This is a genomic window from Pseudomonas brassicacearum (assembly GCF_003732225.1).
Classification (GTDB): Bacteria; Pseudomonadota; Gammaproteobacteria; order Pseudomonadales; family Pseudomonadaceae; genus Aquipseudomonas; species Aquipseudomonas brassicacearum_E.
Genome location: NZ_MOBJ01000006.1, coordinates 633361 through 690338, shown reverse-complemented (window position 1 = coordinate 690338; position 56978 = coordinate 633361). Strand labels below are relative to the sequence as shown.

The following is a 56978-nucleotide window of genomic DNA, read 5'->3' as shown; positions in this document are numbered from 1 at the left end:
GTTCGACGCTGAGCATGGCCGCGGGCATTGAGCCGAGAGCCCCGGCATTGCTGGCCGCGATGACCATGGCCGATCCGTTGGCGCCGGCCATGGGGGCCTGGATAATCGGCAATTCGATGCCGAGCAGATCAAGAATGCGCGTGTCAGGCCACTGGCTCATTGGGACGTCCTCTTCATGACAAGAGCGGATTTTTTAACAGGAGTCGCCGCCACAAGGATAGTGGCCTTTAGGCGCAGATGCCGAGTGCAGAAAAGCGTAGCCCTCGGTTGTGATATCGGTCATGGCTTTTTTGTGCAACGGCTGCGAAGGTGTTCGTTCGGGCTTGCCCTTCGACTAACGATCAAGTCAGGAGACAACCATGTTCAACGGCATTTTGATTGAGAAAGATGACAGCGGTTACCGCGCCAATCTCCGGGAAATCGGCGAAGATCAATTGCCCGACGGCAATGTCACGGTTCGCGTGGCGTACAGCACGCTGAACTTCAAGGACGGCTTGGCGATTACCGGTGCAAGTCCCGTGGTACGCAAATTCCCGATGGTGCCGGGGATTGATTTGGCAGGTACGGTCGACGCCAGCAGCCATCCGGATTTCAAGGCCGGCGACAAGGTGTTGCTCAATGGCTGGGGCGTGGGTGAAGGTCATTGGGGTGGGCTGGCACAGAAGGCGCGGCTCGATGGCGATTGGCTGATCCCGTTGCCTGCGGCTTTCACCGAGGCCCAGGCCATGGCGATCAGCACGGCCGGTTACACGGCGATGCTAAGCATTCTGGCACTGGAGCGTAACGGCGTGACCCCGCAGCAGGGTGACGTGCTGGTCACGGGCGCCAACGGTGGCGTCGGCAGTTTCGCCATCGCACTGCTGGCCAAACTGGGTTATCGGGTGGTTGCCTCCACCGGCCGCACCTCGGAACACGCGTACCTGAAGCAGCTGGGTGCCAGCGAGATCATCGACCGCGCCAGTCTTTCCGAACCGGGCAAACCGTTGGCCAAGGAGCGTTGGGCGGCGGTGATTGATTCGGTCGGCAGCCACACCCTGGCCAACGCTTGCGCCAGTACTCGGGCCAATGGCACCGTGGCCGCATGCGGTTTGGCGCAAGGCATGGATTTCCCGGCGTCCGTTGCGCCGTTCATTTTGCGCGGCATCACCTTGGCCGGAATCAACAGCGTGACCCAGCCCAAAGCCAACCGCATCGTTGCCTGGGATCGTCTGGCCAAGGATCTGGATTTCGCTTTGTTGCCGCTGATCAGTCATGAAATTGGTTTGAGCGAAGCGATTGAAGCAGCGTCGCGGTTGCTGGCCGGCCAGTTGCGTGGTCGGGTTGTGGTAGATGTGAATCGTTAACTACGGAGGAATTGTTCCATGGATTTGAAGCAACTCGAGATTTCACCATTCCGCGTGTCGGGACTGCGTGTACGTACGCTCAACAGTGCCGAGCAGCAGGCAACTACCGCCAGAATCGGCCCGATGTGGCAGCGATTTTTTGTCGATGGGCTGTTTGACAAGATTGCCAATAAGAAACCGGATTCACCCGCTTACGGGGTGTACTCCCACTATGAGTCCGATGCCTCGGGCTCTTTCGATGTGATGGCCGGGGTGGCGGTCAGTGAAGCCGCCCCCGGCTACGAAACCATTGAGGTGCAGGGCGGCCAGTATCTGGTTTTCGAGGCGAAGGGGGCGATGCCGGGCAGTGTGATCGAGGCGTGGGGCAGAGTCTGGGCGTATTTCGAGGCCAATCCGCAGGTCAAACGCCGATTTGTCACCGATTTCGAAGCCTATACCGGCCCTGAGTCGGTGGCAGTACACATCGGCATTTTCTAGGCTCTGTACGGAAACTGCCTGCGCGTCGACCAGGCTGCGTTAAAAACAGGCTCGGACGAGCGGAGTGAGAACGTCCGAAGGACGGCCCGAAGGGGCCGCGCAGCGGATAATGCTCATTTAGGCCCCTAAAGTCGGGTGCGACCCCAGCCGTTCCTCGCCTGTTTTTGCCTTGCCTGATCGCCGCTCGGCGAGTTTTCGTACAGACCCTAAGATTGGGTTTCACGCGCAAGCAGTTGACGCTTGCGCTCCACACCCCAGCGATAACCCGAGAGGTTGCCGTCGCTGCGCACCACTCGGTGGCAGGGAATGGCCACCGCGAGAGTATTGGCGCCACAGGCCTGGGCCACGGCCCGGAAAGACTTCGGGGCGCCGATGCGTTGGGCAATTTCGGCGTAACTGGCAGTGCTGCCCGCCGGAATATCCCGTAACGCCATCCATACCCGCTCCTGAAACGCCGTGCCGCGCACATCCAGCGGCAAGTCCAGGCCAAGCGCCGGGGCTTCGATGAAACCCACCACTTTGGCAATCAGTTGTTCGAAGTCATGGTCGGCGCCAATCAGGTTGGCTTGGCGGAACTTGTCTTGCAGGTCGCAGACTAGCGCGTGAGGATCATCCCCCAAAAGGATTGCGCACACCCCGCGTTGACTTTGCGCCACCAGAATCGCCCCCAGCGAACATTGGCCGACGGCAAAGCGGATGTCGGTGTTCTGGCCCGCGGCACGGTAGTCGCTGGGCTTCATGCCGAGCAGGTGGTCGGCGGACTCGTAGAAGCGGCTGTTGGAATTGAAGCCTGCGTCATACAGCGCGTCAGTCACGGAACCTGCGACCTCCAGGCGCTGACGAACCTTGCGTGAACGCTGTGCGGTGGCGTAACCCTTGGGCGTCAGGCCGGTGACCGCTTTGAACACCCGGTGAAAGTGGAAGGCGCTCATTCGCGCGGCTTCTGCCAGCTCGTTCAAGCTGGGCAACGTCTCGGCGGACTCGATCTGCCGGCAGGCTGCTGCGACCAGTGTCGCGTGCTGTGCGGCGAGATGGGTTTGGTCTGCCGCCGCGCGTTTGCTCGGGCGATAACCGGCGGCCTGAGCCTGTTCCTCGGTGTCGAAGAACTCGACGTTTTCTGGTTTCGGCAGGCGCGCCAGGCTACTGGGGCGGCAATAGATCCCGGTGGTTTTCACCGCGTAGACAAATTGACCGTCAGCACGAGGGTCGCGAGCCAGTACTGCGGACCAACGGGGATCTTGCTCTGTCGTGTGTTTGGCAGTGGTCATGGGGTATTACCGGTAGAAGGTTCAGTTCAGCCTAGGCTCCATACGAAAACTGCCTGCGCGTCGACCAGGCTGCGTTAAAAACAGGCTCGAAATGCTCATTTAGTAAACTAAACTCCGCTTCCTCGCCTGTTTTTGCCTTGCCTGATCGCCGCTCGGCGAGTTCTCGTACGGAGCCTAGCGACTGCGGGCGATGCGGACACTCCGGCGCTTGCGGTCAAACTCCGGGTTTCATCCCGCGGTGCGGAACGTGAAGTTGATCCGTTGTGCGCCCAATTGTGAGTGATGACCTTCCTTGAGCGGCAGCACGCCGTGATAACGCAAGCGATCCACGCCGCCCCACACCACGATGTCACCGTGGAACAGCGGCACTCGCTGACTTTTGTCGCTACGCGCAAATCCCCCGAACAGGAACATCGCCGGCAACCCGAGGGACACTGAAACAATCGGTGGATCGTAGGATTTTTCATCTTTGTCCTGGTGCAATGACATCTTGGCCCCCGCAAGGTAACGGTTGATCAGGCAGGCATCAGGCTCAAAGTGTTGGAAGCCGGCTTCTTGTGCGGCTGCTTGCGCCAACGCCCGAAAGACCTCGGGCATCGCCGGCCAAGGCTGGCTGCTGACAGGATCGATGCGAGTGTAGCGATAACCACTGCGATCGGTGGTCCAGCCCAGCGTGCCGCAACTGCTCAAGCCGACAGACATGGTGAAACCGCCAGGGGTGATCATTTGTCGAAACGGTGCGGCCAGCAAAATCTTCTCCAATGCCGGTAGCAATCGCTCCACCCAGGGCAGGGCGAAGCCTCGGAGAACGAAGGATTGTTCGCCGATTTGCTCGGTCCTGGCCGGTTGCTGATCTTCATCGGCAAACAGATCAACCGTGGCTGTGGGCGTCTCGTTACTGCGCATCGTGAAAGATCACTCCAAGGGTATGCCGTTTGCCGCTGTGCAGGCGACTGACACCGTGGCGCAAGTTAACCCGGTAATAACCGCGAACACCTTTGACCGGGCGCTGATGCACGGCAAAGATCAGCGCATCGCCTTTCTCCAGGCTCATCACCATGGGCCGTGATTGCATCCGCGGGCGCTGTTCGGTCAGCACGAACTCTCCACCGGTAAAGTCTTCACCGGGGGCTGACAGCAAAATCGCTACTTGTAGCGGGAACACATGTTCGCCGTACAGATCCTGATGCAAACAGTTGTAGTCCTGCGGACCATATTGCAGCAACAGCGGCGTAGGGCGCTCCTGTCCTGCGTCATGACAGCGTTGCAGGAAGGTTGCGTGCTCCATGGGAAAGCGGCTGGGCAAGTCCATCCGTTCATTCCAGCGGTTGGCCAGCGGGACAAGCCTTGGGTACAGCGTGCCGCGCAGGCGAGCAACGATGCCAGGCAGCGGGTATCTGAAATACTTGTATTCGCCGCGCCCGAAACCATGCCGGGCCATGATCACTTGCGAGCGGAAAAGCGCAGGCTGAGCGTAGAGTGCGCTGAGGTCTTCACATTGCCCAGGGCTCAGCAGTCCTTTGATCGTCGCGCAGCCGTCCCGGTCGAGGTCTTGCTCCAGGGAAGGCCAATCCAGTGCATTGATACGCGAGGTCAGAGAATGTTCGGCCATCGCACAGACGCCGTCGATATAACGCGCTACGGGGGCGTTGTGCTGCGAAGAAGTGGGCATGTTCCGGCTCCTGAACTCAAGGTTGAGGTTTGCCAGTCTAGGGAGCTCAAGGGTGGGCGACACTCCGGTGCTTGCGGTCGAACTCCAGAGTGGTTGTCGAGGAGCTTTCAGGGCGGATAATATCATCCGCCCTTGCTTGTCAGCGTTACAGCGCTTTGCTCACGCTGATATCGCTGATGATGTCTGACGCATCGCGATGAATGGCGGCGAGCGCGGCCTTGGCCTCTGCTTCGGTACCATTCTCAAGTTGGGCGAATTCGAAGCGACGCTCGCCGTTGAGTTTGTATTTGATGACGTACTTGGTCGTTTGAGCCACGGTCGTACCTGTCTGTCGCAGTGCGGGCTGGGGCCTCAGCTGAGTTTCGAGCTGGACCGGCGGATGATTTTGATCGAGTGAGTCAGGGTCGGTTTGCGGGTCACGCTGATCGGCCGGCGGTTGACCGTGTCGATGGTGATGTTCCAGAAACCGGTGCTTGGCGCGGTGATCTTCGCAGGGAAGGTGTCGAATGCGCCGCCGTGGTAGGTGTGACGGCCGCCATTCTTGAAACTGCGAAAATTGGCGTCGTTCATCAGGCGGATGTTGCACATTTGGGAGCATTGAATGACGACGATGTCATCTTCGTTGAGGTGCTCGCGCTGGTGGATAAATTTCATTGGGGCGCCTCCAGAAGGGCTTTTTCTACAAAATCAAAACGATAGCATGGGCAATGGCGCAGTTTATCAGCACGAACGGTTTATTATTGGGCTGCCGCAGGCTGCTTTGACAATTAAAAACAGTTATTCGGGTTTTTATGAGTGATAAAGCAGCGGTCCCCGGAGAAAAACAGTATTTGTGCTGTCGGAGGGTCTTTATCGGAGGATTTGTATGAAGTGGGGCGTTTTGGTGCTGGCGTTGGCGATGAGTGGTTGTGCGACAGTCTCGGAGATTAGTCAGACGCTGCCGACCATGAATGTAATCTCGGGGAAAAAACCTCAAGCGTATGCCGACTGCGTGGCCAAGCATTTGGCCAGTACCCGAGGGGCTGTGCAAATGGAGCCCTACAACAAGGACGGCGTCCGGGTCATTGTTGCGGGAAAACTGTCTGCGAGTCCGGCAGCAGTGTTTGACATCGAAGAGCGATCCGGCGGAAGTAGCATCAAGCTCCACGAAAGTATGTCCAATGTGCCAATTCGGCCTGGAGACGTGCAGGATGCGGCCAACAAGTGCATTTCTGGCTCATAGTTTTTTTGGCGACTCCCCCTCGCTCGCTGAATTTGAAATTAGCTGATTGACCATATCGTCCGATAAACTGTCGTCGATCAGCAGGAATGCCGTCCAGCCTCGGGCTTGGACGGCATTGTCATTTTTGGAGTGGCCAATGAAGCGAGAGCAAGTAAGAGAGCGGCATGCAGAGGGGCACATCTCTGCGACCCATGTGATTCAAAATCCGGCAAACTCCGGCGAATGGATTGTGTTCTTCAAGAAAAGTGCAGGGCGCAGCTTTTTCCTGGTGGATGAAAACGACGAGGTCGAATCCTTCAGTCGGCTGGACGATTTGATCGAGACGGTGCGTGGCCTGGGGATCAAATTCGCTGAAATTCACATGTAACGGCCAACAACGTTTTGCCGGTTACTTGCACACCACTACGACACTGCGGCTCTTGAAGTTGCCAACATCGACACCCAGGGTCTTGTCGCTTTCCTTGGTAGCTGGCGTGCCATCGGTGCCAATAATCCGATAGCCGGTTCCGGCGCAGGACGCATCAGCCATTTCATAGCATTTGGCCCACGAATTGGCTTCACCCGAACAGTCGATCGACAGGCCTTGCTCGCCGTTATCCAGATAGGTTTTGGACGCGGTGGCGCAACCGCTCAAAGCCAACACCGCAATCAGAGCCAGATATTTTTTCATGGAATGGTCGTCATCGAGTGAAAAGGGTGAAGAGGGCACGAGTCGCCCTGCAGCGAGATGCTATAGCGAACAGCCATGTCGGTACAGGCAAACACCGAAAAGCCCTGCACGTTGGCAGGGCTCTCCAGAGACCCTGGGAACCGCGCGTTACTCAGGCTTGGCGCCGCGCCGCTTGGGTGCGGGCGGGGTGTCTTGCAGCACCGAGGCCACTTCAATCGCCAATGCTTCTGTGGGGAAGGGCCCGGCGATGTTTTCGCCACTGGTGCTGTCGACCCACCATTGGCCATCTTTGGCCTGATTGATCAGGTAACCGTTCACGCTTTTTGCTGCCGACATCTATCTGCCTCGTTGGCTGGTTCAGTCGCGCAATGATAACTGGAAAAGTGCCGGGGTGCGTTCACTGGTCTAAAGTGAAGCCTTTGCGTTGTTCCGTACGCGTTAGCCTGGAGGCTAATCTGTGTCGCTGCGGAACTATCCGCTGGAATATTTCTCTATGATGGCATCGGTTAGCCAGTGTGGGGCATTGTAAGGTGCTCGCCGCCTGATTAGACTGCGCCGAAACTCGTACACACAGCCCTTTCAAGGACTTTTATGATCAAGAAATGCTTGTTCCCAGCAGCCGGTTACGGTACTCGCTTCCTGCCAGCGACTAAAGCCATGCCTAAAGAAATGCTGCCGGTGGTGAACAAGCCACTGATCCAGTACGGCGTTGAAGAGGCGCTGGACGCTGGTTTGACAGAAATCTCCATCGTTACCGGTCGTGGCAAGCGCGCCCTGGAAGACCACTTCGACATCAGCTATGAGCTGGAAAATCAGATCAAAGGTACTGATAAAGAGAAGTACCTGGTCGGTATCCGCAAGCTGCTCGACGAGTGCTCGTTCTCCTACACCCGTCAAACCGAAATGAAAGGCCTGGGTCACGCGATTCTGACCGGCCGTCCATTGATCGGTGACGAACCGTTCGCGGTCGTGCTGGCGGACGACTTGTGCGTCAACCTGGAAGGTGACGGCGTACTGACCCAGATGGTCAAACTGTACAAACAGTACCGTTGCACCATCGTCGCGATCCAGGAAGTCGACCCGCAGGAAACCCACAAATACGGCGTAATCGCTGGCGATCTGATCGGTGATGACCTGTACCGCGTCCGCAACATGGTCGAGAAGCCAAAGCCGGAAGATGCTCCATCCAACCTCGCGATCATCGGTCGTTACATCCTGACTCCGGACATCTTCAAGCTGATCGAAGAAACCGATCCGGGCAAAGGCGGCGAGATCCAGATCACCGACGCCCTGATGAAGCAGGCGCAAGACGGTTGCGTGATTGCCTACAAGTTCAAAGGCACGCGTTTCGACTGCGGTGGCGCTGAAGGCTACATCGAAGCAACCAACTTCTGCTTCGAACACTTCTACAAGACTGGCAAGGCTTACTAAAAGCGCTTCGCTGTTTTGTTCTGAAAAGCCACCTTCGGGTGGCTTTTTCATTTTCCGGCCCCATGTAATTCGCAGCGCTGACCGAGAAAGCTGCAGCGGGTATGCTTGTGGCCTGCCGAGGAGATTGAAAATGGCCTACGATTTTGACCTTTATGTGATTGGCGCCGGTTCCGGTGGTGTACGAGCAGCGCGCTTCGCTGCAGGTTTTGGCGCGAAAGTGGCAGTGGCCGAGAGCCGCTATCTGGGCGGGACCTGCGTTAACGTTGGTTGCGTTCCAAAAAAACTGCTGGTCTACGGGGCGCATTTCGCCGAAGACTTCGAGCAGTCGCAGGGCTTTGGCTGGTCGTTGGGCGAGGCGAATTTCGATTGGGCAACGCTGATTGCCAACAAGGATCGCGAGATCAATCGTCTGAACGGTATCTACCGCAACCTGCTGATCGGAAGCGGTGTGACCTTGCATGAAGGTCACGCGAAAATCGTTGGCCCGCATGAGGTCGAGATCAATGGCGAGCGCCATACCGCCAAGCACATTCTGGTTGCCACGGGCGGCTGGCCGCAGATCCCCGAGATTCCGGGGCATGAGCACGCCATCAGCTCCAATCAGGCATTTTTCCTCAAAGAGCTGCCCAAGCGCGTTCTGGTGGTCGGCGGCGGCTATATCGCCGTAGAGTTCGCCGGGATTTTCCACGGGCTAGGTGCTGAAACCACTTTGTTGTATCGCGGTGAACTGTTCCTGCGCGGCTTTGATGGTTCGGTGCGCAAGCATTTGCAGGAGGAACTGACCAAGCGCGGGATGAATCTGCAATTCAACGCCGACATCGAGCGCATCGAAAAACAGGCCGACGGCAGTTTGAACGTGACCCTCAAGGATGGTCGCGAGTTGCAGGCGGACTGCGTGTTCTACGCTACGGGGCGGCGTCCTATGGTCGACAACCTGGGGTTGGAGAACACCAGGGTCACGCTCGACAAGAAAGGCTTTGTCGAAGTCGACGAGCAGTATCAAACCGCCGAGCCGTCGATCCTGGCGATTGGCGATGTGATCGGTCGCGTGCAACTGACGCCGGTAGCCCTGGCTGAAGGCATGGCGGTGGCGCGTCGGCTGTTCAAGCCTGAGCAGTATCGTCTGGTCGACTACAAGATGATTCCCACGGCGGTATTCAGCTTGCCGAACATCGGCACCGTTGGCCTGAGTGAAGAGCAGGCCAGGGAAGAAGGCTATGAGGTACAGATTTTCGAAAGCCGTTTTCGGCCGATGAAGCTGACCATGACCGAGTGCCAGGAGCGCACGCTGATGAAATTGGTGGTGGACGCCAAGACCGACAAGGTTCTGGGTTGCCACATGGTCGGTCCGGAAGCGGGCGAGATCGTTCAGGGCCTGGCGATTGCCTTGAAGGCTGGCGCCACCAAGCGCGATTTCGACGAAACCATCGGCGTGCATCCTACTGCTGCCGAAGAATTCGTTACCATGCGTACACCGGTGGCGGGCTAATCGTCCTTCCGTGCCTCTGAAGCTATGGGGGTACACGGATTATTGAGCACCTGAGACCAAATGTGGGAGCGAGCTTGCTCGCGATGAGGCCATAACATTCACCATTGTGGGTGACTGTTACACCGCTATCGCGAGCAGGCTCGCTCCCACAGTGCATCTTGGGCTCCGTATCGCTGAAAAGGCTGTTGGCGAATAAATACGGTTTTCTTCTATTGATAGTGCTGGCTAATAGCGAAAACCAATTAGCAGCATCAGGTTTGCCAATGAGCCATCAGGCGATCGGGTGGGTAGGATTCGCCTCATCAACTTTTCAACCCTGATGGAGAATCAACGATGCCTATCATCAACAGCCAAGTAAAACCATTCAAAGCTACTGCGTACAAAAACGGCGACTTCGTCCAAGTGTCGGACGCCGATCTGAAAGGCAAATGGTCTGTCGTGTTCTTCTACCCGGCTGACTTCACCTTCGTTTGCCCAACCGAGCTGGAAGACCTGGCTGACAACTACGATACGTTCCAGAAACTCGGCGTAGAAATCTACAGCGTGTCGACCGACACCCACTTTGCCCACGCTGCATGGCACAACACCTCGCCAGCAATCGGCAAAATCAAGTACACCATGATTGGTGACCCGACCCACGTGATCTCCCGCAACTTCGACGTGCTGATCGAAGAAGCTGGCCTGGCAGACCGTGGCACCTTCGTGATCAACCCGGAAGGCCAGATCAAAATCGTCGAGCTGAACGACGGCGGTGTTGGCCGTGACGCTTCCGAGCTGCTGCGCAAAATCAAGGCGGCTCAGTATGTCGCTGCTCACCCAGGCCAAGTCTGCCCAGCCAAGTGGAAAGAAGGCGAAGCCACCCTGGCTCCGTCTCTGGACCTGGTCGGCAAGATCTGAGTCTGTGAGTCGATCGAGGGCGATGAGCTCTTAAGCACGTAAACCATATCGCCCCAAAAAACGCCTGGGCGAATCTGCCCGGGCGTTGTTTTTTCTACACTATTCAAAATGGAAATCGCCCGTATGTTGGACGCCAATCTTAAAGCTCAGTTGAAGTCATACCTGGAACGGGTCACCCAGCCGATCGAGATCGTCGCCTCCCTCGACGACGGTGCGAAATCCCAGGAAATGCTCGCGTTACTCAAAGACATTGCCAGTCTTTCCCAACAGATTACCTTGCTCGACAACGGTACCGATGCGCGTAAGCCATCGTTCTCGTTGAATCGCCCGGGAAGCGATATCAGCCTGCGTTTCGCCGGTATCCCCATGGGCCACGAATTCACTTCGCTGGTATTGGCCTTGCTGCAAGTCGGCGGTCACCCTTCGAAGGCCAGTAGTGAGGTGATCGAACAGATCCGCTCGCTCAAAGGCGAGTTCAACTTCGAGACCTACTTCTCGCTGTCGTGTCAGAACTGCCCGGACGTGGTCCAGGCGCTGAACCTGATGGCGGTGCTGAACCCGAACATCCGTCACGTCGCCATCGACGGTGCGTTGTTCCAGGACGAGGTCAACGATCGTCAGATCATGGCCGTACCAAGCGTTTACCTGAACGGTGTGAATTTCGGTCAGGGGCGCATGGGCCTGGAAGAAATCCTCGCCAGGATCGACACCAGCGGCATCGAGCGTCAGGCCGAGAAAATCAGCGCCAAACAAGCCTTTGACGTGCTGGTTGTCGGCGGTGGTCCGGCCGGTGCTTCGGCGGCAATCTACGCCGCCCGTAAAGGCATTCGTACTGGCGTTGCGGCCGAACGTTTTGGTGGGCAGGTGCTGGACACCATGGCCATCGAAAACTTCATCTCGGTACAGGAGACTGAAGGGCCGAAGCTCGCTGTCGCGCTGGAAGAACACGTCAAGCAGTACGACGTCGACATCATGAACCTGCAACGCGCCGATAAGCTGCTGCCAGGCAAGAGCGGCGAGTTGCACGAGATCAAATTCGCCAGCGGCGCTTCACTGAAAGCCAGGACCGTGATCCTTGCGACCGGTGCTCGCTGGCGTGAAATGAACGTCCCGGGCGAGCAACAATATCGCAACAAAGGTGTGGCGTACTGCCCGCACTGCGACGGCCCGCTGTTCAAAGGCAAACGCGTTGCGGTGATTGGTGGCGGCAACTCGGGTGTCGAAGCGGCCATCGACCTGGCCGGTATCGTTGCCCATGTGACCCTGCTGGAGTTCGACGTGCAGTTGCGTGCCGACGCGGTGTTGCAGCGCAAATTGCACAGCCTGCCAAACGTGACTGTCATCACCAGCGCCCAGACCACTGAAGTGACTGGCGATGGTCAGAAGGTCAACGGGTTGCGTTACAAGGATCGTCAGTCAGGCGAAGTCTTGAGCGTCGAGCTGGAGGGGATCTTCGTGCAGATCGGTTTACTGCCGAACACCGACTGGCTCAAAGGCACCATCGAGCTGTCGCCGCGCGGCGAGATCATCGTCGACAACCGTGGTGAGACATCGATACCGGGTGTGTTCGCTGCCGGTGACGTAACGACCGTGCCGTACAAGCAGATCGTGATTGCAGTAGGTGAGGGTGCCAAGGCATCGCTGAGCGCTTTCGATCACCTGATTCGCACGTCTGCACCTGCGTAAACGTCAACGCTGAAGACACAAAACCCCATGAGCGATCATGGGGTTTTGTGTTTGTGGATCAAAAGATCGCAGCCTTGTAGGAGCTGCCGCAGGCTGCGATCTTTTTACAGCGGTGCCGGCTGAATGATCTCAACCCAATACGCATCCGGGTCCTTGATGAAGGCCAGGCTCTTCATGCGACCGTCGTTCAGGCGTTTCTGGAAATCGCAGCCCAGGGCTTCGAAGCGCTCGCACGCGGCACGAATGTCTGGCACCGAAATGCAGATATGGCCGAAACCGCGAGGGTCGGTGTTGCCGTTGTGGTAGGCGAAATCCGCGTCGTTCTCCGTGCCGTGGTTGTGCGTCAGCTCAAGAATCCCGGGAATCGATTTCATCCACTCGGTGCGTGCAGCGGCGTCGGCCGGGATCTGGTTTTTATCGACCAGCGCCAGGAAGTACAAACTGAACTCGGCTTCCGGGAAATCGCGCTTTTCCACCAGCGTAAAGCCGAGGATGCGCGTGTAAAAATCCAGGGACTTGGTGATGTCCTTGACCCGCAACATGGTGTGGTTGAAGACGAATTGTTGCGTGGCGGTGTCAGGTTGGGCGGTAACGCCGGGGAACGTATTCAGTTCGTGCAGGCTCATGGGCCCTCCGGAAAGCAGTTTTGCAGTGCGCCAATGATACGCAAGGGCCCGCGTTGCGCCAAAGCAAAACCTTCGGCTATTGCCTGGTGGCGTGGCTGGGCTCAGACTTTAATGCTCGCCCCACCAGTGTTTAGTGCAATGATTCGACCGTATAGCTACCTGATTGTTTTGACCTGCCTGTTTTCGGCGGTTGCCAGCGCCGAGACGGTGCTTCCCGAGATCACCTGGCCCACCGGCTGGGAAGTACAAGTATTGCCTCAAGATAATGCGACAACTCAAACACCGGCCAAGGTTTCCAGGCAGCGGGCAGTGAAAAACGATGCAAACGGTGATCCTGTCCTGGTCATGGAGTTGACCATGACCGAGGTTGAGCCCGGGCATGAAGTCAATTTACAAGGTGTGCTGCTGGAAATGCGCAAGTCCGTGCAAAAGGATTTTTTTCAGGGCGGCTATCAAAGTGTTTGCAACAAAATTCACCCCGCTACATTGAGCCGCCTGCAAGCGCTGGAAACCACCTGTACGGTCACCCAGAATGGGCGACATGTGTTGTCGCAAACATTAGTCGCAGCGCTAGATGCCGATAAAGCCTATGTTTTTTCCTACGCAGGTCAGGCCGAGGTTTATGCGGCAAGTCAGGATGAAATACGCGATGCGCGAAACAGTTTGAAACTTTAGTAGTGCACGACGCCTGCACGCTTTCAGTGCCGAGGGTTATTGCTCAATATCCAAAGGGATTAAGCATAAAGTTGTGCCAGGCACCGACGATATTTGTCGGGCGTTTGCAACTAGATCGCCGATCATCGTTGCATTAAGTCTGGATGGGCATAAAAAAGCCCTGCACAGGCAGGGCTTTTGGAGGGGCACAGGGAAGCTTAAGCGCGCAGCCAGGAGTCAACGGTGCTCGCGCCATATTGTTCTTTCCAGGCTTTCAGGCCGCGGTGATTGCCGCCCTTGGTTTCGATCAATTCACCGGTGTGCGGGTTTTGATAAACCTTGACCACGCGGGCGCGGCGAGTTTTAGGTGCGGCGGCCTGCTGGAGGCTGGACTTCGGATTCGGGTCGAGGATGGCGATGATGTCGCGCAGGCTCTTGCCGTAGGATTTCATCAGCCCCTGGAGCTTTTCTTCGAATTCGATTTCTTTCTTGAGCCCGGCGTCGTTCTTCAGCGATTCCAGCTGCGCGAGCTGTTCTTGAAGGGCCTTTTCAGCGGCACGAAATTCAGCGAGTCTGGACAATATCTTTACTCCAATAGTGTGTTTGGCTGATACCAACCGCCAACAAAGCTATAAGCCAAGAGCCTTGTAGCGACTCGGTGTTATTGGCTCACCTGTCAATCTTGCGCAGGCAAGAAAAATTGTAGTAGTTAATTCGCTCAGAGTAAATCGCGTCTTTTTCTTTATGTAACGCACGCTGCTGTTTGATGCAATTTTCTGCAGGGGCCCACTTGTTGAGGGTTTCCCTGGAGCGCGAAAAGTGGCTAATTAGTGGCTGTCCAGCGCAATAATGAAATCGGCGCCCGGCAGTGGTCGTCCAAATAGGTAGCCTTGCAGGAAGTTCACCCCGTGAGCGGCAAGATAATCACTCTGTTCAATGGTTTCGACACCCTCGGCAACGATACCAAGGTCCAGCTTGGCCGAGAGTTCGATGATGCTGTCGAGTATATGACGGGACAAGGCATCGACCCCGATCATCGCCACAAAGCTTTGATCGATCTTCAGAAAGTCCACATTGAACTGGCGCAAGTAGCCCAGGCTCGAATGCCCGGTGCCGAAGTCATCGATCGCAATCATCACCCCCAGCTCATGTAACTGTTCGAACAATTGAAGGGTGATGGCGTCAGGTTCGATCAGCTCGCGCTCGGTCAGTTCCAGAACCAGGGCGATCTTGCCTGACGGGAAAGCTGAGAGAAACTCGCGGCAATCGTCTACCAGCTCAAGGTCACGACAGTGGCTGGCGGTGATGTTGATGCCAATGTGAAAGCGCTCATGGAACAAATGCGCATGCGGGGCGAGTAACGCTGCCGTCTGGTGCATCAACGAGCGAGTCATTGGCACGATCAGGCCGGAGTGCTCGGCGAACGGAATGAACAGGTCTGGGCGCACCAGGCCTTCTTTCGGGTGCTTCCAGCGCATCAATACCTCAATGCCGGCCCACTGTTTAGTGTCGCCGTGAACCACGGGCTGAAAGTAAGGGACGAACTCACCGGCTTCCAGTGCCCGCTGCAATTCGTGACTGGGTGACGACGAGCGTTTCTGTAGCCAATGACCAAGGGTCCCGGCAATTCCCCCAAAGAAGATCAGCAGGCTGAACAGCGGCGGGTATTCGCTTTTCATGTAGCGCCAGACTTCGCCCTCGGGAAAGCCGGCCTCTACTTCATAGGCGTACCGCGAAGACTCACGATTGCTTTGGGCTATCGGCAATACGGGCAGGGCGCCCTCGTGGACCTTGCCATCGGCCGACAACCAGTGGGGGCCGACCTGCAGTAACAGTAGGGTCTTGCGTCCAATCAGCCGCAGGACGTTGCTCAGGTGATAGCCGTCAATGGAGGTCAGGGCGCCTTGCTTGCCTTCGCTGAGGCGATACACCAGCAGCGCGGTGTCGGGTGTGACCGGGTTGCCGCTCATCAACCACAGCTTGCCTTGTATGTACTCGCCAGGATCAACCGTTGCCTGATAGTCGCCAAACAGTGAACTGCAATATATGTTGTTGTCCCACACCAGATTGGTCGAACGCACGAAGGGCCGGCGTGTGACTTGTTCGCGCAGGGCCAGTTTGACATCAGCGCAAGGCTGTCCGGCCAGCGGCAGCAGTTCTTGCGCCGCCTGCGCGGTGTTGTCGAGCATCAAATCGAATTGGCGCACCGCTTCTTCGGCCGTCTGGTTGGTGCTTTGCTCCAGCACCCGTTCGGCTTGCATGTGCAGAATGATGCTACCCAGTAGCACAGGAACCAGACCGATCAGCAGTGTGATGAGGTTGCGAGTCAGCGGCGTGCGGCGGGCTTTGACGGTCAATGGCATTTGTGGAACCTGTGCCGATGGACTAGGGCACTCAGATAGAGAAGGGCTCTCAAATGCAGGCAGGACACAGGCTTGCCTCTCAAAAAGAGTACAGACACGGGCCATGATAGATGGCGTACGGGTTTTGTGCTTTTCAACGGTAATCCAGATTCACCGCCAACTTGATAAACGCCAGGGTGGCCGGTGATGACTGGCGCTGATCGAGCACCGCCAGACCCACCTGGCGTTTGACCGGCGGTGTAAGGGGCTTTGTCACGTAGCGCGGCTGTTCCGCGTCCGGTAGCGAAAGTTCGGCGACCAGCGTCAAGGCGTCGCCACGGCTGACGGTTTCCAGCGTGCTGAGTAGTTGCGAGCTGCGATAGCGAATGTCCGGGGTCAGCCGGGCAGCGCTGAACAGGCGTGAAACCAGCTCCGAGGAGCCTGCTTCGGTGAGAATGAACGGGTCGTGACACAGATCACTCAAGGTTAGGCTGTCGCGCCGGGCAAGCTCGTGATCGGCCGGTATCAGCGCGACCATCTGGTCTTCCACCAGCGCAAAGGTATCGAAACGCTCCTCGGGCAACACCACAAAACCGACATCGATACGCCGCTCTTCAAGCCACTGCAGCACTTGCCGATCCGGACCTTCGTCGATGTGTACCTCGATCCCCGGATAGGTCGCGCGGTAGTGCTGCAAAATCTTCGGCAGCAGTTTGATCGACGAGGTCGGTCCAAATGAGCCAATGCGCAGCGTGCCGCGCTTCATCCCGCGGGCATCCGCTGCTTCCTGGCGCAGAGTGCTGGCCAACCCGAGCATGGCGCGGGCGCGCAACAACAGCTGTTGTCCGATATCGCTGAGCTCGATGTGGGACTGATGCCTTCTGAGCAACTCGACACCGAGTTCCTGTTCCAGCGACTTGATGGCATGCGACACCGCCGACTGAGTGATGCCCAGGCGGTTGGCCGCGCTGGTAAAGCCATGCAGCTCGGCCACCAGCGAAAAAATCTCGAGTTGGGTCAGGGTCATGAGTATTTACTCATTTTACGATGATCAAGCATTACACAAAGAATACTCCATACCGTACGCAAACTGACTGCTCATTTATCGTGGAGACTTATGAAAAGCCTTGTCCAGAGCGGCTCCCGTGATTCGGATGTCACGGTTTACCTGAAACTCGCCACTGTCACCATGATCTGGGGCGGGACCTTCGTTGCCGGCCGGTTTCTTGCCGACACACTGAGCCCGTTATTGGCCGCGAGCCTGCGTTTTCTGCTGGCGAGCCTGGCCTTGCTGCTGTTCATGGCGTTGGCGCGTATCCCTTTGGCACGCCCGACCTTCAGGCAGTGGTTGCAGTTGGGGGTATTGGGTTTTTTCGGGATCTTCTTTTACAACCTGTGTTTCTTTTACGGCTTGCACTACATCAACGCCTCTCGTGCCTCACTGATCGTGGCGTTGAATCCGGCGATCATCGGGTTGGCGTCGTGGCTGCTGTTCAAGGAGCGCTTGAGTCGAGTCAAAGTTGTAGGCATTGCGATATGCATCGCCGGGGCTGGGGTGGTGATTGTCAGCCGCAACCAGCAAGTGTTTGATGGCGATGCCGCGAACACCTGGGTCGGTGACCTGCTGATTTTCGGTTGCGTGCTGGGTTGGGGCGTCTACTCGTTGTTTTCCAAAGGACTGAGTCAGACATTAGGCCCACTGCACACCGTCACCTACTCGATTGTGCTGGGCACATTGATGTTGTGGGCGACCAGCGCGGTGCGCGGCGAGGTGAGTCTTGAGGTCCTGAGCGAATTGCAGGTGGGGCAGCTTCTGAGCCTGCTGTATCTGGGCGTACTCGGTTCGGCGCTGGCCTATATCTGGTACTACGACGGCATCCGTAAAATCGGCGCCACCCGCTCGGGAGTGTTCATTGCGCTGAATCCGCTGACCGCAGTGATGCTGGGTGCGCTGTTGCTGGGCGAGCAACTGAGCCTGGCGATGTGCCTGGGAGGCGGGGCGATTCTGCTGGGGATCTACCTGTGCAACAAACCCCTTGCACCGGCGTCAAAAAGGGGGATTTTATAGAGAAGGCGGACAAACCCGGTTACGCTGTGTAGAATCCGGTTACGCATATAAGAATAACGTCTTCTGGCAGCAGAAGCCTCGCCCGCAAGAGCCTTGGGTCGACAATGAAGATATTTGGGTTCCAATTGATCTACGGTGACTTTCTCGCCCGCAGTGTGCGAGGCATCTCCTGCGCGCCACCCGCCGCTCTCAGCATTGCTCGTAACTAACGATCCGTTAATCAGCATGATGAGGCGCCAACCATGGCAGATTTATACGAAAACCCAATGGGCCTGATGGGCTTTGAATTCATCGAGCTCGCATCGCCGACCCCGAATACCCTTGAACCGATCTTCGAGATCATGGGGTTCACCAAGGTCGCGACCCACCGTTCCAAAGACGTGCACCTGTATCGCCAGGGCGCGATCAACCTGATCCTCAACAACGAACCTCACAGTGTCGCCTCATACTTTGCGGCTGAGCACGGCCCGTCGGTGTGCGGCATGGCGTTCCGCGTCAAGGATTCGCAAAAAGCCTACAAGCGAGCCCTGGAACTCGGCGCCCAGCCGATTCACATCGAGACCGGCCCGATGGAGCTGAACCTGCCAGCGATCAAAGGCATCGGCGGCGCTCCGCTGTACCTGATCGACCGTTTTGGTGAAGGCAGCTCGATCTACGACATCGACTTCGTGTTCATCGAAGGCGTTGACCGCCACCCAGTCGGGGCGGGCCTGAAGATCATCGACCACCTGACCCACAACGTGTATCGCGGCCGTATGGCTTATTGGGCGAACTTCTACGAGAAGCTGTTCAACTTCCGCGAAATCCGTTACTTCGACATCAAGGGCGAATACACCGGCCTGACCTCCAAGGCCATGACCGCTCCGGATGGCATGATCCGCATCCCGCTGAACGAAGAGTCGTCCAAGGGCGCCGGGCAGATCGAAGAGTTCCTGATGCAGTTCAACGGCGAGGGTATCCAGCACGTTGCCTTCCTTTCCGATGACCTGATCAAGACCTGGGATCACCTGAAAAAGATCGGCATGCGCTTCATGACCGCGCCGCCAGAAACCTACTACGAAATGCTCGAAGGCCGTTTGCCGAACCACGGCGAGCCGGTCAACGAACTGCAAGCGCGGGGGATTCTGCTGGATGGCTCGTCCGAGTCGGGCGACAAGCGTTTGTTGCTGCAAATTTTCTCGGAAACCCTGATGGGGCCGGTGTTCTTCGAATTCATCCAGCGTAAAGGCGACGATGGCTTCGGCGAAGGCAACTTCAAGGCACTGTTCGAATCCATCGAACGTGACCAGGTTCGCCGTGGTGTGCTCTCCACTGAGTAATCTGCTTCAACTGTAAACCTGTGGGAGCGAGCTTGCTCGCGATAGCGATCTGTCAGCCAACATCAATGTTGAAACTGAAGACGCCATCGCGAGCAAGCTCGCTCCCACATTGTTTTGCGCAGCGTTAAGGTCGGCGATGCCGCATCAAATGCTTGAACCCCTCAAACACCAGCACCAGCACTGCCATCCAGATCGGGATGTACGTCAGCCATTCCCCAGCCTTGATGCTTTCCCCCAGCAGCAACGCAACCCCCAGCAACAGCACCGGTTCGACGTAGCTCAACAGACCGAACAGGCTGAACGGCAGCAGCCGGCTGGCGATGATATACACCACCAGCGCCGAGGCACTGATCACCCCGAGCAGCGGGATCAGCAGCGACAGCCACGGATGTTGATCGAACACCGCAAAGCCCTGTTCGCCGCTGTGCACGAACCCGTACGCCACCGGTAGCAGCAGCGCCATGTCCAGCCACAAACCACCGAGGTTGTCCGCCGCCAGACGTCGGCGCAGCACGAAGTAGGTCGGGTAACCGATGGCCACCAACAGGGTCGCCCAGGAAAAGCTGCCCACTTGATACAACTCATTGAGCACGCCGAGGGTGGCGAAAAACGCGGCGATTTTTTGCAGGTACGAGAGCTGCTCGCCATAGGCGATGCGCCCGGTCAGTACCATGGTCAGCGGCAGCAGGAAGTAGCCCAGCGAAACGTCAAGGCTGTGGCCGTTCAGCGGCGCCCACATGAACAACCAGAGTTGCACGCCGAGCAATGCCGAAGACAGCAGCAGACCACCGAACAATGCCGGTTTGCTGCCCACCCGACGGAGGATTTCGACCACTCGCCGCCACTCGCCGGAAACCACCATGAACACGGTCATGCAGGGTACGGTCAACAGCATTCGCCAGCCGAAGATTTCCACGCCGCTCAGGGGAGACAGCAAGGAAGTGTAGAAATACATGACGGCGAACAGCACCGAGGCTGACACCGATAGAGCAATACCTTTAGACAAACTGTCCTCGCGAGACATGGCAGTAATTCAAGAGGCGCAGAGGATAGCCTAATACCCGTAGGAGCTGCCGCAGGCTGCGATCTTTTGATCTTTAAAAACAAAGATCGCAGCCTGCGGCAGCTCCTACGGAGGAGGGGGTTAACGAGGTGTGCGGCCCGAGACGAAATGGCTCACGTCGTTGAACCCCGGTGTCGAGGAATGCCCCGGCGTCACCAGCGAATCAATGAAAGCTTCGTCTTCAGCCGTGATCTTCACCGACAGCGCCTTGGTGTAGGCATCCCATTGTTCTTCGGTGCGCGGGCCGACGATGGCCGAGCTGACGGCCGAGTTGTTCAGCACCCAGGCGATGGCGAACTCGACAATGCCGACGCCGCGTTCCAGGGTGTATTTCTGAATCTGCTGGGCAATACGCAATGACTCGACCCGCCATTCGGTTTCCAGAATGCGCTTGTCCTGACGACCGGCGCGGCTGTTGACGTCCGGGGTGACGTCCGGCGCGTACTTGCCGCTCAACACGCCACGGGCCAACGGGCTGTAAGGCACCACGCCGAGGCCGTAGGCGTTGGCGGCGGTGATTTGTTCGGTTTCCGCCTGGCGGTTGACGATGTTGTACAGCGGTTGGCTGATCACCGGTTTGTCGACGCCGAGTTTTTCGGCGATGCGAATCACCTCGGCGATGCGCCAGCCACGGTAGTTGGACAGGCCCCAGTAACGGATCTTGCCTTGGCGAATCAGGTCGCCGATGGCTGACACCGTGACCTCCAGCGGCGTGTTGTGGTCTTCGCGGTGCAGGTAATAGATGTCCAGATAGTCGGTGCCCAAACGGGCCAGGCTGGCATCGATACCATTGAACAGGTGTTTGCGGCTCAGCCCGCTGCGATTCGGCACACCGTCGACCGGACCGAAACCGACCTTGGAAGCCACCACCCATTCATGGCGGTGACTGGCAATTGCTTCACCGACGATTTCCTCGGAGCGACCGCCTGTGTATACATCCGCCGTGTCGATGAAGTTGACGCCCTGATCCCAGGCTTTTTCGATGATCCGCAGCGAATCTTCGGTGCTGGTCTGTTCGCCAAACATCATGGTGCCCAGGGTCAACGTCGAGACCTGTAGTCCCGAATGGCCGAGTGTGCGGTAGCTCATGACGAAATCCTTTTACCGGTGAGAAAGGCTCAATCAAATACCAGAACAACCGCACGGGGCAAACGGAATTATCGAACACCTCAAATCAAGTGTGGGAGCGAGCTTGCTCGCGAAGAGGCCATAACATTCACCATTGAGGGTGACTGTTACACCGCTATCGCGAGCAAGCTCGCTCCCACAGTGATTGTCAGGTATTAAACGCGCAGCGTGCGGGTCATGCGCAACGCCAACAGGCTACCGCTGACAATCACACCCGCCAGCAGGTACAACGCCGCATCGGTCGAGCCGGTGCTGTCCTTCACCCAACCCACCAGGTACGGGCTGAGGAAACCGGCCATCTGCCCCATGGAGTTGATCAACGCCAGGCCACCGGCGGCAGCGCCGGCGCTGAGCATTGCGGTCGGTACCGGCCAGAACATCGGCAGGCCGGTGAGGGCGCCCATGGTGGCGATAGTCAGGCCAAGAATCGCAATAGCCGGGTTGGCGGCAAAGTTCACGGCGATCAACAGACCTGCCGCGCCCATCAACATCGGTACCACCAAATGCCAGCGGCGTTCTTTATGCAGATCGGCCGAGCGGCCCACCATCAACATGAACACTGCCGCCAGCAAGTACGGAATTGCACTGAGCCAACCGATCACCAGGTTATCGGCGAAACCGAGGTTCTTGATGATCGACGGCAGCCAGAAGTTGATCGCGTAAACGCCGCTTTGAATGCAGAAGTAGATCAGCCCGAACGCCCAGATCGCCGGGTTCTTGAACACCGCCAGCAGTGAGTCGGTGGCGGTTTTCGGTTTGTTGGCCCAATCAATCGCTTGATCGGCTTCAAGTACCGCACGCTCTTGCGGCTTGAGCCATTTGGCACTGGCGAAGTTGTCGCTGAGCAGGAAGAACGCCAGGGCGCCGAGGGTGATGGTCGGAATGCCTTGCAGCAGGAACATCCACTGCCAGCCGGCGAGGCCACCTTGACCGGCGGCGAAGTGGTTGAGGATCCAGCCAGAGAACGGGCTGCCGAGCAGGCCGGACACCGGGATCGCCGACATGAACAGCGCCATGATGCGGCCACGGCGGAACGTCGGGAACCACTGCGAAAGGTACAGCACCACGCCCGGGAAGAACCCGGCTTCGGCGGCGCCAGTGAACAGGCGCAGGGTGTAGAACTCGGTCGGTGTGGTGACGAACAGCAGGCAGGTCGACAGCGTGCCCCAGGTGACCATCATCACTGCGATCCAGCGCCGTGGGCCGAATCGGGTCAGCGCCAGGTTGCTCGGAACGCCGCACAGCACGTAGCCGATAAAGAATATTCCGGCCCCGAGGCCGTACACGGTTTCGCTGAATTTCAGCGCATCGAGCATCTGCAGTTTGGCAAATCCAACGTTGACCCGGTCGAGGTAGTTGAACAGATAGCAGATGAAGATGAAGGGGATCAGGCGCAGGGTAACGCGCTTGTAGACGGCGTTTTTATCGTCATCGGTGGCCAGGGTGGCAGCGGCGCTCTGTGACATGGCGGGTCTCTCTTTATTATGATTTTTTGCGAGGCAAGGGTAACGTTGGTCGCCTGAAGAGTCTCGGTCACCCCTGAGCGGATGTCTTTGTGCCTGAGCACAGGGTTTACGCCAACAGCCTGTGCGGGTGAACAATCAATCACCGCACGTTTTCAAGGATTACCCCGCATGTTCGAACTTGATCACGACCTGGCGCAGGATATCGTCGACCGGGCGATGGCCATCCTGCCATACAACGTCAACGTCATGGACAGCCAGGGGCTGATCCTCGGCAGCGGCGAGCCAGAGCGGATCAACACCCGGCACGAAGGTGCGCAACTGGTGCTGGCGAATGGGCGGGTGGTGGAAATAGACGCCCAGACCGCCGTGCACCTCAAGGGCGTGCAGCCGGGGATCAATTTGCCGCTGCTGCTCGATCAGCGCCTGATCGGCGTGCTGGGCATTACCGGTGAGCCCGAGCAACTGCGGACCTATGCGGAGCTGGTGCGGATGACCGCCGAGATGCTGGTCGGCCAGCGCAACCAGCAGGCCGAACAGCAATGGCGTCGCCAGCGTTGCGATGATCTGCTGGCGTTGCTGCTCAGCGAGGCGGGAGATTCGCCACGGCTGATCGACGAAGCACAGCAAATGGGCCTCAAACCGCAATTGTCGCGTACCCCTTATTTGTTTGAACTGGGTCTGGAGCATGGCGCCGGGCAAACCGCTGAGGCCTTGAGTGCCTGGTTGATCTCACGCTATCCCGACAGTTGGTGCGTGAGCTCCGCCAAGTCATCGCTGCTGTGGTGCCGTCCGACCACGCAAGCAGTGGACAACGAACGCTTGCTGGAAAAACTCGAAGGCCTGGGCTGGAACATTCTGCGCATCGCTGTTGGCGGTCAGGCGGATGGATTGCAAGGCTTGCGCCGTTGCTATCGGCGGGTCGGCGACTTGCTGGCCTATGGGCGTGACGTGTTGCCCAACAGCCGTTTGCTGACGCTGAACCGCTATCGACTGCCGGTCATGCTCTGGCGCCATCGCAACGACGATGCGCTGGACGAGTTGCTCACCCCACTGCGCAAAGTCATCGCCAAGGACGGTAACGGCCAACTGTTGGCGACATTGCGCAGTTGGTGCGAACACGACGGTCAAAGCCAGGCGTGTGCCGATGCGTTAGGCATTCACCGCAACAGCTTGCGCTATCGCATGGAGCGCATTGCCGAACTCAGCGGCGTCGACCCGTTGCGCCTCGATGGCATGCTCGCGTTGTACCTGGGCGTGCAACTGCTGCCGCAGACCGACACCACCCCGTGACAACACAAATCCCGTAGCAGCTGCCGAGCCCGCGAGGCTGCGTTCGGCTGCGAAGCAGTCGTAATTCCTGCGGGCAACTGTTCCCTGACACACCGCAGCGATTGATTTCACGACGGCTGCGCCGCCGAACGCAGCCTCGCGGGCTCGGCAGCTGCTACGGGTGGTGTGTAGGGTTTTGTGAGAATGAACAATAAACCCCTGCCGCACTTGTGCAGCGGACCGGCGTTATTGTTCATTTCAACTGGCAGCATGGGCTCCATTGGAACTGGAGAATTCACATGAAAATCGTCATCGCCCCCGATTCGTTCAAGGACAGTCTGAGTGCCGAAGCCGTGGCCAATGCCATTGCGCTGGGCCTGGCCGAGGTCTGGCCGGACGCGACGCTGGTCAAGTGCCCGATGGCTGACGGCGGCGAAGGCACGGTCGAGTCGATTCTTGCTGCCTGCGAGGGTGAGTCGCGTAGCGTCACCGTACAGGGGCCGCTCGGCACACAGATCGAGGCGCATTGGGGCTGGCTGCCCCACAATCACACCGCGATCATCGAAATGGCCGAAGCCAGCGGTTTGCAGTTGGTGCCGGTGGGCCAGCGCGATGCGTGCATCAGCAGCACTTTCGGCACGGGCGAACTGATCCGCGCGGCACTCGATGCGGGCGCGCAGCGGATCATCCTGGCCATCGGCGGCAGCGCCACCAACGACGCGGGTGCCGGTGCGTTGCAGGCGCTGGGTGTGCGACTGCTCGATGCTCAGGGCCAGACGTTGAAACCGGGTGGCCTGGCATTGGCGCAACTGGCGCAGATCGATCTGAGTGGCATGGACCCGCGTCTGGCCAACGTGCGCTTCGAGATCGCTGCCGACGTCAACAACCCGCTGTGCGGCCCCCACGGTGCCTCAGCAATATTCGGCCCGCAGAAAGGCGCATCGGTCGAGCAGGTGCAACAGCTGGATCTAGCCCTTGGGCATTTCGCCGGGCTTTGCGCCCAAACCCTGAAAAAAGATCTACGTGACGAACCGGGCAGTGGGGCTGCGGGTGGTTTGGGGTTTGCAGCGAAGGCGTTTCTTGGCGCGCAATTTCGTGCCGGAGTGGAAGTGGTCGCCGACCTGGTCGGCCTGGAAGCTGCGGTACGTGACGCGGACCTGGTGATCACCGGCGAGGGCCGCTTCGACGCTCAGACCTTGCGTGGCAAAACGCCGTTCGGCGTGGCGCGTATCGCCCAGCAGCAGGGCGTGCCGGTGATCGTCATCGCCGGCACCCTTGGCGAGGGCTATCAGCAGATGTACGAACATGGGGTCGACGCGGCATTCGCGCTGACGTCCGGGCCGATGACGCTGGAACAAGCCTGCGCCGACGCTTCGCGCCTGCTGCATGAGCGAGCACGGGACATCGCCCGCGTTTGGCGCATCGCAGTTCGCAAGGGCTAAAGGCAATCCTGTAGCAGCTGGCGAAGCCTGCGTTCGATTGCGTAGCAACCGTAAAACCGGTGAACGCATTCAGCCTGACAAATTGCGTCTGGTCCTTCTACAAGAGTCCTCTGAAACCCGACAAGTGTTTCACCCTTGAAACACTTGTCACACCAAGAAATATATTTTTCTCAAGCCTGCATAAAACCTAAAGCCCGGCCGATACAGGGTATAGGCGTGCACACCCCTCCAAACAAAGTCGCCTACCCGTACGCCGGGAGCGATCTCCTGCTTGCCAGCGTTCACTGCATGGATGCTCGAAGACATCACCACTGCGAGACTCACCCTATGTCCTTGCGAAACATGAATATCGCGCCTCGAGCTTTTCTGGGTTTTGCTTTCATTGCGTTGCTGGTGATCGTGCTCGGCATCTTTGCCGTGAACCGCATGTCGATCATCCGCCAGGCCTCCATCGACATGGAAAGCAATCAGTTACCCAGCGTAGCCTTCCTTGGGAATATCACAGAGAGCGTCCTGCGCTTGCGCATTTTGTCGTTCCGCGTGCTGATCAACCGTGAAGCAGCCGGGTTGCAGGACGCAGAAACCCGCATCAGCGTACTCACCGACAAGGCCAGACAAGCTCAAAAGGGCTATGCAGCCCTGCCGGCGGGCCCGGAGGAAGCGGCGCTGTACAAAGCCTTTGCCGCCACCCTGGACAGCTATCTGCAAGCGCAAAACCAGATGATGGAGCTGTCGCGGCAGAACAAAGTCGATGACATGCGCAACCTGATCAATACGCGTATCAAGGAAGGTACCGATTTGATGGGGGAGCAGTTGAACAAGCTGATCGCGATTAACCAGGCGGGCGCAACCGAAGCCGATGCCGTAGCCGGCGACCAATATGCTTACGCCACCAACGGCATCATCGCGGTTTCGGTGATCGCTGCTCTGGTGACGGTGTTGCTGGCCTGGCTGCTGACCCGCAGCATCGTCACACCGCTGAACCGTGCTGTCGCCGCCGCTGAGTCCATTGCTGGCGGTAACCTCACTAAACCGATAGAAGTCGATGGCAAGGACGAACCGGCGCGTTTGCTCGGCGCCTTGTCGACCATGCAAGCCAACCTGCGCAAAACCATCGAGCAGATCGCCGGTTCCGCGAATCAGCTGGGTGCCGCCGCAGAAGAGCTCAGCGCCGTGACCGAGGAAGCGTCGCGCGGTCTGCAACAGCAAAACAACGAAATCGAACAGGCCGCGACCGCCGTTAACGAAATGACCGCCGCCGTGGAAGAGGTTGCACGTAACGCGGTGTCGACGTCCGAAGCGTCGAATCAATCGACCCAGGCCGCTCGTGAAGGTCGCGACCGTGTGGTGGAAACGGTCAACGCCATTCAGACGATGACCCATGACGTACAAAACACCTCGCTGATGATCGAAGGTCTGGCCACTCAGGGCCGTGATATCGGCAAGGTGCTGGACGTGATTCGGGCGATTGCCGAGCAAACCAACCTGCTGGCGCTCAACGCCGCCATCGAAGCAGCGCGTGCCGGTGAAGCCGGGCGCGGATTTGCGGTGGTGGCGGACGAGGTCCGCGCCTTGGCCCATCGCACTGCGCAATCGACCCAGGAAATCGAAAAAATGGTTGCCGGTATTCAAAACGGCACCGGCGAAGCGGTCGATTCCATGCAGCAAAGCAACCAGCGCACCCACACTACGCTGGAGCTGGCCCGTGCCGCGGGTGTGGCGTTGGAGCAGATCACTCAGTCGATCCACCAGATCAACGAGCGCAACCTGGTGATCGCCAGCGCCTCGGAAGAACAGGCGCAGGTGTCGCGCGAAGTGGACCGCAACCTGGTGAACATCCGCGACCTGGCTACCCAGTCGGCCGCCGGTGCCAACCAGACCAGCGCCGCCAGCCATGAACTGTCGCGTCTGGCGGTAGATTTGAATGCCATGGTGGCGCGTTTTGTGATTTGAGCCTGCATCGAACCGACCCCTAGGGCTCTGTAAATGGACAGAGTCCGGGGGCATTCAATCAGATGTCAAAAACCCGGTATTGCCGGGGGCGGATCCAGTGCCAATCTAATAAAGTTACCTTTGGAGTTAGGCCCTTCATTGCCTGCTCGGTCTTTGAGGGTGTAAAAAATCAAGTGAATGCCGTTGGCAAAACGGCGTAGTTCTTCACCGGGTACCAGTAGGGTCGTTTTACTGTTTGTGTACTCAACCTGTTTGAGGACGATGGGGGAGGCATCCGCTCCACCCATACAAAAGTGAATTTCATCCCCCACCTTCGGATTCAGATAGTCCGTGTGCTTGATGGTGACGGCGACACAATCATCATGGGTCTCCAGATATTGAGTCGTCACTCCATTGACCACTTCTTCCGGTAGTTCTGACATGACCGGCGTATTACCGTAATTGGGGGGTGTCCAGTTAGTGGTGAGCTCGGTTACTGGAGACTGGCCGACAAGGCAATCGTCTTTGCTAACTCGATAGAACACTTCGAATGGGCCTTGATAAACCAAGCGTTGTTTGGGAATCGTTACAACAAGGGGAAACAGGTCTGGATCAATAGGGCCGGACAGGCAAAAGCTCGCCACAACGGTATGAACGGGCGCATTTTTGGGACCAAGCAGCAGCTCAAAACGGTCCGTGCCGCCAGATTTCGCAGAGTTCGCCCAAGGTTGCGAGATCACCACGTTAAGGTCCTTGCCTTTCAAGTGTGCAGGCAACAGGTTGATTTCTCCGTTGGGGTCGGGGATGTTGGGTAAGGCGTCAGGGATATCCAGTGGAACCAGTTCTGACTCGGATGTTGCTGAAAAGAGGGCCATTTCGTATTCCTTTTGCACTGGGAAAGTAACTCTTTGGCTAGCAATGACTCGCTAGCTTCATACGGATTGAAGGACTTATTTTTGCGAACAACAACTGTCAGGTCTGACAGGTAGATGTCTCATTTATGATGAGCTTATGCTGATCGGTTAACTGAGGTGTGCCAGGCCTAGTCCGGTTAAATCCGCTGTCGAGTGGCGTGTTTCGTGATTTGAGATAGGGTTCAATGTGGAGTTCGCGCGACAGGAGAAGTGCATGCGCTATTCAGCCTTGACCCAACGAATCGCCGGCGACGGAGCCGATGCCTGGCAGATTCACTACCGAGCGCTGGAGTTGCGCGAGCAGGGCGTCGATGTGCTGCTGTTGTCGGTCGGCGACCCGGATTTCGATACACCGAAGCCGATCGTCCAGGCGGCCATCGACAGCTTGCTGGCCGGTGATACCCATTATTCGGAGGTGCGCGGCACGCGGTCGCTGCGCACCAGCATCGCCCGTCGTCACAACCGGCGCAGCGGTCAGACAGTGGATGCCGACCATGTATTGGTGCTGCCGGGCGCGCAGTGTGCGGTGTACTCGGTGGTGCAATGCCTGCTCGACCCGGGTGACGAGGTGCTGGTCGCAGAGCCGATGTACGTGACATATGAAGGCGTGTTCGGCGCCTGCGGGGCGAAGGTGGTGCCGATAGCGGTAAGGCCGGAGAACGGTTTTCGCGTCGACCCGGCGGACGTCGCCGCACGGATCACCGCCAGGACTCGAGCGATCCTGCTTAACAGTCCGAACAATCCTTCCGGGGCAAGCTTGTCGCTGCCGATCTGGCAGGCCCTGGCGCGTTTGTGCATCAAGCATGATCTGTGGCTGATCAGCGACGAGGTCTACAGCGAGCTGTTGTATGAAGGTGAGCACATCAGTCCGGCCAGCCTGCCGGGGATGGCCGAACGCACGGCGACCGTGAACAGTCTGTCGAAGTCCCATGCCATGAGCGGCTGGCGAATCGGTTGGGTGATCGGTCCGAAACCCTTGACTGAACACCTGGAAAATCTGTCGTTGTGCATGCTCTTCGGCATTCCGGATTTTGTTCAGAACGCTGCGCGTGTGGCGCTGGAGGCCGATTTGCCGGAGCTTGAGTCGATGCGCAACGAGTACCGTGCGCGGCGTGATCTGGTGTGCGCACGCTTGAGCGATTGCCCGGGCATTAATCCGGTCATTCCGGATGGCGGGATGTTTGTGATGGTCGATGTGCGCCAGACCGGGGTTGGCGCGCAGGCGTTCGCCGAAAAATTGCTGGAAGGCTATGCCGTGTCGGTGCTCGCCGGGGAAGCGTTCGGGCCCAGTGCGGCGGGGCATATCCGCATTGGTCTGGTGCTGGATCAACAGCGGCTGGCCGAAGCCTGCCGCCGAATCGTACGGTGTGCAGCGCAGTTGCTGAAAGCCCATCGTTAACAAATGAATCAAAAGATCGCAGCCTGCGGCAGCTCCTACGCCGAGCGCGTACATACCGTTTCCGTAGGAGCTGCCGCAGGCTGCGATCTTTTGATCTGCTAATGCGCCTTCCACGCCTGGCCATTCACCAGATTCGCCGGGCGTTCACCGGCCAGCGCCGCCAGCAGGTTGTCGACGGCACAGCGGGCCATGGCTTCGCGGGTTTCGTGGGTCGCAGAGCCGATGTGCGGGGTCGCCACCACGTTGTTCAACTGCAACAACGGCGAATCATGAGCCAGCGGCTCGCGCTCGAATACATCCAGCCCGGCCGCACGAATCTGCCCTTGGCGTAACGCTTCGATCAACGCCGTTTCATCGACCACCTTGCCTCGGGAGATATTGATAAAAATGCTCTCCGGGCGCATCAGCGCAAACTGTTCAGCGCCGATCAGCCCTTCGGTTTCAGCGGTCAACGGCAACGTCAGGCAGACAAAATCTGCCTGCTGTAGCAAGTCCGACAAGCTGCGGTACTGCGCGTTGAAGCGTTGCTCCACCGCAGGTTTGGCGCTGTGACTGTGATAGAGAATCGGCATGCCAAAACCAAAATGCCCACGTTGGGCCAGCGCCTCGCCGATGCGGCCCATGCCGATGATGCCCAGGGTCTTGCCATGCACATCGCTGCCGAAATGCGCCGGGCCGATGTTGCGGCTCCATTGTCCGGCACGCACCAGGTTGGCCAGTTCAACCAGGCGCCGGGCAGTCGCCAGAATCAGCGCAAAACCGGTGTCGGCAGTGGTTTCGGTCAAAACGTCCGGGGTATTGCTGAGCAGGATCTGCCGCCGGTTCAGGTAGTCGATGTCGTAGTTGTCGACGCCGACCGAGACACTGGCAATGGCCTTCAAGTGTGGCGCCAGGTCAAGCAGTTCGGCGTCCAGTTTCAGACTGGCGCCCAGCAGACCGTGGGCGCTTGGCAGCGCTTCGCGTAACAGCTTCAGACCCTCGGCGTTCAGGTTGTCGATCAGCGTCACCTGCGCCTGTTCATGCAGGCGAGCCATGAGCGGCGCAGAAAGTTTTTTGTACAGCACGACCTGCTTTTTCATCGGTTCAGTCTCTCGTTCAATTCAGGAATGTGCCGCGACGGGCCGGGCTGGCGCACGCGTGGGCTGGGCCTGGTCATTGGCACCGGGCTTGAGGAAAATCGTCAGGACCACCGAGAGCATCAGGGCCGCGCTCATCAGCAGGTAAGAGGCGCCGGGCGAACCGGTGGAACTGTTCAAATAGCCGACCAGATAAGACCCGCCGAACGAGCCAAGGGCGCCCATGCTGTTGATCAGCGCCATGGCACCGCCGGCAACGTTGGCCGGCAGGATCTCCGGAACGATGGCGAAGAACGGCCCGTAAGGGGCGTACATGCAGGCGCCGGCAATCACCAGCAGCGCATAGGACCACCAGAAGTGTTCGGCGCCGAGGGCATAGGAGGCGTAAAACGCGATCGAGGCGATCAACAGCGGTGGCCAGACAAAGCGTTTGCGCCGCTGAATCCGGTCCGAGCCCCAGGACACCCCAAGCATTGCAATCACCGCCGCCAGATACGGCAGCGCCGACAGCCAGCCGGCTTCGATCATGTTCATCTGCGCGCCATGTTTGAGGATCGACGGCAGCCACAGCACAAAACCGTAAACGCCGATGCTCCAGCAAAAAAACTGTAGGCCCAGGATGATCACTTTGGGTGAGCGGAACGCTTCGGCGTAGTTCTTCACCGCTTTGATCCCGAGCTGTTCGGCGGCCAGGGCGCTTTGCAGGTCTTGCTTCTCCTGGTTGCTCAGCCATTTGGCGTCGACGGGACGATCATCGGCCAGACGCCACCAGATAAACGCCCAGAGCACCGCCGGTAACCCTTCGACGATGAACATCCAGCGCCAGCTGAAATGCTGCACCAGATACCCCGACACCACCGACATCCAGAGCATGGTCACCGGGTTGCCGAGGATCAGAAAGGTGTTGGCCCGCGAGCGTTCGGCGCGGGTGAACCAGTGGCACAGGTAAACCAGCATCGCCGGCATCACCGCAGCTTCGACCACCCCCAGCAGGAAGCGGATGGCGATCAGCATGTAGGCGTTGGAGACGATCCCGGTCAGCGTGGCCAGGCCACCCCAGAGGATCAGGCTGACGAAAATCAGCTTCTTCACGCTGTGCTTTTGCGCGTAGATCGCCCCCGGTACCTGGAAGAAAAAGTACCCGAGGAAGAACAGCGCGCCGAGCAGCGAGGAAAGTCCCGGCGTGATCATCAAGTCGGCGGCCATTCCGGAGGCGGCGGCAAAACCGTAGTTGGCGCGGTCCAGGTACGCCAGGCTGTAGGTGATAAACACGATCGGCATGATGTACCACCAGCGGCGGGTGGCGAGGTTCAGCGTTTGCATGGTAGTGCTCCTGAGCTTGTTGTTTTTGTCGCAACAGGTAACGGTTCAAAAAATCAGTGACTGTGTGGGCCTCATCGCGAGCAAGCTCGCTCCCACAGGGGATCTGTGGGTGCATGCGATCCAGTGTGGGAGCGAGCTTGCTCGCGATTGGCGGCCTCAGACCCAGCCGATAATTCGGCCCGGGTCGGCAAACCCTCCATATCGCCTCGGCTCTGCACCGCGCGGCTGCCAATCCAGTTGGCCCGCTGCACGGCGTCGGGGACGCTGAAGTTCTCCAGCAAGGCGCTGATCATCCCGACCGCAAAACCATCGCCGGCACCCACCGTGTCCACCACCTTGGTCACCGGTACACCGGGTACAAAACCCTGATCCTGTTGGGTGCGGTAATAGGCGCCGTTGGGGCCTAGCTTGATCGCCACCGCTTCAGCGCCCTGATCCAGATAAAACGCTGCAATGTCGGCCGGATCATCGAAGCCGGTGAGCAAGCGCCCCTCACTCAACCCCGGTAGCACCCAATGGGCCAGCGCCGCGAGCCGATTGATTTCGCGGATCATCTGCTGTTGGCTGGCCCACAGTGTCGGGCGCAGGTTGGGATCGAACGAGACACTGCGACCGGCCTCGCGCATGCGCGTCATCAACTCGAAGGACATCTGGCGCGCAGACTCGGACAGCGCCGGCACAATGCCGGTGGCGTGCAAGTGCCGGGCTTCGAGCAGTTCCGCAACGATCGACTGCACTGACAGAAGACTGGCTGCCGAACCCCGACGGAAGTATTCGACGCGAGGATCGCTGCCATCGTCGGCACGCGACTTGAGCTGAAAACCGGTCGGGTGCGCCGGGTCGGTCTCGACGAAGCGACAATCCAGGCCTTCCCGCTCCAGGGTCTCGACCACGAATCGGCCCAGCGAATCAGCGCCGATCCGGCTCAGCCAGGACACCTTGAACCCCAGTCGCGACAGGCCGATCGCCACATTGCTGTCGGCTCCGGCGATGCGTTTGTGGAACTGCCCAACGTCGGCCAGATCGCCACTCTGTTCGGCGACAAACATCGCCATGGTTTCGCCAAACGACAGAATATCGATCTCAGACATGAGCGCTCTCCAGCCGAGCCTGACCGAGGCCGGCGAGAGTGGCGACATGCTTGGCGGTCAACTGCACCAGGTCTTCACCTTGCAACGGATATTCCGCCGCCCGCATCACCCCTTGGGGCATGTACTGCAACTGCTGTTCCCATTCCTGCAAATCACCGGGCGAGGGCGGTACGGCAATCCATTTGCCGTCGGCGCGGCGGCGGACCGCTTTGCAATGCACATAGCCGACATGCCGGCCAAGCAGGCGCGCGGCGTTGGCGGCGGACTGGTCCTGCCATTGCCAGTTGCCGATATCGAAGGTCATCTGCACCGGCAGCGCCTGCGCTTCAATCGCAGTGAAAAATCGCTGGAACGGCTCGATGCGCCCGCCGTGCAGGGTCTGGTCGTTTTCCACCAGCAACTGCACCGGGCTTTGGGCCAGACACCGGGCCAGCGCCGGTAGAGAGTGAGTGTCGGTGAAGTAACCCAGCGAGACTTTCAGCCACCTGGCACCAAACGCCTGCGCTCGATTCAAGGTGTCTGCCAGTTCCGGATTGGGTTTCGACTGACCGGCCAGCCACAGTTCCAGTGGCGAGGAATACACACAGCCCAAGCCGCTTTGTTCGATCGCCGACGCCACGTCGGCAGCGACTTCATGGGTAAGCAGTTCTTCACGCAGTTCAATGCGGTCAGCACCGGCAGCGGCCAGTAATGCGACAAAACTCAACTGCCCACGCTGGCGAACCAGATCGGCGCCGTAGCTGGAGAGACTGATGGAAACGGGTGATTCATTCATTGTTTTGCACCTCTGAAACCGGTTTCATTTTTGTTCAAAAAAATAGTTGGTCGTTGATTTGTGTGGTGACCTTGCGGGCCTCATCGCGAGCAGGCTCGCTCCCACAGTTGATCTCGGTGCCTTTGTGGGAGCGAGCTTGCTCGCGATGGCGTCAGAAGCATCACACCAACTTCCGCCGTGTCGAGCCACGCTCAATCAACCGCGCCGCAAAATCCAGTTTTCGCGCCGGCCCGTCATCGCCACGCAAGCGCTTGAGCAAACACTCGAACGCGCTCGCGCCAATCTGCGCCGTTGGCTGGGCGAGGGCGGTAATCCCGCTGCCCACCAGCGGGTACCAGTCGAGGTCATCCAGGGCGATCAAACCGATGTCTTCAAACAGATGGCAGCCCAGTTCGCGCAAGGCGCGGGTGCCGGCCAACGCGGCAATACCGTTGGCGCAAAACAGTGCTTTCGGACCGGAGCCGGGTGTAGTCAGGAAGGATTTCAGGCGTGTGTTCAGGTCGCTGCCGATTTCGACCACCGCACCGCTCAGTAGAGCGCGCTGATCGATTTGAGCCTTGAAGCTGTTGACCCGCTCAATCCGCGAGCTGGTGCCGTCGAAGGGTTCACTGAGCAGCAGGATGTCGCGATAGCCGCGTTCTTCAAGGTGGGCAAGGGCCATCTCAACCGCCGCCGGGTTATCCAGCCCGACCAGGTCGCTGTCGAGCAAATCGACCTTGCGATCCACCAGCACCATCGGCAGTTCACGGTGCAACTCGCGCAGTTCATCGAGGTGATGACCGAGGGTGTTCACGATCAAGCCTTCGATGTTGTACGAGCGTAACGCCGCCAGATGCTGACGCTCCTGCTCATCGTCACGGTCGGTGTTGCACACCACCAGGCTGTAGCCGTGCTGACGGCAAGCGGTTTCCACGCCATGCATCACGGCAATCGAATACGGGTTACGGATATCGGCCACCAGCATGCCGATCAGGCGGGTACGCCCGCGCTTCAAACCGCGAGCCATCTGGTTCGGGCGATAGCCCAGTTCGCTGATCGCTTGCTCGATGCGCTTGGCAGTGGCATCCGACAGCAAGGCCCGGTCTTCACCAATAAAACGCGACACGCTGGCCTTGGAGACCCTGGCGTGTTCGGCGACATCAAGCATGGTGACGCGGCCGCGCTGGGCGGCGGAAAAAGTAGTCACGGTGTAAAGCCTTGTTGTTTGAGTTGTTGTGGCTGGCGCTGAAACCGGTTTCAGAAAACACCAAACGTAAGTGAACGTCAAGCTCATCGGTGAAGGAGGTTGTGGGAAAAGTCGCATTAAACCGACAGGCGGTCGCAAAACCTGTCAGATCTGACAGTAGCCGACGTTGGGGATAGAGCGTTTAATTTTGAACAACGCATGGTGAGTGACGACTCCAGAAGTCTTGCGAACATAGAAATCCGCTTCGGTGTTGCACATGCAATGAATAGCGGGGAACGGCAATGTGTTCTTGGGCATGAATCGGCTTGAGCACACAAAATTGGCTAATCAGTGATCAGTGATGGAGTACATGAAATGACGGCTAAACAAGATCTGGGGAAGGTATCACTCAACGCATTTGAATTGGCAGAACAAAGCCGAGATCAGCTTCGTTCCTGGCGTATGGACGACCCCATTGTTCAGAATGATCCGCCGAGTATTGATGGCTTGCTCAGGGGCAATCTGGTGCCGAAGTCTCTTCTTGATAATACAAATATCAAGGTCATGCCGATTCCATACCTCAATACTCCCCATCTACGTGACTATTATCAGGTCTTGCTGCGTAAGAAAGGTTCGTCAGCTGAGGATATTGTTGAGGAAAATGATCTCGGGCCGGTAGACGCCACTCGTGATTGGCCACGTGAAGTAAATTTACCGAGCGCCAAGTTAGTTGATGCTGAGATCAGCAGATTCTCGACAGAGTATGAAGTTGCTGTGATTGTCAGGAACGGGGATAGTGACAATCCAACCCCGAAGGTCTGGTTGGGTATTCAGGTTGACAGATGCTCACCCTATCAAAACAAGCAAAGTGGTGTATTCGATAATCCTGTAAAGGCCACTCTTGTAAGTCCAGCGCCGGACGCGGAATTGGACAGCCAGTGGCTGGAAAGTAATACAGAAATAAAGTTTTCTATTTCTACCGGTTATCAGTTTTATGATGTGGTTGATGATAAGGTCGACGTCTACTTCTCCAAGGATTATTCACAGACAGCGCCGTCGGGGTTTGTCACGACGCTGCCTTTAGGCAATGGTCAACTTTCGATACCAGTAGCGGGCCTCTCACTGGAAAGTGAAACGTTCTACCTTTACTACCGTCTGAGAGACCTGGCTGGAAATGACAGTTGGGTTTCTCTTGACCGCTCGATAGTCGTGAATATCTACCCTGATGCCGTGCTCACTGCCCCTGTGGTTCCGTTAGCCATTGACGGTGCGATCGATCTTCACGACGTTCAGAGTCGCGTATTCGTCGAAGTGAAGTATCCGGTGAATGGTCGGAAAAATGACCAGGTCACTCTCTATATCGTAAAGGGCCAGGCGGGAGCAACACCGCTGCTGGTGGATACCAAAGAGTTGGCGGACCGGGGAGACTTGCAATTCGAAATGTTCTACCACACACACCTTAAACCTGTGTTCGGAGACTCTGAGATCGAAGTGCCGGCTAAGGTTTATTACGTGTACAAACGTGGGAATAGTACCTATCCGAATCAACCGGAGACGCTCTTTGTTGTGGACTTTAGTGTTAGGGGGCCAGCGACAGGAGAACTGCCCGATCTCACTAACAAGAACATGCTCAGGGTGACCGTGGAAGGCGAGTCAAAAACGCCTAATCACATTACGTCGGAGGACCGTAATGGTGATGTCGAAGAATATACACCAATGGCGAAGACGGATGCAGGCGGAGACCCGGAATGGACGCCGATGGGGGATGAAGAGTTTGAATTGTGGCTTGACGGGAAACTGGTAAAAAAGGACGTTCTGTTAGGGAGCGAGACAGAAATACGGTCTCTGGTTAATCCAAGTCTTATTGACAGTATCGTGCCAGGGGCGAACAAAATGGCTTTGTGGAAAATCAGGGAAGGAGGCGGTCGCAACACACTGTCGTCTGAGCCACAACCCGTACAGGTTGATGAAGTCGGCATCGAGTTCCCTGAACCGAAGATTCCACTCAACAGGTTTGGCGATGTCAACTGTGAAAGCCTGGGTTCTATGGATTATTCGTTAACGGTAACCGTTGAGTTTGATCCGCTGCTTATACCTGTGGGCACGGATATTATCGTAGAGTCTATTGGTACAACGGAGCGAGACGGTACAGGGGAAATTTCGAGTACGGCTTTTTCTAAATCTTATAAAATTAATGGTGGTGAGGTCGGTAACAAGTTTGAGGTGGTAATTGAGCCTTATGCAAGGTGTATAAAACCTATTCAGCCTACTCTGGGTTCCGGAAAGTTGAGTGGTTGCATCAAGGTTTGGTACTTGGTAGGGCCGAATCAAACCAAGTCTGCTGTGAATATGAAGATAGTGAAGCTGCTCTCCGATGAAAACTACTGCGAGGGTACGCCCATTCGAAAGTAACTGATTGAGTCTGTGTGGCTCAGGGCGGAAGCATAAGTGCTTCCGCCTTTTTCAATAGCTATTAGAAGGGAATTATCTGCTGAAATAATGGATTAGTCCTACATACCATAAGCGTATGTGTCCGTAGTCTGCCGACCTCTCTATGGGGAAGGTGCGCTCTCCTGCTGAATTACCTGGGTCTTTCGTTTGGAAAGACCACCAGACGGATACCTGCTATGTTGAAACCTCGATTTAACGTGAAACCTTTGGTCATTGCATTGGGGGCGTCGTCCCTGGCCATGCTGTCGTTGACGGCCACCGATGCCAGCGCACGGGATCTGGTCGATGAAAGTCTGACCATTGATTCGTCGGCAGATGTCGAATCCTGGTCGCTGGCTCGTAACGCTGTGTTGACGGTCAACGGTGGTCAGGCTCTTGGCATCACGGCTCAGCAGTCGACTCTAAATGTCAACGGCGGCAGTACTCAGCAAATCTCCGCCCAGAGCGGTTCTACCGTTAACCTCGACAAGGCGACGGTGAACGGTATTGACCGCCGCAAGGCTGGCGTCGAACTGATCAACAGCACCGCAACGATTACGAACAGCACCCTCTCTGGCATCACAAACGGTCTGCAAGTCGGTCATGTGGAAGGTACTCTTACCGGGTCTACTGCCACCGTCGCCGGCAGTCGCATTAGCGGACAGGATCTGGGCGCGCGGGTCACCGCCTTCAGTACGCTCACGCTTTCGAACTCAATGGTTGAAGGAACCGGCGCTACAAGCACCGGGTTGTTGCTCTTCAGCAGCAAAGCTTCAGCCAGCAATGGCACTCGCATCATCGGCGGCCAGAACGGTGTTATGGTCAAGGTCGAAGTGCCTGGCGAAGGCAGCCAACTGGTGCTGGACAACTCGAGTGTCGAAGGCAAAACCGGCTCGGCCATTGTTGTGGACAATGCCGGGGCGACCAATACCATCACTGATATTCATGTCCTGAACGGTTCGACCCTCAAGGGCGGCAATGGCACCCTTCTTGAAGTGAAGGGTGCGGCGTCGGTCAACATGAATGTTGGTGGGAGCGCACTGAACGGCAATGCTCAGGTGGCCGGCAACAGCACCGCCAACCTCAACTTCAATCAAGGCTCGCTGACCGGTGATGTGATCGCCGAGGCGGGCAGTACCGCCAATGTTCAGTTGAAGCAAGGTTCTCTGTTGACCGGGCGCATGGAAAACGTCGCCGCAGTGGGTATCGATCATCAATCCGAATGGAACCTGACCGGCAACAGTCAGGTCGGTAACCTGAACATGATGGACGGTGGCACCGTCCGGTTCGGTGCTGCGGATGCCTACTATCAGCTGGACGTCACCAACCTGTCAGGCAACGGCCTGTTTATCATGGGCACCCACTTCACTACGGGTCAGACCGATGCGCTGAACGTCACCGGCACCGCCAGCGGCAACCATCAACTGTTGATCACCAGCAGCGGTGTCGATCCAGCCAGTGGCGAGCCGATCACCGTGGTGCACACACAAGGTGGCGATGCGCGGTTTTCGCTGGCCAATGCCGATGGCGCGGTCGATCTGGGGACGTATTCCTATGGGTTGAGTCAGGATGCGACCGGCAAAGACTGGTTCCTCGATCCGGCCAAGCGAACTGTCAGCCCTTCCACTCAGGTGGTCAGTGCCTTGTTTGGCGCGCCGCTTACCGTGTTGTACGGCGAAGACGCCTCGTTGCGCACGCGCATGGGGGAAGTGCGTTTCAACACCGACAAGTCGGGTGCCTGGAGCCGCGTGTATGGCAACAAGTACAACGTCGGTGGGGCTTTCGGCGATGGCTATCGGCAAACGCAGCAAGGCTTCGCGCTGGGTGTCGATACACCTTTGGGCGACGGTCAATGGTTGCTGGGAGTAATGGCCGGCTATAGCCAGTCGGATCTCAGTTTGAGCCACGGTTCTTCCGGCACCGTCGACAGCTACTATCTGGGCAGCTACCTGACCTGGATGGATGACGCGAGTGGGTACTACGTTGATGGCACCCTCAAGCTCAACCGTTTCGAGAACAAGGCGAAGGTTGCGATGAGTGATGGCACCCAATCCAAGGGTGATTACGGCAACACCGGTGTGAGCGGCTCCGTAGAGTTCGGTCGGAATATCAAACTCGATGATGGCTATTTCATCGAGCCCTTCACTCGCTGGTCGACCGCGTTCATTCAGGGTCAGGATTATGATCTGGACAACGGTATGCAGGCCAAGGGCGACCGGACCTGGTCATTCGTGGGCAAGGCGGGGCTGACCGCAGGTCGTGAAATGCCGATGGCCAACGGTGGCACGCTGCAACCTTATGTCCGTGCAGCGCTGGCCCATGAGTTTTCCAAAGGCGAAGAGTTCAAGGTCAACGACAATGCGTTCAGCCATGACCTCTCCGGGTCGCGTGTTGAAGTGGGTGCAGGGGTTGCCCTGAAGCTGACAGACCGCTGGAGTGCACACGCCGAGGTCGAGTACATGAACGGCAACAACATCGAAATGCCGATTGGCGGGACGGTAGGTGTGCAGTTCAAGTGGTAATGGGCGAATAATTTTTTATCGCTGCCCAGTCGTAAAGCCCTGTCTCTATCGAAGCAGGGCTTTTTTGTGCTCAGCGATTTGCGTTGGTTAACAGGGTATCGAATTGTCCATCAGCCGCGGTGGAGTGAGCATGGGTGTCTTTCTTTTTGATCTGCACGTTAAAGTCACCTGAGAATCGACTGCCTGTGACATCGAGTTGAAAGTTTATATCTCCAGATATCGCCAGTTGGCTGGTCGGGTTCTGTGGATCCGTGTAATCAACGAGCTCAATGGTAACGTGGCCTTGTTTGTCCTCGCCAACCTTATGATTCCCGTTGGAGAGCGTCTTGGAGAACACGATCAAAAACACCCGCAGGCGTTTTTCATCGCCATCCCTTTCAGTGGCTTCTACCACCCAGGTTTCACCACGGTTCGGGCTAGTGCTACTGCGCAGTGCCGTTCCACTGGTCTGGAATGGGGCGGCATCTTCCAGCGTGACGTCGAAGTAGTCTTGTGTGCTGGTTTTTTTTGCGGCTACGTTCATGATTGCTTTCTCCCTGGCAATTAACAAAGAATCCATAAATAGGTAACCATCGCTAACTTATGGATTAACTGATCAGAGCTCAGTAGAGTCATTCTGTAAACTGTCAGATATACCAGTTTACAGTCGATGTTTTACAGGGTCGGTCAGTGGGAGGTTTTATAGGTGTGAATGTTATTTCAACAATATATAACCGCTAGTTGAAAGGCATTACATCAACTGAACAACCCGGCGGCGATATTGATCGAAAAACCCAGGATGGCCGTGTTGAACAGAAAACCGATCAGTGACTGGGCGAGCACGATCTTGCGCAAACTACGTGTGGCGACCCCGACATCGGAGGTTTGTACCGCCACGCCGATGGTGAAAGAGAAGTACAGAAAGTCCCAGTAGTTGGGGGTCAGCAGGCCTTCGGCAAAACGCAGCGCCGGGTCCTTGCCGTCCCAGGTGTAGAACAGCCGTGCGTAATGCACGCTGAAGATCACCCCGACCAACAACCACGAACCAATCACTGTCATCCCGGTGAAGCCGTAGTGCAATAGTCTTCGGCTGGTTTCCAGGTCCTTGCTGCCGGCCAGTTCCAGGGTGATGGTGGCGAGGCTGGCAATCGCGGCGATGCAGACAATGAGCAGCACCACCCCGGCGTTTTCATCCTCGACTTCGGCGATGCGTTTTACGTCATCGGCACGCGCACGCACTGTCAGCCAGAGCATCAGCACCAGATAGGTCCAGACGCCGGAATTCCAGCCGATCAGGATCTTGCTGATGAGTGAGTCGGCCGGAGCCAGGATGCTGACCGCCACCCCCAGCAGGGTGGCGGCGGTCAGGCGAGGGTGGGTGCGCAGGAGGTGTGGCATGGAGGCTCGATACGTCAGGGCTTTGCAACACCTTAGCCCAGCGGGGTCCGTTGTGACCACAAGGGTGAGATTGATGAGAACCAATGTGGGAGCGAGCTTGCTCGCGATGAGGCCGTAACATCCAACATCCATGTTGGCTTTTATGCCGCTATCGCGAGCAAGCTCGCTCCCACAGTTGATTTATGTTGTGCAGATGTTCTTATGTCGCTTGCGGACCAATCTCATCACCACCACAAAAAACACCGGCACAAACACCACCGCCATGGTCGCGGTGATCATCCCGCCAATCACACCCGTGCCGATGGCTTGCTGGCTAGCCGAGCTCGCTCCGGTGGCAATCGCCAACGGCACCACGCCCAGGATGAATGCCAGCGAGGTCATGACAATTGGCCGCAGGCGCAAGCGCGCGGCTTGCACCGTGGCGTCGATCAGGTCATGGCCTTCGTCGTACAGGCTCTTGGCGAACTCGATGATCAGGATCGCGTTTTTCGCCGACAGACCAATGATGGTGATCAGTCCGACCTTGAAGAACACATCGTTGGGCATCCCGCGCAAGGTCACGGCCAGTACCGCGCCGAGCACACCCAGCGGCACCACCAACAGCACCGAGGTCGGAATCGACCAGCTCTCGTACAGCGCCGCCAGACACAGGAACACGATCAACAACGACAAACCGAGCAGAATCGGTGCCTGACTGCCAGACAGCCGCTCTTGCAACGACAACCCGGTCCATTCCTGACCCAGTCCCGCCGGCCCCTGGGCGACCAGGCGCTCGATTTCCGCCATCGCTTCACCGGTGCTGCGACCGGGCGCCGGCTCACCGGAAATGCTGATGGCCGGGTAACCGTTATAGCGCGTCAGCTGCGCCGGGCCCTGGGTCCATTTGGCCTGGACGAACGCCGACAACGGCACCATTTTTCCGGCGTTGTTGCGCACATGGATTTTCAGCAAATCGTCAATCTGACTGCGTTGATCACCTTCAGCCTGAACCACTACCCGCTGCATCCGCCCCTGGTTGGGGAAGTCGTTGATGTACGCCGAACCGACGGCGGTGGACAGCACGTTGCCGATATCGGCAAACGAAACGCCCAAGGCGTTGGCCTGTTTGCGGTCGACCTCCAGTTGCACTTGCGGTGCTTCAGCCAAGGCGCTTTCGCGCACATTCATCAGGATCGGGCTCTTCTCGGCGGCCGCCAGCAACGCGCTGCGTGCTTGCATCAGCGTGGCATGGCCAAGGCCGCCACGGTCTTGCAGACGGAACTCGAAACCGCTCGACGTACCGAGGCCGTCAACCGGAGGCGGCAGCACCGAGAAGGCCACGGCGTCCTTGATCTGGCTCAGCGCAATGTTGGCGCGGTCGGCAATCGAAGCCGCCGAATCATCACTGCTACGTGCCGACCAATCCTTGAGCGTGGTGAACGCCAGGGCTGCGTTCTGGCCGCTGCCGGAGAAACTGAAACCGAGAATCACCGTGCTGTCGCCGACGCCCGGTTCGGTTGCGTTGTGCGCTTCAATCTGCTCGACCACCTGCACCGTGCGGTTCTTGCTCGCGCCCGGCGGCAGTTGAATGTCGGTGATGGTGTAACCCTGGTCTTCAACAGGCAGGAAGGACGAGGGCAGGCGGCTGAAGCAAAACACCAGGCCGATCAACAGCACGCCATAAACCAGCAGAAAACGGCCACTGCGTTTCAGTGCGTACACCACCCAGCGCTGATAACCCTCGGTCATCTGCTCGAAGCGCCGGTTGAACCAGCCGAAGAAACCACCCTTGGCGTGGTGTTCACCCTTGGCGATCGGTTTGAGCAGCGTGGCGCAGAGTGCCGGGGTGAGTGTCAGCGCGAGGAACGCCGAGAACAGGATCGAAGTGGCCATCGACAGCGAGAACTGCTGGTAAATCACTCCGACCGAGCCCTGCATGAACGCCATCGGAATAAACACCGCCACCAGCACCAGGGTGATGCCGATGATCGCCCCGGTGATCTGACTCATGGCTTTGCGCGTGGCTTCTTTGGGCGACAGACCTTCGTTGACCATGATCCGCTCGACGTTCTCGACGACGACGATGGCGTCGTCCACCAGAATGCCGATCGCCAGCACCATGCCGAACATGGTCAGTACGTTGATCGAGAAGCCCAGCGCCAACATAACGGCAAAGGTGCCCATCAACGCCACGGGCACCACCAACGTCGGGATCAGCGTGTAGCGGATGTTCTGCAGGAACAGGAACATCACCGCGAACACCAGCAACATCGCCTCGCCGAGGGTGTAGATCACTTTGGTGATCGAGACTTTGACGAACGGCGAGGTGTCGTACGGGATTTTGTACTCCACGCCGGCCGGGAAGTAGCGCGCCAGCTCGTCCATCTTCTCGCGCACCAGCGTTGCGGTGCTCAAGGCGTTGGCGCCGGGCGCCAGTTGCACGCTGACGGCGGTCGACGGCTTGCCATTGAGGCGGGTGGAGAACTGGTATTCCTGGCTGCCGATTTCGACCCGTGCCACGTCGCCCACGCGCACCGTGGAACCGTCGGGATTGGCCCGCAGCACAATGTCGGCGAACTCTTCGGGGGTCGACAGCTGACCTTTCACCAGCACCGTCGCGGTAATTTCCTGAGTGGTGCGGGTCGGCAAGTCACCGATGCTGCCGGCCGAGACCTGGGCGTTCTGCGCAACAATCGCGGCGTTGACGTCGGCCGGGGTCAGGTTGAAGCCAATCAGTTTCTGCGGGTCGATCCAGATCCGCATGGCCCGCTCGGCGCCATACAGCTGGGCCTTGCCGACGCCGTCCAGGCGCTTGATCTCGTTCATCACGTTGCGCGCCAGATAATCGCTGAGCGCCACGTCATTGAGCTTGCCGTCGCTGGACGTGAGGGTGATCAACAGCAGGAAGCCGGCCGAGACTTTCTCGACCTGCAAGCCTTGCTGAATCACTGCTTGCGGCAGGCGCGACTCGACCGCTTTGAGGCGGTTTTGCACATCGACCTGAGCCATTTCCGGATCAGTGCCAGGCTGAAAGGTTGCGGTGATGGTGGCGGTGCCGAGGCTGCTCTGGGATTCGAAATACAGCAGATGGTCAGCGCCGTTGAGCTCGCCTTCGATCAGGCTGACCACGCTTTCATCGACGGTTTGCGCCGAAGCACCGGGGTACACCGCATAGATCTCGACCTTTGGCGGCGCAACGTTGGGGTACTGCGCGACGGGCAGCTGCGGGATGGCCAGCGCACCGGCCAACAGGATAAACAGCGCGACCACCCAGGCGAACACCGGGCGGTCGATAAAGAATTGCGGCATAAAGTCTGCGTCCTGCCTACTGCCCGGTTGCCTGGGCAAGTGGAAGAGGGGTGTCGTCGATCTGCACTTTTTCGCCGGGACGGGCGTGTTGCAGGCCTTCGATGACAATGCGGTCGCCGGATTTCAGGCCGCCGGTAACGATCCAGCGATTCTTCTGCACCTGGCCAAGCTGCACCGGTTGTTGGCTGATGCGTGCGTCGGCGTCGAGTAGCAGCACCTGAGCAATGCCGGCGCTGTCACGCAGGATCGCCCGTTGCGGCACGCTGATGCCTTGCTGGTTGACGGCTTGCTCCAGGCGCACGCGGATGAAACTGCCCGGCAGCAGGTCGAGGTCCGGGTTGGGGAACTCGCTACGCAGGATGATCTGGCCGGTGCTCGGGTCGACGCTGATGTCGGCGAACAGCAGCTTGCCCGGCAACGGATAGAGGCTGCCGTCATCCTGAATCAATGTGGCTTTGGCCTGATCCTGACCGACCTGCTGCAACTGCCCGGCACGAAAGGCCCGGCGCAACTCGTTGAGTTCGCGGGTTGACTGGGTCAGGTCAGCGTGGATCGGGTTCAATTGCTGGATCAGCGCCAAGGGCGTGCTTTCGTTCTGCCCGACCAGCGCGCCTTCAGTGACCAACGCACGACCGATGCGCCCGGAAATCGGTGCGGTGACGGTGGCGTAACCCAGGTTCAGTTTCGCCCGTTGTACCGCCGCCTGATTGGCCGCGACGTCGGCGGCGGTCTGCCGGACGGCGGCGCGGGCGTTGTCGTAATCCTGACCGCTGATGGCGTTGCCTTCGATCAGTTGCGCGTAGCGTTGCTCTTGCAAGCGCGCCTGAAAGGCATTGGCCTCGGCTTTGCGCAGCGCCGCCTGGGCGCTGTCCAGGTCTGCCTTGAACGGTGCCGGATCAATGCGAAACAGCACGTCGCCCTGTTTGACGTCGCTGCCTTCGCGGAAGGTTCGTTGCAACACGACGCCGGCCACCCGGGCGCGGACTTCGGCGATTCGTGGTGCGGCGATCCGCCCACTCAGTTCGCTGCTGATCGACAGCGGCCCGGCGGAGATGGTTTCGATCCGGACGGTGGCCAGCGGCGCTGCTTCTTCGGCGGTGGAGGACTTGTCACACGCGCTCAGCGTCATTGCCAAGGCAATCAGGCCGAGCTTCGCAAACAGGTTCTTTAACATGTGAATACCCCAATAATGACCCCAGCATCCTACTGGGCGCAGGCGAGGGTAGCGGTGAAGCTTTGTAGGCGCTGTGTGAAATTGTGTAAGGGTTTTACTCATGCGCGCGTGAGGGCGTATATCCTTGGGCGCTTGATTTCTATTGCGACGGGTCGATTGCTATCGCGAGCAAGCTCGCTCCCACAGGGATTTGATGTGAACACGATGTTGTGAACATCCACGATCAACTGTGGGAGCGAGCTTGCTCGCGATAGCGGTTTATCAAGCGCCACTGCACTTTCTGGAAACACCCATGCCCAACATCCTCCTGGTCGAAGACGACTCCGCGCTCTCTGAATTGATTGCCAGCTACCTTGAACGCAATGGCTATCAGGTCAGCGTGATCAGCCGTGGCGACCATGTCCGCGAACGGGCGCGAATCAACCCTCCGGATCTGGTGATCCTCGACCTGATGCTGCCGGGCCTCGATGGCCTGCAAGTCTGTCGTTTGCTGCGCGCCGATTCGGCGACCCTGCCGATTCTCATGCTGACGGCCCGCGACGACAGTCACGACCAGGTGCTGGGGCTGGAGATGGGCGCCGACGATTACGTGACCAAACCTTGCGAGCCGCGCGTGTTGCTGGCACGGGTGCGGACCTTGCTGCGGCGCAGCAGCCTGAACGAACCACAGACCGCCAGCGACCGAATCCTCATGGGCAACCTCTGTATCGACCTGTCGGAGCGCACCGTGATCTGGCGCGAGCAGTTGGTCGAACTGTCCAGCGGCGAATACAACCTGCTGGTGGTGCTGGCGCGCCACGCCGGTGAAGTGCTCAGCCGCGACCAGATTCTGCAACGCCTGCGCGGCATCGAATTCAACGGCACCGACCGCTCGGTGGACGTGGCGATCTCCAAGCTGCGGCGCAAATTCGATGACCACGCCGGCGAAGCGCGCAAGATCAAGACCGTGTGGGGCAAGGGTTATCTGTTTAGTCGCTCCGAGTGGGAATGCTGAAACCATGCTGCGCATTCTGATCCGCCTCTACCTGATCACCATCGTCACCTTCAGCGCGGCGATCTATTTCATCCCGGATCTGGTGATCAAGGCTTTTCATGAGCGATTCCAGAACTACAACCTCGATCAGTCCCGAGGCTTGCAGAACCTGATCGTCAAGCAGTTTCACGCGGTGCCGAGCGAGCAATGGACTCGCCTGGCGACGCAACTGGACAAAGACTTCAGCCCGTTGCATGTGGTGCTGGTGCGCAATGACGACGCGGACTTCACACCCTACGAACGTGAACGTCTGGAGCGCGGTGAAAAGGTCATCCGCATGGGCGACTGGGGCTGGCGTACGCTGGCGGTCTCACCGCTGGACGAACAGCTGTCGGTGAAGCTGGTGGTGCCACCGGATCCGCTGGACGTCAATTTGTTGTACTGGAGCATCAACGTACTGATCGGTGCGGCGCTGCTGGCTTGCCTGCTGATCTGGCTGCGGCCGCACTGGCGCGACCTGGAACGTCTGAAAAATACTGCCGAGCGCTTCGGCAAGGGCCACTTGAGCGAGCGCACGCAGATTCCGCCGAGTTCGAACATCGGCAGCCTGGCCAATGTTTTCGACACCATGGCCGGCGATATCGAAAACCTCCTGAACCAGCAACGTGATTTGCTCAATGCGGTGTCCCACGAATTGCGCACACCGCTGACCCGACTGGATTTTGGCCTGGCACTGGCGCTGTCCGACGACTTGCCGGCCGCTAGCCGCGAGCGTTTGCAGGGGTTGGTTGCACACATTCGTGAACTGGATGAGCTGGTGCTGGAATTGCTCTCCTACAGTCGCCTGCAAAATCCGGTACGGGTGCCGGAGCAGGTGGAGGTGTCGCTGGATGAGTTCATCGACAGCATTCTGGGCAGCGTCGATGAAGAACTGGAGTCGCCGGACATCGTCATCGACGTCATGCTGCACGGCCAACTCGAACGCTTCAGCCTCGACCCGCGCCTGACCGCCCGAGCGATCCAGAACCTGCTGCGCAACGCCATGCGTTACTGCGAAAAACGTATTCAAATCGGTGTGCAGGTCTGCCCCAAAGGCTGCGAAATCTGGGTCGACGATGACGGTATTGGCATTCCGGAAGACGAACGCGAGCGGATCTTCGAGCCGTTCTATCGGCTGGACCGCAGCCGCGACCGCGCCACGGGCGGGTTTGGCCTGGGCCTGGCGATCAGCCGTCGGGCGCTGGAAGCCCAGGATGGCACGCTGACGGCCGAAACCTCGCCACTGGGCGGGGCGAGGTTCCGGTTGTGGTTGCCGACCCCGGCCTGAGCCTACTGTTGTGGCCGTAACGCAATCCGTAGCAGCTGCCGAGCCCGCGAGGCTGCGTTCGGCTGCGCAGCAGTCGTAAAGTCAGGCAACGCGTTCTCCCAGGCAAACCATGTGCACAGGATTTGCGAGGACTTCGTCCTCGAACGCAGCCTCGCGGGCTCGGCAGCTGCTACGGGCTCCTTCGTCATGTTTCCAGGGTTTAAACGGAAACTTCAGCAGCGGTGATCAACCCTACGCCAGCCTGGTCCATCTGCTCCATTGCCGAGGCCAGCGAGCCGTTCAGGTCTATCGCCCGGCAGGCGTCCAGCACCACCGTGGCATTGAACCCGGCTGCCCGGGCGTCCAGCGCCGAGAACATCACGCAGAAATCCAGCGCGAGTCCGACCATGAAAATCGTATCGACGCCGCGTTCCTTCAGGTACCCGGCCAATCCGGTGGGGGTTGTGCGATCCGCCTCCAGAAACGCCGAATAGCTGTCGATGTCCGGGTTACAGCCTTTGCGGATGATCAGTTGGGCGTGGGGCAGGTTCAGCTCGGCGTGCAGTTCGGCGCCGCCAGTGGCTTGCACACAGTGCTCCGGCCACAGGGTCTGGGCGCCGTAAGGCAGCTCAATGACGTCATAGGGCGCGCGTCCGGGGTGGCTGGAAGCGAACGAGGCATGCCCGGCTGGATGCCAGTCCTGGGCGATGATCACCTGGGTGAATTGACCGGCCAGGCGATTGATCAATGGAATGATCTGATCGCCCTCGGGTACCGCCAGACGGCCGCCCGGAGTGAAGTCGTTTTGTACATCAATGACCAATAGGGCGCAGTGTGTTTGAGCAGATGTGGCAGTCATGGCCGGTTACCTCCCTGGAAGTGAAAAACTCAAGCATAGCCCCTGGTTCAATCTCTTCAAACGCTGAACCGACTCCTGAACAGCGTCGCCGACGCAAATCCGTAGGAGCTGCCGCAGGCTGCGATCTTGGCGATCCGCATCAATCCGCGGGCAGTAAATGCTGGCGGCAATCAAGTGTCAGGCGGGCACCGCCGAGTTCGCTGCTGCCGACATCAAGGGTGAACCCATGCAGGTTCACGATGGCCGCGACAATCGATAATCCGAGGCCAAAACCTCCTTTTTTGGCGTTGTCGTCCACGCGATAGAAACGTTGAAACACTGCCGTGCGTTTGTCCGCAGGGATGCCGGGACCGGAGTCGAGTACCTCGATGCGTGTGCTGCCGGCGTTATCGCTCGCCCGCACAATGACCTGACCGCCCGCCGGGGTGAACTTGATCGAGTTACTCAGCAAGTTCGACAAGGCTTCAAACAACAACGCCCGGTCGCCTGTCAGCGCTGGCAAGGTTTGCGGCGTTTGCAGGCTCAGGTTCAGATGGCCTTCTTCGGCCAGCGGCAGGTAAAAATCATGCAGTTCCTGCAGCAACGGCAACGGATCGAACAGCACGAAACCCGAACGCCGCTGTTGATCCTCCAGCTCGGAAATCCGCAGCAAGCCGCGAAAACGCGCCATCAGGGTGTCGGTTTCGGCGAGCACCTGATCCAGTTGTGTCGCTTCGGCGGACCCTTCGGCGGCCTGCTGCTGAATGCGGTAAAGCTGCGCGCGTAGCCGGGTGAGCGGGGTGCGCAGGTCGTGGGCGATGTTGTCGCAAACTCCCTTGACCTCGTTCACCAGCCGCTCGATGCGTTCGAGCATGGCGTTGACGATGGCCGCGAGCATGTCCAGCTCATCGCGGCGGCTGGACAGCGGCAAACGGTGGTTCAGGTTACCGGCGACGATGGCTTCGGCACTCGCTTGCAGGGCGCGAATGCGCCGTAACGGCCGACGGCGCAACAGATGCCAACCGGCGATGCCGGGGATAATGGTCAGCGAGACTCCCCAGAACAGTGCATACAGGATGATCCGCGTGACCGCGAACAACGAACCGTTGTCACGCACCAGAACCAGCCAGCGGCCATCCAGAGTGTGAGTCGCCACCGCGTCGCAACTGTCGGACGGCATGCTGGCGTCATCCGGGTCGGCGCAGTCGGGCAGTTCATGGATCTTGCCGTCCAGCGGCAGACCTGCGGGGATCTTGCGGATCAGTCCGTGCAGGGGCCGATGCTGCTCGTCGAACAGCCCGTAGGCGTCGATACCGCGCTGATCGAAGGTGATGCTGGCGATCAGCGCCTCATCCAGTTGCTCGCCGTGGAAACGCGAAAACAGGTGCTGGCGTTGCATCAGCGAATGTTTGGCAAGGTTCTCCAGGTAGCTGGAAACCTCGTAATACATCACCCCCATGAGCAGGCCGCTCCAGACCACGAACAGCGAACTGTAGAGCGCCAGCAAACGGCTGCTGGATGACCGCCAGCCTTTAGACGGGTTCAGCAATGACATAACCCGAGCCTCGCACAGTCCGTATCAGCGGCAGTTGGCCCGGGGGGTCGATCTTTTTGCGCAGACGTCCGATGTGTACATCGATCAGGTTGGTGCCCGGGTCGAAGTGATAGCCCCAGACCTCTTCGAAAATCATCATCCGCGAGAGTATCTGCCCGGTATTGCGCAGCAGAAATTCCAGCAGTTTGTATTCTGTGGGCAGCAGGCTCAGCAACTGCCCGGCGCGGCTGGCTTCGCGGCTGATCAGATTGAGCTCGAGATCGGCCACGCGCAGGGTCGTGGTGTAGTCCTTGACGGTGTTCTGGCGTCGCAGCAGGACTTCGACCCGGGCGGCCATTTCGTCGGTGGCAAAGGGTTTGGTCAGGTAATCGTCGCCGCCGGCGCGCAAGCCGCGAACACGCTCGTCGACGTCGGACAGGGCGCTGATCATCAGAATCGGCGTCGACACACCCATGGTTCGCAAGGTGGTGACAATCGCCAGGCCATCGAGCTCCGGCAGCATGCGGTCAAGGGTGATCAGGTCGTAGTCACCGCTCACCGCTCGCGCCAGGCCTTCTCGACCATTGGCGACCCAGTCCACCTGCAAGCCATGGCTGCTCAGCTCGGCAACGATCTCCCGTGCGGTGACGGCGTCGTCTTCAATGGTCAGGATTCGGGTCATGGGGCTTGCCTGAGAGTAAATGAAATACACAGGGCGGCAGTGTGCCAAGAAATGCCCGTGAGGTTTCTGAAAAAACTTTTATATAGACAATCATTGATATCATCTAGCCATACGTTGCCTGGAAGCTCTAAACGAAAGTAGCCGATGCTGGAAACGCAGGGCAAGGTGACACGATTTTTTGCTTTTTACCTTGATAGACGTGGCCGTTTTCAGGTGCTGGCCACGGATGGACAAGATGCTGACGCTCTACTAGCGTTGGCCGATAACGACTGTGCCTGAATCCGCGAAGGGGAAGTGTCTTGGACAGAAAGAAAATCAAACGACAGCTGGAGGAGATGCTTGAAGCAGGCCGCTCCAGGACGGACACCTTCAAGGCGTTTGCCGGAGGCGAGATCAAGGACCGGGTGCTCGCCTACTGGATCGCCGCGTATCCGGATCAGGATCTGTACGAGGCGCATTACCGCAAAATCAATACGCTGGTGACCATCAGTTTTATTCAGGCATTGCTGGGCACGGTGCTGGGGTATTTGCTCGGAGCGAACATAGGGCCCAAAGCGAGCATTATCCTGGCAGCGATTGCCGGTGTGGTTCCGCTGTTGTTTGCTTATGGCTTCTACAGAAACTCGGCGCAGGCTTACACCATCTATATCGTCCTGACGATTTCTCAGCTGCCGCGATTGCTCTCGGGGTTTTCCGAGGCACCGTTGGTGGCCACCGCCGGTGCCGTGTACACATTGGGCATGCTGTTCTTCGTAATGCGCCTGAAGTCTTTGCTGTTTCCGGACTTCGCCTTTTTCGGTCCGAAAAAGGTCAAGGGGCAATACGTTTTCTCCAACTGATGCGCCTCTCGCGCATCATCTCGTTCTGCAAAAAAGGATGAGTCCGGGCTTTCACTGGCCTGGATCAATATTGTCCTGTGAAATAACTCCTAACGTATGCGCTCCAGGTCTGTCGCATGGCATCGGCTACATTGCCGTGGTGCGCGCATGTTGCGTTGTCGAGTTACCGGTACAGGTCGGCGCATTTTTTGCGGATCAACCGACTTGCAAGGTGTAGGGTCTGTACGAAAACTCGCCGAGCGGCGATCAGGCAAGGCAAAAACAGGCGAGGAAGCGGAGTTTAGGCCCCTAAATGAGCATTCCGAGCCTGTTTTTAACGCAGCCTGGTCGACGCGCAGGCAGTTTTCGTACAGAGCCTGGTGCGGCATGGAGCTGGCAACCTTTACCCAACCCTTTCATGGATGAACTATGCAATGCAACGCCTAGACCGCACCTTTGATATCCAGCCGCTTGTGCGGGCGGATATGACCATCGAACTCAATGGCCAATCGGTCAGCGCCGCGATTGGCGAAACCGTGCTGACGGTCATTCAATCCCTCGGCGTGCGTCAGGTCGCACGCAACGATCACGACCAGATCAGCGGTGCCTATTGCGGCATGGGCGTGTGCCAATGCTGTCTGGTGAAAATCAACGGCCGACACAAGCGCCGCGCCTGCCAGACTCTGGTGCAGCCGGGCATGAAGGTCGAAACGGTGGTCAACCGTATTGCCGAGCGGGAGGCGCTATGAGCCTGCATCCGGTAATCGTCGGCGGTGGCCCGGCGGGTATGGCGGCGGCCATTGAACTGGCCGAACATGGCGTGCACTGCACGTTGCTCGAAGAGGCTTCCCGACTGGGCGGGGTGGTTTATCGCGGGCCGTTGCGTGACGGCGTGCAGCTGGACTATCTGGGGCCGCGTTACGCCGAAGCTCTGGCCAGGCTGCATGGCGACTTTCAGGCGCGTTGTGCGCTGATCGATGTGTGTTTGAACACTCGGGTCATTGGTGCAGAAGGGACTCGGGCGTTGGTCATGCTGGACGCTGACGAACGCTTGCAGGAAATCACCTACCCGCAATTGTTGCTTGCCGCCGGATGCCATGAGCGCAGCGTACCGTTCCCCGGCTGGACCTTGCCGGGAGTGATATTGCTGGGCGGTTTACAGCTGCAAATCAAGAGTGGTGTAGTCAAGCCGCAAAGCCCGGTGGTGATCGCCGGTACCGGTCCGTTGTTGCCGCTGGTTGCCTGTCAATTGCATGCATCCGGGGTGAAGGTTGCCGGTGTGTTCGAGGCCTGCGCTTTCGGCAAGATCGCCAAGGAAAGCCTGGCACTGCTGAACAAGCCGCAGCTGTTTCTCGACGGGCTGAGCATGCTCGCCTATCTGAAATTGTACCGAATCGCGATGCGTTACGGTTGGGGCGTGGTCGAGGCGCAAGGCGAGGGCGAGTTGCGCAGTGTGACGGTCGCACCGTATTCCAGCAGTTGGCAGCCAGACCTGAGCCGCACCGAGCAGGTTGCGGCGCAGACCCTGGCGGTGGGCTATGGCTTTATTCCGCGTACCCAACTCAGTCAGCAAATGGGCCTGGGACATGGCTTCAGCGATGACGGTTACCTGCGCGCCACGGCCAATATCTGGCAGCAAAGCAGTGAACCGCACGTCCACCTGGCCGGCGACATGGGCGGGCTTCGTGGCGGTGAGGCGGCCATGCTCAGCGGACGGATCGCCGCGCTGTCAATCCTCATGCAACGTGGTGTGCTGGACGTCGACCGTGCGTTGCAATTGCGTGACCGCTATCTGGCGAAGCTCAAGTCCATCGTGCGCTTTCGCGCGGCGGTGGATCGCTACACCGAGCGCGGTGCCGGGCAAACGGCGTTGCCGGCTGCCGACACGGTGATCTGCCGCTGCGAAAACGCCACCCGCGCCGATATCGATCGGGCGCTGTCCCAAGGTGTTGAGGACATGGCCAGCCTGAAAATGCGCACGCGGGTGAGTATGGGCGACTGTCAGGGGCGGATGTGCGTCGGCTATTGCAGCGACCGCTTGCGTGACGCCACCGGGCGTCAGGATGTGGGCTGGTTGCGCCCGCGTTTCCCAATCGAGCCGATTCCTTTTTCGGCTTTCCAGAACCTCGGCACGGATGCGTTGAATCATGAGTAAGTTCTACGATGTGGTGATTGCCGGTGGTGGTGTGATCGGGGCTTCCTGTGCCTATCAACTGTCGAAACGCAAAAACCTGAAAGTCGCACTGATCGACGCCAAGCGCCCTGGCAACGCGACCCGCGCGTCGGCCGGCGGCCTCTGGGCGATTGGCGAATCGGTGGGGCTGGGCTGCGGGGTGATCTTTTTTCGCATGATGTCGGCCAACCGCAAGCGCGAAACCCAGGGCACGGCGGTGGCGGTCGACTCCAGCACGCCGCACATCCTGCCGGATTCGTTCTTTGACTTTGCCCTGCAATCGAATGCGATGTATCCAGCCCTGCACCGCGAGTTGCAGGAGAACCACGGCATGGACTTCAAGTTCGAAAAAACCGGGCTGAAATTCGTGATCTACGACGATGAGGACCGATTGTACGCCGAGCACATCGTTGCCTGCATTCCACACCTCGCCGATCAGGTGCGCTGGCTTGATCAGGCCGCACTGCGCGAGGCCGAGCCGAGCGTCAGCCATGAGGCGCGCGGGGCGCTGGAGTTTCTCTGCGACCATCAGGTCAGCCCGTTCCGTCTGGCGGATGCCTACACCGAAGGCGCCCGGCAGAATGGCGTCGACATGTACGTCAACACCAACGTCACTGAGGTGTTGCGCCAGGGTTCGCGGGTGGTCGGTGTGCAGACTGCCGAGGCCGGCGAGTTCCGTTGCGACACCTTGATCAACGCCGCCGGTGCCTGGGCCGCGGAACTCAGCCTGAAAGCCACGGGCATCAGCATTCCGGTGAATCCGGTCAAAGGCCAGATTTTGCTGACCGAGCGTATGCCCAAGATCCTGCGCGGTTGCCTGACCACCAGTGATTGCTACCTGGCGCAGAAGGACAACGGCGAGATCCTGATCGGCAGTACCACCGAAGACAAAGGCTTCGATGTGACCACCACCTACCCGGAAATCAATGGTCTGGTGCAAGGCGCGATCCGCTGCATTCCAGAGCTTGAACACATCAATCTCAAGCGTTGCTGGGCGGGGTTGCGGCCGGGCTCACCGGACGAGTTACCGATTCTCGGGCCGATGAAAGGGGTTCAGGGCTATCTCAATGCCTGCGGGCATTTCCGCACGGGCATCCTGACCTCGGCAATCACCGGGGTGTTGCTGGACAAACTGGTGAACAACGAAGCGTTGCCGCTGGACATCACACCGTTCCTGGCGGATCGGTTTGAAGTGCGGAAACCGGTCGTGGTCAAACAGGCAGAAATGGCCTGAATTGGCTCAGGCGTTCTGCGAGCAGCGGCAACAGCTGTTCGCAGGACGCTTCTATTTTCATGTCCAGCAACTCATCGGCGCGGGTCTTGCCCAGGTTGATGGCGATCAGCGGTTTGCCACGGTCGGCGATCACCCGACACAGGCGAAACGCCGAAAACGCCATCAATGACGAGCCCACCACCAGCATGCCCGCTGCCTGTTCGGCAGCCGCCATGGCCTTGGTCGCGGTGGTTTGTGCGACGTTCTCACCGAAAAACACCACGTCCGGTTTCATTCGCTCGCCCTCGCAGTGAGGGCAACGGGGAACTTGAAAGTGCGCGACGAAGGCCGGGTCGAGCAGGGTGTCGCCATCGGGTGCCTGAACCGCATCGACGCCCGCCAGATAGGGGTTTTGCGCTTCCATGAGGCGCTGGATCGAGTCCCGGTCACTGCGCTGGCCGCAATCCAGACACAGCACCCGATGCAGGCTGCCATGCAATTCGATCACCTCCGGGCTGCCGGCCTGATCGTGCAAGGTGTCGACGTTCTGGGTGATCAGTCCGGCGATCTGTCGTTGTGCCTGCAACGTGGCCAAGGCTTCGTGGGCCTGGTTCGGCCGCGCTTGCCGAACCCGAGGCCAACCGAGCATCGCCCGTGCCCAGTAACGTTGGCGCGCCTCGGGCGCTTTCAGGAACTCCTGATACATCATCGGCTGCCGACCGCGCCGCACCCCATCGGTGTCACGGTAATCGGGAATGCCCGACGGCGTGCTGATGCCGGCGCCCGTAAGCACCAGCAACGGCTGGTCGGCCATCAGGTTCTGAAGGTGGTCGAGCTGTTCGCGAATGAGGCTGTCGAACATGGTCAGCGCTCCGGTTGCCGGGTTTCACCACACGATGCAGGATAGTTGTTATTCGGTCCACCGCGTGGACGTGGCAGTTGAGCACAAAACTGTGCTTTGACGCGGGCACGCGGCGTCTAGCGTCTGTGTCCCCGCAGTGGTACGGGGTGTGAATTTGGAACCCGGCATGCAAGCGTTGTTGAACGAAATCCTTGATACGGTTCGCCCCCTGATCGGACAGGGCAAGGTGGCTAATTACATTCCTGCGCTGGGCAGTGTGCCGGCCGATCAGTTGGGCATTGCGGTGTATGGCAATGACGGCGAGCTGTATTGCGCGGGCGATGCGCACACGCCGTTTTCGGTGCAGAGCATTTCCAAGGTATTCAGCCTGGTGCAGGCCATCGAGCATTCCGGTGAGGCGATCTGGGAGCGACTCGGTCACGAGCCTTCCGGCCAGCCGTTCAACTCGCTGGTGCAGCTGGAATTTGAACGCGGTCGGCCGCGCAATCCGTTCATCAATGCCGGGGCGCTGGTGATCTGCGACATCAACCAGTCACGCTTTGCCGCGCCGGCCTTGTCGATGCGCGATTTTGTGCGGCGTT

General features: G+C 58.5%; 53 protein-coding genes and 1 pseudogene (2 of these 54 only partly in view). 25 read left to right on the top strand and 29 right to left on the bottom strand.

Annotation, left to right across the window (positions count from 1 at the left end; all coding sequences use genetic code 11):
• Positions 1-160, bottom strand: partial view of an NAD(P)H-dependent flavin oxidoreductase gene (locus BK659_RS09865; protein ID WP_123424861.1) — the 5' portion only. Its footprint begins 905 nt before the window's first position; 160 of the gene's 1065 nt are visible here — the first part of the coding sequence; its start codon is at positions 158-160; its stop codon lies off the left edge, out of view.
• 199 nt (positions 161-359) lie between these two features.
• Here BK659_RS09865 and acuI point away from each other — a divergent pair, with 199 nt between their 5' ends.
• Positions 360-1343 (top strand): acrylyl-CoA reductase (NADPH), encoded by a 984-nt coding sequence (gene acuI / locus BK659_RS09860; protein WP_123424860.1) that lies wholly within the window; start codon positions 360-362, stop codon positions 1341-1343.
• 18 nt (positions 1344-1361) lie between these two features.
• Entirely contained in the window at positions 1362-1820 is a 459-nt protein-coding gene (locus BK659_RS09855) for a GyrI-like domain-containing protein (protein ID WP_123424859.1), read from the top strand.
• Between the two features lie 206 nt (positions 1821-2026).
• On the opposite strand, the gene ada is transcribed toward BK659_RS09855, so the two are convergent.
• The 5 genes from ada to BK659_RS09835 form a co-directional block, all read right to left on the bottom strand.
• Entirely contained in the window at positions 2027-3088 is a 1062-nt protein-coding gene (ada, locus tag BK659_RS09850) for a bifunctional DNA-binding transcriptional regulator/O6-methylguanine-DNA methyltransferase Ada (RefSeq protein ID WP_123424858.1), read from the bottom strand.
• Between the two features lie 228 nt (positions 3089-3316).
• Positions 3317-3994 (bottom strand): DNA oxidative demethylase AlkB, encoded by a 678-nt coding sequence (alkB, locus tag BK659_RS09845; protein ID WP_123424857.1) that lies wholly within the window; start codon positions 3992-3994, stop codon positions 3317-3319.
• A complete protein-coding gene (locus tag BK659_RS09840; protein ID WP_123424918.1) occupies positions 3984-4700 on the bottom strand; it encodes a 2OG-Fe(II) oxygenase in 717 nt (238 codons plus the stop codon). Before BK659_RS09840 ends, alkB begins: the two co-directional genes overlap by 11 nt.
• 205 nt (positions 4701-4905) lie before the next feature.
• Positions 4906-5076: a hypothetical protein gene (locus BK659_RS27730; RefSeq protein WP_185015306.1), complete on the bottom strand. Its 171-nt coding sequence runs from the start codon at positions 5074-5076 to the stop codon at positions 4906-4908.
• Positions 5077-5111: 35 nt separating this feature from the next.
• Positions 5112-5414, bottom strand: coding sequence for a DUF1883 domain-containing protein (locus BK659_RS09835; RefSeq protein WP_019690029.1), 303 nt, complete (start codon positions 5412-5414; stop codon positions 5112-5114).
• Between the two features lie 211 nt (positions 5415-5625).
• Between BK659_RS09835 and BK659_RS09830 the strand changes: the two genes are divergently transcribed.
• Together BK659_RS09830 and BK659_RS09825 are read left to right on the top strand one after the other, a co-directional pair.
• On the top strand, positions 5626-5982 hold the full coding sequence (locus BK659_RS09830; protein WP_123424856.1) for a hypothetical protein: 357 nt from the start codon (positions 5626-5628) through the stop codon (positions 5980-5982).
• A gap of 136 nt (positions 5983-6118) precedes the next feature.
• Positions 6119-6349 carry a hypothetical protein gene (locus BK659_RS09825; protein WP_123424855.1) on the top strand — a complete coding sequence of 77 codons (231 nt, stop codon included), beginning with the start codon at positions 6119-6121 and terminating at the stop codon, positions 6347-6349.
• A 21-nt stretch (positions 6350-6370) separates the two neighbouring features.
• On the opposite strand, the gene BK659_RS09820 is transcribed toward BK659_RS09825, so the two are convergent.
• Both BK659_RS09820 and BK659_RS09815 read right to left on the bottom strand, forming a co-directional pair.
• Positions 6371-6652 (bottom strand): hypothetical protein, encoded by a 282-nt coding sequence (locus BK659_RS09820; protein WP_123424854.1) that lies wholly within the window; start codon positions 6650-6652, stop codon positions 6371-6373.
• 147 nt (positions 6653-6799) lie between these two features.
• A complete protein-coding gene (locus tag BK659_RS09815; protein ID WP_123424853.1) occupies positions 6800-6988 on the bottom strand; it encodes a hypothetical protein in 189 nt (62 codons plus the stop codon).
• Between the two features lie 255 nt (positions 6989-7243).
• Between BK659_RS09815 and galU the strand changes: the two genes are divergently transcribed.
• The 4 genes from galU (at position 7244) to ahpF (ending at position 12155) form a co-directional block, all read left to right on the top strand.
• Complete coding sequence (gene galU / locus BK659_RS09810) at positions 7244-8083, top strand: UTP--glucose-1-phosphate uridylyltransferase GalU (RefSeq protein WP_123424852.1); 840 nt, start codon at positions 7244-7246, stop codon at positions 8081-8083.
• A gap of 130 nt (positions 8084-8213) precedes the next feature.
• Positions 8214-9572, top strand: a complete 1359-nt coding sequence (gene gorA / locus BK659_RS09805; RefSeq protein ID WP_123424851.1) for a glutathione-disulfide reductase — start codon at positions 8214-8216, stop codon at positions 9570-9572.
• 333 nt (positions 9573-9905) lie between these two features.
• Entirely contained in the window at positions 9906-10469 is a 564-nt protein-coding gene (ahpC, locus tag BK659_RS09795; RefSeq protein WP_123424850.1) for an alkyl hydroperoxide reductase subunit C, read from the top strand.
• Between the two features lie 123 nt (positions 10470-10592).
• Positions 10593-12155 (top strand): alkyl hydroperoxide reductase subunit F, encoded by a 1563-nt coding sequence (gene ahpF, locus BK659_RS09790; RefSeq protein ID WP_123424849.1) that lies wholly within the window; start codon positions 10593-10595, stop codon positions 12153-12155.
• A 104-nt stretch (positions 12156-12259) separates the two neighbouring features.
• Here ahpF and gloA read toward each other — a convergent pair whose 3' ends face one another.
• The gene (gene gloA / locus BK659_RS09785) at positions 12260-12781 is read right to left on the bottom strand and encodes a lactoylglutathione lyase (protein ID WP_123424848.1); all 522 of its coding nucleotides are present in this window, start codon (positions 12779-12781) and stop codon (positions 12260-12262) included.
• A gap of 138 nt (positions 12782-12919) precedes the next feature.
• Here gloA and BK659_RS09780 point away from each other — a divergent pair, with 138 nt between their 5' ends.
• Complete coding sequence (locus BK659_RS09780; protein WP_123424847.1) at positions 12920-13456, top strand: DUF4946 domain-containing protein; 537 nt, start codon at positions 12920-12922, stop codon at positions 13454-13456.
• Between the two features lie 197 nt (positions 13457-13653).
• On the opposite strand, the gene BK659_RS09775 is transcribed toward BK659_RS09780, so the two are convergent.
• From BK659_RS09775 to BK659_RS09765, 3 genes are all read right to left on the bottom strand, one after another.
• The gene (locus BK659_RS09775) at positions 13654-14016 is read right to left on the bottom strand and encodes a histone-like nucleoid-structuring protein, MvaT/MvaU family (RefSeq protein ID WP_123424846.1); all 363 of its coding nucleotides are present in this window, start codon (positions 14014-14016) and stop codon (positions 13654-13656) included.
• A gap of 246 nt (positions 14017-14262) precedes the next feature.
• A complete protein-coding gene (locus BK659_RS09770) occupies positions 14263-15798 on the bottom strand; it encodes an EAL domain-containing protein (RefSeq protein ID WP_123424845.1) in 1536 nt (511 codons plus the stop codon).
• 133 nt (positions 15799-15931) lie between these two features.
• Positions 15932-16804, bottom strand: a complete 873-nt coding sequence (locus BK659_RS09765) for a LysR family transcriptional regulator (RefSeq protein ID WP_123424844.1) — start codon at positions 16802-16804, stop codon at positions 15932-15934.
• 90 nt (positions 16805-16894) lie between these two features.
• On the opposite strand from BK659_RS09765, the gene BK659_RS09760 reads away from it, so the two are divergent.
• Together BK659_RS09760 and hppD are read left to right on the top strand one after the other, a co-directional pair.
• A complete protein-coding gene (locus tag BK659_RS09760) occupies positions 16895-17845 on the top strand; it encodes a DMT family transporter (protein ID WP_123424843.1) in 951 nt (316 codons plus the stop codon).
• Between the two features lie 242 nt (positions 17846-18087).
• Positions 18088-19164 (top strand): 4-hydroxyphenylpyruvate dioxygenase, encoded by a 1077-nt coding sequence (gene hppD, locus BK659_RS09755; RefSeq protein ID WP_123424842.1) that lies wholly within the window; start codon positions 18088-18090, stop codon positions 19162-19164.
• Between the two features lie 124 nt (positions 19165-19288).
• On the opposite strand, the gene rarD is transcribed toward hppD, so the two are convergent.
• The 3 genes from rarD to BK659_RS09740 form a co-directional block, all read right to left on the bottom strand.
• The gene (rarD, locus tag BK659_RS09750; protein WP_123424917.1) at positions 19289-20170 is read right to left on the bottom strand and encodes an EamA family transporter RarD; all 882 of its coding nucleotides are present in this window, start codon (positions 20168-20170) and stop codon (positions 19289-19291) included.
• A gap of 138 nt (positions 20171-20308) precedes the next feature.
• A complete protein-coding gene (locus BK659_RS09745; RefSeq protein WP_123424841.1) occupies positions 20309-21316 on the bottom strand; it encodes an aldo/keto reductase in 1008 nt (335 codons plus the stop codon).
• Positions 21317-21510: 194 nt separating this feature from the next.
• The gene (locus tag BK659_RS09740; RefSeq protein WP_123424840.1) at positions 21511-22821 is read right to left on the bottom strand and encodes an MFS transporter; all 1311 of its coding nucleotides are present in this window, start codon (positions 22819-22821) and stop codon (positions 21511-21513) included.
• 168 nt (positions 22822-22989) lie between these two features.
• On the opposite strand from BK659_RS09740, the gene BK659_RS09735 reads away from it, so the two are divergent.
• The 4 genes and pseudogenes from BK659_RS09735 to BK659_RS28270 all read left to right on the top strand — a co-directional run bounded on the left by BK659_RS09735 (position 22990) and on the right by BK659_RS28270 (position 27485).
• Entirely contained in the window at positions 22990-24111 is a 1122-nt protein-coding gene (locus BK659_RS09735) for a sugar diacid recognition domain-containing protein (protein ID WP_123424839.1), read from the top strand.
• A 278-nt stretch (positions 24112-24389) separates the two neighbouring features.
• Entirely contained in the window at positions 24390-25532 is a 1143-nt protein-coding gene (locus BK659_RS09725) for a glycerate kinase (protein WP_123424838.1), read from the top strand.
• A gap of 288 nt (positions 25533-25820) precedes the next feature.
• Positions 25821-26627 (top strand): annotated as a pseudogene (locus BK659_RS28275) (MCP four helix bundle domain-containing protein); the annotation flags it as partial.
• A complete protein-coding gene (locus tag BK659_RS28270; RefSeq protein WP_404942524.1) occupies positions 26622-27485 on the top strand; it encodes a methyl-accepting chemotaxis protein in 864 nt (287 codons plus the stop codon). The pseudogene BK659_RS28275 and the gene BK659_RS28270, both read left to right, overlap by 6 nt.
• 65 nt (positions 27486-27550) lie before the next feature.
• Here BK659_RS28270 and BK659_RS09715 read toward each other — a convergent pair whose 3' ends face one another.
• Positions 27551-28339: a hypothetical protein gene (locus tag BK659_RS09715; RefSeq protein WP_123424836.1), complete on the bottom strand. Its 789-nt coding sequence runs from the start codon at positions 28337-28339 to the stop codon at positions 27551-27553.
• A 253-nt stretch (positions 28340-28592) separates the two neighbouring features.
• Between BK659_RS09715 and BK659_RS09710 the strand changes: the two genes are divergently transcribed.
• Positions 28593-29777 (top strand): pyridoxal phosphate-dependent aminotransferase, encoded by a 1185-nt coding sequence (locus BK659_RS09710; RefSeq protein ID WP_123424835.1) that lies wholly within the window; start codon positions 28593-28595, stop codon positions 29775-29777.
• Between the two features lie 98 nt (positions 29778-29875).
• On the opposite strand, the gene BK659_RS09705 is transcribed toward BK659_RS09710, so the two are convergent.
• The 5 genes from BK659_RS09705 to BK659_RS09685 form a co-directional block, all read right to left on the bottom strand.
• Positions 29876-30856, bottom strand: coding sequence for a 2-hydroxyacid dehydrogenase (locus BK659_RS09705; protein ID WP_123424834.1), 981 nt, complete (start codon positions 30854-30856; stop codon positions 29876-29878).
• A gap of 21 nt (positions 30857-30877) precedes the next feature.
• On the bottom strand, positions 30878-32176 hold the full coding sequence (locus tag BK659_RS09700; RefSeq protein WP_123424833.1) for an MFS transporter: 1299 nt from the start codon (positions 32174-32176) through the stop codon (positions 30878-30880).
• Positions 32177-32247: 71 nt separating this feature from the next.
• Positions 32248-33267: a sugar kinase gene (locus BK659_RS09695; protein ID WP_123424832.1), complete on the bottom strand. Its 1020-nt coding sequence runs from the start codon at positions 33265-33267 to the stop codon at positions 32248-32250.
• A complete protein-coding gene (locus BK659_RS09690) occupies positions 33260-34042 on the bottom strand; it encodes a sugar phosphate isomerase/epimerase family protein (RefSeq protein ID WP_123424831.1) in 783 nt (260 codons plus the stop codon). The genes BK659_RS09695 and BK659_RS09690 overlap by 8 nt, the downstream gene beginning before the upstream one ends.
• Before the next feature lie 160 nt (positions 34043-34202).
• Entirely contained in the window at positions 34203-35228 is a 1026-nt protein-coding gene (locus BK659_RS09685; RefSeq protein WP_123424830.1) for a LacI family DNA-binding transcriptional regulator, read from the bottom strand.
• Between the two features lie 354 nt (positions 35229-35582).
• On the opposite strand from BK659_RS09685, the gene BK659_RS09680 reads away from it, so the two are divergent.
• Positions 35583-37619, top strand: a complete 2037-nt coding sequence (locus BK659_RS09680) for a hypothetical protein (protein WP_123424829.1) — start codon at positions 35583-35585, stop codon at positions 37617-37619.
• 215 nt (positions 37620-37834) lie between these two features.
• The gene (locus BK659_RS09675) at positions 37835-40159 is read left to right on the top strand and encodes an autotransporter outer membrane beta-barrel domain-containing protein (RefSeq protein WP_259740235.1); all 2325 of its coding nucleotides are present in this window, start codon (positions 37835-37837) and stop codon (positions 40157-40159) included.
• 70 nt (positions 40160-40229) lie between these two features.
• Here BK659_RS09675 and BK659_RS09670 read toward each other — a convergent pair whose 3' ends face one another.
• The 4 genes from BK659_RS09670 to BK659_RS09655 all read right to left on the bottom strand — a co-directional run bounded on the left by BK659_RS09670 (position 40230) and on the right by BK659_RS09655 (position 45998).
• Complete coding sequence (locus tag BK659_RS09670; protein ID WP_123424828.1) at positions 40230-40718, bottom strand: hypothetical protein; 489 nt, start codon at positions 40716-40718, stop codon at positions 40230-40232.
• Positions 40719-40894: 176 nt separating this feature from the next.
• Positions 40895-41536 carry a DUF1345 domain-containing protein gene (locus tag BK659_RS09665; RefSeq protein ID WP_123424827.1) on the bottom strand — a complete coding sequence of 214 codons (642 nt, stop codon included), beginning with the start codon at positions 41534-41536 and terminating at the stop codon, positions 40895-40897.
• 180 nt (positions 41537-41716) lie between these two features.
• On the bottom strand, positions 41717-44824 hold the full coding sequence (locus BK659_RS09660; protein ID WP_123424826.1) for an efflux RND transporter permease subunit: 3108 nt from the start codon (positions 44822-44824) through the stop codon (positions 41717-41719).
• 16 nt (positions 44825-44840) lie between these two features.
• Positions 44841-45998, bottom strand: a complete 1158-nt coding sequence (locus BK659_RS09655; RefSeq protein ID WP_123424825.1) for an efflux RND transporter periplasmic adaptor subunit — start codon at positions 45996-45998, stop codon at positions 44841-44843.
• 292 nt (positions 45999-46290) lie between these two features.
• Here BK659_RS09655 and BK659_RS09650 point away from each other — a divergent pair, with 292 nt between their 5' ends.
• Together BK659_RS09650 and BK659_RS09645 are read left to right on the top strand one after the other, a co-directional pair.
• Positions 46291-46992, top strand: coding sequence for a response regulator (locus BK659_RS09650; RefSeq protein WP_123424824.1), 702 nt, complete (start codon positions 46291-46293; stop codon positions 46990-46992).
• A 4-nt stretch (positions 46993-46996) separates the two neighbouring features.
• Positions 46997-48298: an ATP-binding protein gene (locus tag BK659_RS09645; RefSeq protein WP_123424823.1), complete on the top strand. Its 1302-nt coding sequence runs from the start codon at positions 46997-46999 to the stop codon at positions 48296-48298.
• A gap of 199 nt (positions 48299-48497) precedes the next feature.
• Here BK659_RS09645 and pncA read toward each other — a convergent pair whose 3' ends face one another.
• The 3 genes from pncA to BK659_RS09630 form a co-directional block, all read right to left on the bottom strand.
• Positions 48498-49136, bottom strand: a complete 639-nt coding sequence (pncA, locus tag BK659_RS09640; RefSeq protein ID WP_123424822.1) for a bifunctional nicotinamidase/pyrazinamidase — start codon at positions 49134-49136, stop codon at positions 48498-48500.
• A 139-nt stretch (positions 49137-49275) separates the two neighbouring features.
• Positions 49276-50670 (bottom strand): sensor histidine kinase, encoded by a 1395-nt coding sequence (locus BK659_RS09635; RefSeq protein ID WP_123424821.1) that lies wholly within the window; start codon positions 50668-50670, stop codon positions 49276-49278.
• On the bottom strand, positions 50648-51331 hold the full coding sequence (locus BK659_RS09630) for a response regulator transcription factor (RefSeq protein ID WP_123424820.1): 684 nt from the start codon (positions 51329-51331) through the stop codon (positions 50648-50650). Before BK659_RS09630 ends, BK659_RS09635 begins: the two co-directional genes overlap by 23 nt.
• Positions 51332-51630: 299 nt before the next feature.
• Here BK659_RS09630 and BK659_RS09625 point away from each other — a divergent pair, with 299 nt between their 5' ends.
• From BK659_RS09625 to hcnC, 4 genes are all read left to right on the top strand, one after another.
• Positions 51631-52170 (top strand): hypothetical protein, encoded by a 540-nt coding sequence (locus tag BK659_RS09625; RefSeq protein WP_123424819.1) that lies wholly within the window; start codon positions 51631-51633, stop codon positions 52168-52170.
• A 413-nt stretch (positions 52171-52583) separates the two neighbouring features.
• Positions 52584-52898, top strand: coding sequence for a cyanide-forming glycine dehydrogenase subunit HcnA (gene hcnA / locus BK659_RS09615; RefSeq protein WP_123424915.1), 315 nt, complete (start codon positions 52584-52586; stop codon positions 52896-52898).
• Complete coding sequence (gene hcnB, locus BK659_RS09610; protein ID WP_123424817.1) at positions 52895-54304, top strand: cyanide-forming glycine dehydrogenase subunit HcnB; 1410 nt, start codon at positions 52895-52897, stop codon at positions 54302-54304. The genes hcnA and hcnB overlap by 4 nt, the downstream gene beginning before the upstream one ends.
• Positions 54297-55556: a cyanide-forming glycine dehydrogenase subunit HcnC gene (hcnC, locus tag BK659_RS09605; RefSeq protein WP_123424816.1), complete on the top strand. Its 1260-nt coding sequence runs from the start codon at positions 54297-54299 to the stop codon at positions 55554-55556. Before hcnB ends, hcnC begins: the two co-directional genes overlap by 8 nt.
• Here hcnC and BK659_RS09600 read toward each other — a convergent pair.
• A complete protein-coding gene (locus BK659_RS09600; protein WP_123424815.1) occupies positions 55534-56397 on the bottom strand; it encodes an NAD-dependent protein deacetylase in 864 nt (287 codons plus the stop codon). The genes hcnC and BK659_RS09600 overlap by 23 nt on opposite strands.
• Positions 56398-56563: 166 nt before the next feature.
• On the opposite strand from BK659_RS09600, the gene glsB reads away from it, so the two are divergent.
• Positions 56564-56978: the 5' portion of a glutaminase B gene (gene glsB / locus BK659_RS09595; protein WP_123424814.1), read on the top strand. 494 nt of this gene lie beyond the right edge of the window; the window shows 415 of its 909 coding nt (coding positions 1-415); its start codon is at positions 56564-56566; its stop codon lies beyond the right edge, outside the window.

Coding starts and splice junctions, on each gene's coding strand:
- ahpF (WP_123424849.1), top strand. CDS start 10,593: ATGTTGGACGCCAATCTTAAAGCTCAGTTGAAGTCATACCTGGAACGG.
- alkB (WP_123424857.1), bottom strand. CDS start 3,994: ATGCGCAGTAACGAGACGCCCACAGCCACGGTTGATCTGTTTGCCGAT.
- BK659_RS09645 (WP_123424823.1), top strand. CDS start 46,997: ATGCTGCGCATTCTGATCCGCCTCTACCTGATCACCATCGTCACCTTC.
- BK659_RS09725 (WP_123424838.1), top strand. CDS start 24,390: ATGAAAATCGTCATCGCCCCCGATTCGTTCAAGGACAGTCTGAGTGCC.
- gorA (WP_123424851.1), top strand. CDS start 8,214: ATGGCCTACGATTTTGACCTTTATGTGATTGGCGCCGGTTCCGGTGGT.
- BK659_RS09745 (WP_123424841.1), bottom strand. CDS start 21,316: ATGAGCTACCGCACACTCGGCCATTCGGGACTACAGGTCTCGACGTTG.
- BK659_RS09835 (WP_019690029.1), bottom strand. CDS start 5,414: ATGAAATTTATCCACCAGCGCGAGCACCTCAACGAAGATGACATCGTC.
- ada (WP_123424858.1), bottom strand. CDS start 3,088: ATGACCACTGCCAAACACACGACAGAGCAAGATCCCCGTTGGTCCGCA.
- hcnA (WP_123424915.1), top strand. CDS start 52,584: ATGCAACGCCTAGACCGCACCTTTGATATCCAGCCGCTTGTGCGGGCG.
- BK659_RS09735 (WP_123424839.1), top strand. CDS start 22,990: ATGTTCGAACTTGATCACGACCTGGCGCAGGATATCGTCGACCGGGCG.
- BK659_RS09710 (WP_123424835.1), top strand. CDS start 28,593: ATGCGCTATTCAGCCTTGACCCAACGAATCGCCGGCGACGGAGCCGAT.
- acuI (WP_123424860.1), top strand. CDS start 360: ATGTTCAACGGCATTTTGATTGAGAAAGATGACAGCGGTTACCGCGCC.
- BK659_RS09655 (WP_123424825.1), bottom strand. CDS start 45,998: ATGTTAAAGAACCTGTTTGCGAAGCTCGGCCTGATTGCCTTGGCAATG.
- BK659_RS09840 (WP_123424918.1), bottom strand. CDS start 4,700: ATGGCCGAACATTCTCTGACCTCGCGTATCAATGCACTGGATTGGCCT.
- BK659_RS09635 (WP_123424821.1), bottom strand. CDS start 50,670: ATGTCATTGCTGAACCCGTCTAAAGGCTGGCGGTCATCCAGCAGCCGT.
- gloA (WP_123424848.1), bottom strand. CDS start 12,781: ATGAGCCTGCACGAACTGAATACGTTCCCCGGCGTTACCGCCCAACCT.
- BK659_RS09690 (WP_123424831.1), bottom strand. CDS start 34,042: ATGAATGAATCACCCGTTTCCATCAGTCTCTCCAGCTACGGCGCCGAT.
- BK659_RS09680 (WP_123424829.1), top strand. CDS start 35,583: ATGACGGCTAAACAAGATCTGGGGAAGGTATCACTCAACGCATTTGAA.
- BK659_RS28270 (WP_404942524.1), top strand. CDS start 26,622: ATGCAAGCCAACCTGCGCAAAACCATCGAGCAGATCGCCGGTTCCGCG.
- BK659_RS09650 (WP_123424824.1), top strand. CDS start 46,291: ATGCCCAACATCCTCCTGGTCGAAGACGACTCCGCGCTCTCTGAATTG.
- ahpC (WP_123424850.1), top strand. CDS start 9,906: ATGCCTATCATCAACAGCCAAGTAAAACCATTCAAAGCTACTGCGTAC.
- BK659_RS09700 (WP_123424833.1), bottom strand. CDS start 32,176: ATGCAAACGCTGAACCTCGCCACCCGCCGCTGGTGGTACATCATGCCG.
- pncA (WP_123424822.1), bottom strand. CDS start 49,136: ATGACTGCCACATCTGCTCAAACACACTGCGCCCTATTGGTCATTGAT.
- hcnC (WP_123424816.1), top strand. CDS start 54,297: ATGAGTAAGTTCTACGATGTGGTGATTGCCGGTGGTGGTGTGATCGGG.
- BK659_RS09760 (WP_123424843.1), top strand. CDS start 16,895: ATGAAAAGCCTTGTCCAGAGCGGCTCCCGTGATTCGGATGTCACGGTT.
- BK659_RS09600 (WP_123424815.1), bottom strand. CDS start 56,397: ATGTTCGACAGCCTCATTCGCGAACAGCTCGACCACCTTCAGAACCTG.
- hppD (WP_123424842.1), top strand. CDS start 18,088: ATGGCAGATTTATACGAAAACCCAATGGGCCTGATGGGCTTTGAATTC.
- BK659_RS09665 (WP_123424827.1), bottom strand. CDS start 41,536: ATGCCACACCTCCTGCGCACCCACCCTCGCCTGACCGCCGCCACCCTG.
- BK659_RS09855 (WP_123424859.1), top strand. CDS start 1,362: ATGGATTTGAAGCAACTCGAGATTTCACCATTCCGCGTGTCGGGACTG.
- BK659_RS09770 (WP_123424845.1), bottom strand. CDS start 15,798: ATGCCATTGACCGTCAAAGCCCGCCGCACGCCGCTGACTCGCAACCTC.
- BK659_RS09695 (WP_123424832.1), bottom strand. CDS start 33,267: ATGTCTGAGATCGATATTCTGTCGTTTGGCGAAACCATGGCGATGTTT.
- BK659_RS09820 (WP_123424854.1), bottom strand. CDS start 6,652: ATGAAAAAATATCTGGCTCTGATTGCGGTGTTGGCTTTGAGCGGTTGC.
- hcnB (WP_123424817.1), top strand. CDS start 52,895: ATGAGCCTGCATCCGGTAATCGTCGGCGGTGGCCCGGCGGGTATGGCG.
- BK659_RS09670 (WP_123424828.1), bottom strand. CDS start 40,718: ATGGATTCTTTGTTAATTGCCAGGGAGAAAGCAATCATGAACGTAGCC.
- BK659_RS09740 (WP_123424840.1), bottom strand. CDS start 22,821: ATGTCACAGAGCGCCGCTGCCACCCTGGCCACCGATGACGATAAAAAC.
- BK659_RS09715 (WP_123424836.1), bottom strand. CDS start 28,339: ATGGCCCTCTTTTCAGCAACATCCGAGTCAGAACTGGTTCCACTGGAT.
- BK659_RS09705 (WP_123424834.1), bottom strand. CDS start 30,856: ATGAAAAAGCAGGTCGTGCTGTACAAAAAACTTTCTGCGCCGCTCATG.
- BK659_RS09830 (WP_123424856.1), top strand. CDS start 5,626: ATGAAGTGGGGCGTTTTGGTGCTGGCGTTGGCGATGAGTGGTTGTGCG.
- BK659_RS09825 (WP_123424855.1), top strand. CDS start 6,119: ATGAAGCGAGAGCAAGTAAGAGAGCGGCATGCAGAGGGGCACATCTCT.
- galU (WP_123424852.1), top strand. CDS start 7,244: ATGATCAAGAAATGCTTGTTCCCAGCAGCCGGTTACGGTACTCGCTTC.
- BK659_RS09675 (WP_259740235.1), top strand. CDS start 37,835: ATGTTGAAACCTCGATTTAACGTGAAACCTTTGGTCATTGCATTGGGG.
- BK659_RS09630 (WP_123424820.1), bottom strand. CDS start 51,331: ATGACCCGAATCCTGACCATTGAAGACGACGCCGTCACCGCACGGGAG.
- BK659_RS09765 (WP_123424844.1), bottom strand. CDS start 16,804: ATGACCCTGACCCAACTCGAGATTTTTTCGCTGGTGGCCGAGCTGCAT.
- BK659_RS09660 (WP_123424826.1), bottom strand. CDS start 44,824: ATGCCGCAATTCTTTATCGACCGCCCGGTGTTCGCCTGGGTGGTCGCG.
- BK659_RS09780 (WP_123424847.1), top strand. CDS start 12,920: ATGATTCGACCGTATAGCTACCTGATTGTTTTGACCTGCCTGTTTTCG.
- BK659_RS09815 (WP_123424853.1), bottom strand. CDS start 6,988: ATGTCGGCAGCAAAAAGCGTGAACGGTTACCTGATCAATCAGGCCAAA.